Here is a 56,614-nt window from a genome sequence, read left to right on the forward strand (position 1 = left end):
ACATGGATGATCCCGATGGCAAAGCCCTTTTCACGGCGCAGGGCGGCGAACTGGGCGTCGAGGTCGGTGGTGATGCGCGCCGCCGCGGCATAAGCTTCCGAGGCATTGGCGGTGGCCAGGGTGCGCTGAATGCGCTGGATGGGATAAGCGTGCGCCAGATCCCCGGGGATCCGACGGACATATTGCAGCACCGTGCCGCGGCGCACGACGTAAGGCGGGAGTTTCATTTCGTCATCCATGTTATGCACTATGGTGGACAAATGCGCCTGTTACAAGCGCAGCTGCGGCACGCAAAACATTGATGATGACGATGAATGGGTCGGGTCAGAGAATGAAGAAAATATAGCGATATCAGTTGTTTGATGCAATAAAGCGTTGGCCATGTGATGCATTTCGACAGCTGGGTCTCGACCTATTTCTCTGCTTCTGCCTTGTCATGCTTTCTCCCCTTGAGGGAGAAGGTGCCCCGAAGGGGCGGATGAGGGGCTCTTTCACGCGCATTGACGCATGGGCGGGCGCAGCACCCCTCACCCTGTCCTTCCGCTGAACGCGGCAGGACTGTCCCTCTCCCTCAAGGGGAGAGGGGAAGGGGCTTCGCCCCGCCGGCGGCAGTGCAGAGCCCTCGGGTCAGGCCCGAGGGTGACGGCTGGTGGTGGGTGATGGTCGGTGGGTGGCCGCAACCACCGGGCTCACCCTCCCCCTTGTGGGGAGGGAGAGCGAGATAGGACTTAGCGTTTGCGAAGTCCGGCAATCGAGCCGGGAGGGGGTATCTCTCCGCGGGCCCGGTGTCCGTGACCTACCCCCCACCCTTGATCGCCATTCGGACGCAGCCCTCATGGCCTTGCTCGCTCAAATCGCTCCACTGGAGCGATTTGTCCCTGCGGGCCGCGCCCAAGCCCCGCAAGGGGGAGGGTGTCGACTGAGGGATTTGCGCCCTAGGCGCTGTAGGCCTTCACGTTTTGCTGCTGTTCGCCGAGGCCTTCGATGCCGAGGCGCATGACGTTGCCGGGCTGGAGCCAGACCGGGTTCGGCTTGACGCCCATGCCGACGCCCGGAGGGGTGCCGGTGGAGATGATGTCGCCGGGCTGCAGGCTCATGAACTGACTGACATAGGCAACGACATGGGCGACGCCGAAGATCATCGTCTTGGTGGAGCCGTTCTGGTAGCGCTTGCCGTCGACGTCGAGCCACATGCCCAGATTTTGCGGGTCGGCGACTTCGTCCCGGGTCACCAGCCAGGGGCCGATGGGGCCAAAGGTATCGCTGCCCTTGCCCTTGTCCCAGGTGCCGCCGCGCTCGGTCTGGAAATGGCGCTCGGAGACGTCGTTGATGACGCAATAGCCGGCGACATGCTCCATGGCGTCGGCCTCGTCGACATAACGGGCCTCCTTGCCGATGACGACGCCGAGTTCGACTTCCCAGTCCGGCTTGATGGCATTCTTGGGAATGATCACATCGTCATTGGGGCCGATGATGGCGCTGGTGGCCTTCATGAAGATGATCGGCTCGGGCGGAATGTCGGCGCCGGTTTCGGCGGCGTGGTCGGCGAAATTCAGGCCGATGCAGATGAACTTGCCGACATTGGCGACGCAGGGGCCGATGCGCTGGCCGGCGTCGAGCTGGGGCAGGGTGCTGATATCGACAGCGCGGATTTTGGCGATGCCTTCGGGGGTCAGGGTCTGGCCACCGATATCGCCGACAATGCCGGACAGATCGCGGATCGAACCGTCTTCAGCCAGGATGGCAGGCTTCTCTGCGCCCTGGGCGCCAATGCGGAGCAGTTTCATGCTGTGTCTTTCTGTTAGCGTTGGGCTTGGCCATAGCCGCTAACATGTTAGTGTGTCGAGGGCGACCTTGGTTCAATCGGTTCAGTCGCGGCAAAGTTTCAGGCGTCGGGGCGGATAACGCCCTTTTTGAGCAGGATATTGCCATAGAGCCGACGCTCGCCGGTCTGGATGATGGCGTAGCCCTGCTTGACGCGATCGTAGAAGGCAAAGCGCTCCAGCGAGGCCAGGCTCATCTCGGGCTCGTGGCGGCGGATGATGGTTTCGAACTGATCCATCACCGGCTCGCGCTTGCCGGCATCGCCGACCACCTGCATGCAGATGGCCGCTTCGTCGACGAAATCATCGAGCGGCATCAACGTCAGCACGGCATCGAGCACATCGGTGGCGCTGATGCCGTCGAGCCGTACCAAAGCCGGGCCGGCGGCGTCGGCGGGATAATTGGCGTCGACAATGGCGATCTCATCGCCATGGCCCATGGCGCGCAGGATGGCGAGCAGATCGGGTCCGAGGATCGGCGGGATATTCTTGAGCATGCTTGGTCTCCTGGACCGGGCGGTCCGCCGGGGTTTAGCCGAAGGGAAAGCTGTCGCTGTCGGCGTCCAGCGTGGCGCCATCGGCGAACAGATCGGGGTGTTCGCGGGCAAAGGCGAAGAGTTCGACCATCACCGCATCGATATGGGCGCGGATGGCGCGGGTGGCCTGCGTCTCGTTCTGCGCCAGAATGCCGTCGAAAATCGCCTGGTGCTCGGCGATGGTCAGCGCCAGCCGGCGCGGGGTGACGATCAGGCGGCGGGCGCGGTCGAGATTGGCGCGGGCGGAATCGATGATGGTCTTGATCTTGGTGAAGCGCATCGAGCGATAGATGATGTCGTGAAATTCGACATCGATCTGATGGAAGCTTTCGGCGTCGTCGCGCTCGGCGACCGCGCGCTGGCTCGCCATATTGGCATGCAGCGCCTCGATCAGGCTGGCATCGTGGCTGCCGATCAAGACGCGCAGCGCTTCCGATTCGAGGCCTTTGCGGATCAGCATATATTCGCGGACATCGCTGAGCCGGACCAGCGACACGGTGGAGCCGCGCTGCGGCGCGATATCGACCAGGCCCTCGATCTGCAGCCGCGCCAGCGCTTCGCTGACCGGAAAGCGCGACACGCCCAATTCGGCGCAGATCAGCGACTTATCGATGGGACTGCCGGGGGGCAGGGCGAGGGTAACGATGGCCTGGCGAATGGCGCTGGTGACGTCGGCGGTGACGCTGCCGCGTGTCAAAGCGGTGGGACGGACCAGAAATGAATAGGGACTTGCTGCGGTTGTCATGCTAACATGTTAGTTAGTGAAGAGGTGCTTTACAACGCCCGTCGCTGCCGATTGCGGGCAATCTGGCGGCAAATGGGTCCGAGGTAAAGCGCAGTTGAGACCCGACCCACGAAAGTCCCCCGATCTATGTCTGAAACGATGACCCGTCCCCAAGGCCGTACCCTGCTGCTCAATGCCGAAGACAATATCGGCGTGGCGCTGGCCAATCTCGATATCGGCACCGAAACGCCGCAGGGCGTTGCTGTGGTGCGGCGGGTGCCGCGCGGGCATAAATTCGCGGTGCGGGCGATTGGCGCCGGCGAAGCGATCATCAAATTCGGCCAGATCATCGGCTTTGCCAAAGAGGGCATTCCGGCCGGCGACTGGGTGCATGAGCATAATTGCGGCATGGGCGGCGCCGATGGCTCGCTGAGCCATGACTATGCCTTCGGCGAGGGCGTGATCGCGCCGGAGATGGTGCCGGTCGGCCAGCGCTCCACCTTTGAGGGCTATCGCCGGGCCAATGGCAAGGTCGGCACGCGCAATTATATCGGCATTCTCACCTCGGTGAACTGCTCGGCCACGGTGGCCAAATTCATGGCCGAGGAAATCAACCGCTCGGGGATTCTCAAGGATTATCCGGGCATCGATGGTGTGATCCCCTTCGTGCATGGCACCGGCTGCGCCATGGACATCAAGGGCGAGGGCTACCAGCTGTTCCGTCGCACCCAATGGGGCTACACCGCCAATCCCAATCTCGGGGCGGCGCTGCTGGTCGGGCTGGGCTGCGAGAGCTTCCAGATCGACAAGATGAAGGAAAGCTACCAGCTCAGCGAAACCGACACCTTCCAGACCATGACCATCCAGGAGATCGGCGGCACCCGCAAAATGATCGACTGGGGTGTCGAGCGGATCAAGGAAATGCTGCCGGTGGCGGCGCGGGCCAAGCGCGAAACGGTGGATGCGTCAGAGCTGACGCTGGCGCTGCAATGCGGTGGTTCGGACGGTTATTCGGGGATCACCGCCAATCCGGCGCTGGGCGTGGCCGCCGATATTCTGGTGCGCCAGGGCGGCACGGCGATCCTCAGCGAAACCCCGGAAATCTATGGCGCCGAGCATTTGCTGACCCGCCGTGCGGTATCGCGCGAAGTCGGGGAAAAGCTGCTGGCGCGGATCAAGTGGTGGGAGGATTACACCGCGCGCAATCGCGGCGAGATGAACAATAATCCCTCCCCCGGCAACAAGCTGGGCGGGCTGACCACGATTTTGGAAAAGTCGCTGGGCGCGGCGGCCAAGGGCGGCACCACGCCGCTGACGGCGGTGTATGAATATGCCGAGCAGGTGACCGAAAAGGGATTTGTGTTCATGGACACGCCGGGCTTTGATCCGGTGTCGGCGACGGGGCAGGTGGCCGGTGGCGCCAATATTCTGGCCTTCACCACCGGTCGCGGTTCGGCCTATGGCTGCAAGCCGGTGCCGTCCATCAAGCTCGCCACCAATTCGGATATGTATGCGCGCATGACCGAGGACATGGACATCAATTGCGGCGATATCGTCGAGGGTGTCTCCATCGAGGCCAAGGGGCAGGAAATCTTCGATCTGCTGTTGAAGGTCGCTTCGGGCGCCGAAACCAAATCGGAAGCGCTGGGCTATGGCGACAATGAATTCGTGCCGTGGCAGGTCGGGGCGGTGATGTGAGCAGCCAGCAAAGCACCGTCGACTATCTGCTCGAACAATGCGCGGCGGCCGGTACGGTCACCGCGCGGCGGATGTTCGGCGAGTTCGCGCTGTATTGCGACACCAAGGTGGTGGCCTTTGTCTGCGACGACCAGCTGTTCATCAAGCCGACCGAGGCGGGGCGGGGCTATCTCGGCGAGGTGACGGAGGCCCCGGCCTATCCGGGGTCGAAGATGTATTATCTCATCGATGGCGGGCGCTGGGAGGATACGGACTGGCTGGCCGGGCTGGTGCGGGTGACGGCGGATGCGCTGCCACTGCCGAAGGTGAAGAAGCCGAAGGCGCGGAAGAAGTAGGTGTTGGGGCGATTGCCCACATTTTCCCTCACTCGTTGCCAAAAACGCGGTGTCATCCCGGCCTTGAGCCGGGACCCATCTTGAGATGCGACCACCGACCTGATCGGGGGATGGGCCCCGGCTCAAGGCCGGGGTGACATCGGGGGTGGGGAGATATTCTGCCCGAAACTCACCCGCGCAGGCGATAGACCGAGCCGATGCGATCAGCCTTTTCCCTTGCATCGCCGACGTCGCCTACGGCGTAGGTTGCGAGCAGTTCCAACTGGTCGAGGGGCAAGTCGCGGCGCTGCGGGTCGCCGATCAGCACGGTGATGCCGGCGGTGTGGCCGCGTTGCAGATAGGGCAGCATGCGCTTGGCCACTTCGGCGTTGTAGAAGACGTCGCCGGCGGCGATCAGGTTGATATTGGCGGGTGGGGCGCCGGTCAGGTCGATATCCAGCAGATTGATGGTGACGCCATTGGCCGCCGCGTTGAGCGCGATGGCGGCTTGGCCGTTTGGGTCGATTTCGGCGGCATTCACCAGCGCTCCCGCCTTGGCAGCGACGATGCCGACGAGGCCGGAGCCGGCGCCTAGATCGAGCAGGCGCTGGCCAGAAACCAGTTCGGGATAGGCCTCAAAATGCTGCGCCAAAGCGAGGCCGCCGGCCCATGGATAGGCCCAATAAGGGGCGTCGTCGCCGGGGAGCTGCGATAGCCGGCTGCCGGGATGGGCGGTGTAAAGCCGGATACTCGGAAGACGGGGGACCGGGTCGAGGCGCAGATTTTCGGTGATGAAGCTCAAGGCGTCTGCAGCCCGGTCGCGCCGACATAGATGGCCAGCAGATATTGGCTGGCGGTGATGAACAGCCGGTTGCGGCGCGGGCCGCCGAAGGTGAGGTTGGAGGTTTTGGCGCCGGTCTTGATGCGGCCGAGCAGGGCGCCGGACGGATCATAGCAATTCACCCCGAGCCCGGCGCTGGTCCAGACATTGCCTTCGGTATCGAGGCGGAAGCCGTCGGGCAGGCCGGAGTCGATGTCGGCGAAGAGTTTGGGCTGAGTCGGTTTGCTGCCGGTGACGGAGAACTGGCGGATATGGGCGGGCCAGTCGGGATCGTGGCTTTGGCCGGTGTCGGAAATGTAGAGCACGGATTCATCAGGCGAGAAGGCCAGGCCATTGGGCTTGGCGAAATCGTCGGCGACGACGGTGAGCGAACTATCGGCGGGGTCGAAGCGATAGACGAAACAGCCGGCCTGTTCCTGATCCGATTTATAGCCTTCGTAATCGCTGAGGATTCCGTAGCTGGGGTCGGTGAACCAGATGCTGCCATCGGATTTGACCACCACATCATTGGGCGAATTGAGCCGCTTGCCCTGATAGCGGTCGACCAGGGTGGTGATGGAGCCGTCCCATTCGGTGCGCAGCACGGCGCGGGCGCCATGCGAGCAGGAAATCAGCCTTCCCTGGCGGTCGCGAGTGTTGCCGTTGACGTAATTGGAGGGGGTGCGGAAGGCGGTGACGCCGAGCTCGGGGACATATTTCAGCATGCGGTTATTGGGGATATCGCTCCACACCACATAATTGCCGTCACCGAACCAGACCGGGCCTTCAGCCCAGCGGCAGCCATCATAGAGCACCTCCAGCGCGGCGATGCCGATGGTGAGGTCGTAGAATTTCTTGTCGATGAATTCGAGCGCGTCGCCGCCGATGGCCATGGGGTGTTCTCCGGGTTGGCGGCATTTGAGGGGATGGGGGTGGTGGTGGCAAGGTGGAATGGCGGCGCGTGCGGCCCCCACCCCCTCCTAGCCTCCCCCTTCAAGGGGGAGGTATCTCTCCACTCCTGTGGCACAATCCAGTCACGCCCACGGAGCGGCACCTCCCCCGTCATGGGGGAGGTTGGGAGGGGGTGGGCAACGCCCGACAATCCTCATTGATTGACGACTAACATGTTAGTTGCTAGGGCAGGGCAACTCCCGGAGCTCCCAGCATGGCCGCACTCGATAAGATCCTTACCGTCGACGAGATGAAGACCAAGGCGCGCCGCAGCGTGCCCAAGATGTTCTTCGAATATGCCGATAGCGGCAGCTATACCGAGGGCACCTATCGCGACAATGAGAGTGATTTCAACAAGATCAAGCTCAAGCAGAAGGTGGCGGTGAATCTGGAGGGGCGCAACCTCAAGAGCTCCATGCTGGGCAAAGAGATCACCATGCCGGTGGCGATTGCCCCGGCGGCGACCGGCGGCATGCAGGTGGCCGATGGGGAGATCAAGGCGGCCAAGGCGGCGGAGAAATACGGTATTCCGTTCACGCTCTCGACCATGGCGGTGTGCTCCATCGAGGACATTGCCGAGAACACGACGGCACCATTCTGGTTCCAGCTGTATGTGATGCGCGATCGCGGCTTTATCGAGCGGCTGATCGACCGGGCCAAGGCGGCGAAATGTTCGGCGCTGGTGCTGACGATGGATTTGCAGATCCTCGGCCAGCGCCACAAGGATATTCATAACGGGCTCGCCACCCCGCCCAAATTCAATGCCTATAGCGTTTGGCAGATGATGCAGCATCCCCTGTGGTGCGCGCGCATGCTGGGCACCAAGCGGCATACCTTCCGCAATATTGTCGGCCATGTCAGCGGCGACCATGATCTGGCGTCACTGTCGGCCTGGACCGCCAGCCAGTTCGATCCGACGCTGAACTGGAGCGATGTGAAATGGATCAAGGAGCGCTTTGGCGGGCCGGTGATCGTCAAGGGCGTGCTCGATCCCGAGGATGCGCAGGCGGCCATCGACAATGGCGCCGATGCGATCATCGTCTCCAACCATGGCGGGCGTCAGCTAGACGGCGCGCCGTCGACCATTCGGGTGCTGCCGGAAATCATCGACGCGGTGGGGAACAAGACCGAGGTCTATCTCGATAGCGGGATTCGCTCGGGGCAGGATGTGCTGAAGGCGCTGGCCTATGGCGCCAAGGGCACCTTTATCGGTCGGCCGATGCTGTATGGGCTGGGCGCCGGCGGCGAGGCGGGGGTGACCCGCGTGCTCGATATCATCGCCAAGGAGCTGGATACCACCATGGCGCTGTGCGGCGAGCGCGACATTCTCAATGTCGGGCGGCACAATATTTATTCCAATGATTTGCCGGTGCGGAATGCGCCGGTGGACAGCAAAAACGCGGTGTCAGCGCGGTCTTGAGCCAATCTCGAAATCTCAGGATGGGCCCCGGCTCAAGGCCGGGGTGACATTGTGGGTGGGGCGAGAGTCTGTGGATATGGGGAAGGCCCCCTCACCCGGCTCGCAAGAGCGACCCGACCTCTCCCCCCAGGGAGAGGTGAGAAAGGCTCCCCCGAGTTCAGCCCCCGAAGGGGGTCACCCCCGGTAGGGGCGCTGCATGGCGACGTCGCCTTCGGTGAGCTGGGTATAGACGGCGCCGGCGACGGCTTTCATCTGGGTCTCGGGCAGGGTGCCGACCACGGTGCAGGTGATGCGGGCATTGGCCCAGTAGAAGGCTTCGGCGCCTTCATAGCTGGTGAATTGATAGGCCGGCTGGCGGTCGGGCAGGGCGGCGGTGACATAGATGGTCACCCGCTGCTTGGTGGCGTTCTCATACATCAGCTGCGCGGCGCGGCCGCCCAGTTCGGGTTCGCCGGGCAAGAGGCGGCCGCCGACCAGGGTGAAGCCTTCGGGGGCGAGGTCGGGCATGCCCAGCCGGGTGTCGAGCCGGTTGGACAGCCAGCTGCTCAGATGTTCGCTGTCGTCGCCGCCGACTTCGACGGCGTGGCGGTTTTCGGCGACATAGACGCTGTGGGCATTGATCGCATTGGCGATCAGGGTGGCGCTGGCGGGGCGGCTGTCGAGCAGGGGCCGGGCGATCCAGCCGGCGCCGAGGCCGAGGCCGACCAGCACGACGGCGGCAGCGGCCCAGGCCCAGGCGCGGGTGCGGCGGCGGCTGATTTCGGTGGCGAGGCGGCTGGGTTTGAGCTGGGGTGGCACGGTTTCGGCGCCGGCGGGGCCAAACAGGGTTCGGATGGCGTCGGTCTGGCGCTGCAGCAAAGCGAATTCGGCGGCCGCTTCGGGATTGGCGGCGAGATGGGCTTCCATGGCGGCGTGCTCGGAGGCCGGCAATTGCCCATCGGCATAAGCCATCAGCCGTTCGCTGGTGAACTCGCTCATTTGACCGTCCTCAGATAGGGCTCGGAGGGCGTGCCGGTGAGCAGGCGCAAGGCAGCGCGGGCGCGGCCAAGCCGGCTCATCAGCGTGCCAAGCGGAATTCCGACGATATCGGCGGCCTCCTGATAGGCGAGGCCCTCAAGGGCAACGAGCAATAGGGCTTCCTTCTGTTCGAGCGGCAGGGTTTCAATGGCGCGGGCCATTTCGGCCAGCGCGATATGGCCCGGCTGGGTGGCCGGAGTCGCCGGTTCGGGAACACTGTCGAGATGTACCGTCTCGCCCCGGCGCTGCGAGGTGCGCAGCATATTGCGATACAGGTTCAGTAAAATGGTGAACAGCCAGGCGCGGACCGGGCCGGCGGGCCGGAACAGTCCGCGCCGGGAAATGGCGCGTTCGAGACAATCCTGCACCAGATCATCGGCCAGATCAGCATTGCGTGTCAGCGCCCGGGCATAGCGCCTGAGGGCCGGCACGCAGGCTTCGAGCTGGTCGAGGAATTGGTCCATGAAGGTTTCTAAAGTCTATTCGATGGCAAGATGCCAGACGCCACCGACGCCGTCACCCTTGATGTCGCCAGCGGCGGTATCCTCGTACCAGTAATAGAGCGGCCAGCCCTTATAGGCCCACATCGACGTGCCATCGTCGCGCGTGACCAGGGTGAAGTCGCCTTCGGCAGCAGCACCGGCATCGGCCATCAGCGGCGGCCATTTGACGGCGCAGTCGTCATTGCAGACGCTCTTGCCATCGCCATTGGTGTCCTTGTCGAAGGTGTAGAGCGTCATGTCACTGGCGCCGGTCAGCACCATCTTGCCACCGATATCGGTGGATTTGACGGCGCCGCCCAGATAGTCGGCGGCGAAGGCGGGTGCAGCCAGCAGGACCAGCGCGGCAGCGCCGGCCAGGAGAGTGCGGAACTTCATGATTTCCTCCGTGTTGCGGGCCATGCTGAGGCCCTCGAATAGTATCAACGCGCCAGCGCGGGGTTTAATCCATCACGCTTGCTGAAAAACATCGGCAGCGGATTTCCATTGCCGCGCAACAACATGCTGGACAGCGACCGATGAGCTTGCTTTTCTAGCAAACTGGTCTGCGCCGGCTCGGGGGGAGACGGCAGCGGCACCGGCATCGTCCGCACAAGCGGGCGATTCATGGGAGGAAGTTTATGAAGAGACGTGAATTCTTCAAATCGGCTTCGGTTGCCACGATTGGCGCCGCCGCTGCCTCAACACTTGCCACGCCCGCCATCGCCCAAGGCGTCATCAACTGGCGCATGGTCACCACCTGGCCCAAGAATTTTCCGGGCCTCGGGGTCGGGGCGCAGAACCTGGCCGACCGCATCACCAGGGCTTCGGGTGGTCGGCTGACGGTGCAGGTCTATGCTGCCGGCGAAATGGTGCCGGGGCTGCAGGCGCTGGACGCGGTGATCGATGGCTCGGCCGAACTGAGCCATGGCACGCCGTATTACTGGCAGAACAAAAGCCAGGGGCTGAGCTTTTTCACCGGCGTGCCTTACGGCATGACCAGCCGCGAACTGACGGCCTGGGTGCGCTATCTCGGCGGCCAGGAAATCTGGGACAAGATTTATGACCAGTTCGGCCTGCAGGGCTATCTGTCGGGCGATACCGGCACGCAGGCCGGTGGCTGGTTCCGCAATGAGCTGACGGGGCTGAGCGATCTGCAGGGGCTGCGGTTCCGCACCCCCGGTCTGGGTGGTCAGGTGTGGGGCAAGCTGGGCGCCACGGTGACCAATCTGGCGGCGGGCGATATTTTCGCGGCGCTGCAGTCGGGTACGCTGGATGCGGCCGAATTCGTCGGTCCCTATAATGATCTGGCGCTGGGTTTCTACCAGATCGCCAAGAACTATTATTTTCCCAGCTTCGTCGAGCCGGGGCTGGCCACGGAAGTCGCCATCAACAAGGCCAAGCTGCTCGAACTGCCGGAAGATCTGCAGGAAATCGTCAAGATCTGCGCCGAGGCTTCCTATGACGACGTGGCCTCCGACATGGCGGCCAATGATCCGCGCGCGCTCAATGCGCTGGTCACCGAGCATGGCGTGCAGGTGCGGCGTTTCCCCGAGGAAATCCTCGAGGCCGGCGCGAAGGCATCGATGGAGCTGATTGCTGAAATCCGCGAGGGCGGCGACGCCCTGACCAAGGAAACGGCGGAGAGCTTTGTGGCGGCGTTCAACCTGCTGCGCCAGCGCACCGAGGGGACGGATATGCCCTATCTGGCCGCCCGCGAGAAATACATCAAGTACACGTAAGCTCAGCGAAGTTGGAAAAGCCCGGGTTTTGGCCCGGGCTTTTTTTGTTGGTCCTAGTGGTAGATCAACCGCGGTAGCCAGGTGATCAGGTCGGGGAAGATAAACAGGATGGCCAGGCCCACCAGTTGCAGGATGACGAAGGGCACGACGCCCCGATAGATCATGCCGGTGGTGACCCGGGCCGGGGCGACGCCGCGCAGATAGAACAGCGAGAAGCCAAAGGGTGGCGTCAGGAAGCTGGTCTGCAGATTGACGCCGACGGCGACGCCCAGCCAGATCGGATCGACACCCAGCGCCAGCAGCACCGGCGCGGTGATCGGGATCACAATGAAGATGATCTCGAAGGTGTCGAGTATGAAGCCGAGCAGGAACATGATGAACATGACGATGATGGTGGCGCCGATGGCCCCACCCGGCATGTTGCCGAGGAATTCATGCACCAGATTGTCGCCGCCCATCATGCGGAAGACGATGGAAAACACCGCCGCACCGAACAGGATGATGAACACCATCGAGGTGATGGTGGCGGTGGAAATGACGGCCTGGCGCAGGATGGTGAAGTTGAGTTTGCGGTTGAGCAAAGCCAGCACCATGGCACCCACCGAGCCGACCGAAGCGGCTTCGGTGGGGGTGGCGATGCCGGCGAGGATCGAGCCGAGCACGGCGACGATCAGCGCCAGCGGCGGCACCAAAGCGACCAGGACTTCGCGGGCCAGATCCTTCTTTTCGGCCTCCGGCACCGGGGTGGCGGGGCAGGATTCGGGATCGGTAAAGGCCTTGAAGATCACCCAGAGCAGATAGAGGCAAACCAGCACCATGCCGGGGATGAAGGCGCCGGCGAACAGCGCGCCAACCGACACCGGTTCGGGCGCGAAATTGCCCTTTTCCATCTGCACCTGGGCGTTGATGCCCGAGAGCATGTCGCCCATGAAAATTAGTACGGTCGAGGGCGGGATGATCTGGCCCAGCGTGCCGGAGGCGCAGATGACGCCGCTCGCCAGTTTGGGATCATAGCCGGCGCGCAGCATGGCGGGCAGCGAGATCAGCCCCATGGTGACCACGGTGGCGCCGACCACGCCGGTGGAGGCCGCGAGCAACGCCCCCACGAGAATGACCGAGATGCCGAGGCCGCCGCGCAGATTGCCGAACAGCTTGCCCATGGTGAGCAGCAGGCGCTCGGCAATGCCGGAGCGTTCCAGCATCACGCCCATGAAGATGAACAGCGGCACCGCTACCAGCACCTCATTGGTCATGAAGCCGATATAGCGGGCGGCCAGCGAGCCGAAATTGGAGGGGTCGAAAACGCCGAGCGACATGCCGACGAGGCCAAAAATCAGCGCGGTGCCGGCAAGGCTGAACGCCACGGGAAAGCCCAGCAGCAAGACGCCGATGACGCCGAAAAACATCAGACCGGAGAGGATCTCTCCCACGAGGACGAGATCCATCAGCCATGCCCCTTTTCGGCTTCATAACGCATGGGTTGGGGGAGCAGATCTTCCTTGCCGTTCAGCACCAGGATCGCCCGTGCCGCCATGGCCAGCCCCTGCAGGGCGACGACGGCGGCGAATAGCAGGATGAAGCTCTTGAGGATGAACAGGCCCGGCATGCCGCCAATATTGGCGGAGCCCTCATACAGCCGCCACGAGCGCAGCACGAAGGGCCAGCCATAAGTCCAGACCACATACATGAAGGGCAGCAGGAACAGCACGACGCCGATCAGGTCGGCGATGGCCTTTCTGCGGATCGAGGCGGGTCGGTAGAAAATATCGACGCGCACATGGTCCTGCCGCAGCAGGGCAAAGCCGGCAACGCCGGTGAACATGGCGCCGTTCACCCAGACATAGAGATCCTGCATCCACAAATGGCTGATGTGGAAAAAGTAGCGTTGGACCACCACGGCGAAGCAGACGAGAACGCAGACCAGGGCCAACCAGGAGAGCACTTCTCCCAGCACCCGGTTGATAAGGCTCGTGGCCTTGATAAACCCGACAAGCGGTTGCAATTGATACCCTCCGCGGCCAGCACCCTCCCGTCCCAGCCTGCAGCCATAAATACACGCCTCAACTTTCCAGTCTATAAATTGTCGAGGCAAGCCATTGTTGTGATGGGACAAAGCGGAGCAGGCTGTTGTGGAGCCGGTTGTCGGCGCAATAGAGCGCGCTAAATTGTTGCGGAACCGGGCAGTATCGCCACCTGCTGGATCGGTGTGTTTGGCCCTGACTGTCGCTCCGAAACGCTGCGTCGTGTCTTCCTGACGCTGTCGGCTCTTTCCCTCCCTCCCCCTTGAGGGGAGGGCCGGGGAGGGGGTGGCCTTGTGGGCAACTGCACGACCCCCACCCTCAATCCCTCCCCTCAAGGGGGAGGGAGGCGAAGGAGCCGATACGCCCGAGCTGAGTCCAAAGTGACCCCGGCGGGGGGCCACGCGCCGCGCCCCCAGAAAGGGATGCGACGCGGCCAATAGGAGTGGGTAAGAATGCGGCAGCTTTCATGCGCCACACCCAACAGAATGCGGAGCAGCCCCATGAGCCAGATGCATGAGCAGAACATCGTCGACGTCGTCATCGCCGCGCCGATCGACAGCGTATGGGCGGCGATGCGCGAGCCGGACCAGATTGCCACCTGGTTCGGCTGGGATAGTCCGTCGCTGGCCGAGGAGATCGCTTTCATTTTCGGCAGCGTGACCGCCGACGAGGCCAAGCAGGTGCTGGATTTCGGTGAATGGGAGGGGGCGTCTCACGCTGTCAGGCTCAGCGCCGAGGGCCAGCGGACAAGGCTGCTGGTGGTGCGCAGCAGCGCGACGCCGATCGACTGGGCCGGCAGCTATGACGATATCACGGAGGGCTGGATTACCTTCTTCCAGCAATTGCGGCTGGCACTGGAACGCCACAAGGGCCAGCAGCGGCGCACCATCTATCTGTCGGGGCCAAGCCGGCCTGATATCGGCGCGCCAGCGGCTGAGCTGGGCCTGGGCGACATCGCCGGGCTTGCCGCTGACGCCGCCTATGCGGTGGCGCTGGGCCCGGGCGATCAGGTCAAGGGGCAGGTCTGGTATCAGTCCTCGTTCCAGACCGGACTGACCGTCGAGCCATGGGGCGACGGGTTGCTGGTGGTCAGCGATATGGGGATGTCGCCCAAGCGGCCGCATGGCGGTGGCTCGGTGCTGCTCACCACCTATGGCCTGTCCGATGCCGAGTTTGCCGCGCTCGAACAGCGCTGGACGGATTGGTGGGCGCTCCGCTACCCGACGCCCGCCAGCTGAGCAGATGCTCACGCCGCTGGTGACAGAGCGGGCAAAAATGCTATGTCGCTGGCGGTTGCGCCGGGGCGGCGCAACAGAGCCGGGAGAATGCGCTTATGTTCGTCGTTGGTGGGGAAAGCCTGATCGATCTCAAGGCCGAAGTGGCGCTGCCGGATGGCGCGCTGATCGGTCGGGACCATGCAGGCCAGATCGTGATGACGGCGCATCCGGGTGGCTCGCCCTATAATTGTGCCATTGCGCTGGCCAAGCTGGGCAATGCCACCGGCTTTCTGTGCCCGATTTCGGCGGACGCTTTTGGCGACTATCTGCTGGGGCCGCTCAACGAGGCCGGCGTGACGGCGCTGCTGCCCGAGCGCGTTGCCGATTATACCACGCTGGCGGTGGTCAATTTCGACGATAAGCGCAATGCCCGTTACGGGTTTTACCGCGCCGCCGATGGCGCCATCGATGCTGTCAAAGCCATTGCCGCGCTGCCGGAAAAGCTCGATCTTTACCAGATTGGCGGCTTCTGCCCGATCAAGCCGGATGAGGCGACGCAGTGGCTGGAGGTGGTCGCAGCGGCGATTGCCAAGGGCGCGACGATTTCCATCGACCCCAATGTGCGGCCCAGCCTGGTCGATGATTTCGCCGGCTACAAGGAACGGCTCGGGCGCTTCCTCGACCTGGCCCATGTGATCAAGGTGTCCGAGGAAGACCTCGAAGCGCTGGATGCTTCGATGAGCATCGAGCAGCATGCGGCGGCGCTGCTGGGTCGGCCCAATTGCCAGCTGGTGGTGGTGACGCTGGGCGAACAGGGTTCGCGCGCTTTCACCAAGGCCGGCACGGCGCAGGCCAGCATTTATGTGCCGCCGGAGTTTGGCGACACGGTGGGCGCCGGTGACAGCCTGATGGCGGGGATTTTGTCCTGGCTGCATGAGCGCGGCCTGCTCAAGCCGGGCAAGCTCGACGGGCTGGGCGAGGGCGCGCTGGGCGACATGCTGCGGTTTGGCGCGGTGGTGGCCGGGATCAATTGCGGCCGCAAAGGCTGCAAGCCGCCGACGCGGGCGGAAGTGGATGCGGTGTTGGCGCGCTGATCAGCACTATCCACACCGTCACCACCCGACTTGTTCGGGTGGTCCATGGCAGGTGGCGGCATCGCTGGATTGCCCGGACAAGCCGGGCAATGACGATGGGGCTGAAAGCCGGGCTGCTTGCATGACCGCCGTACCCAGCCCCACCCACGATGTCACCCCGGCCTTGAGCCGGGGCCCATCTCGAGATCCTACCGGTGAACCCATCTCAGGATGGGTCCCGGCTCAAGGCCGGGATGACACCGAGTTTTGGGCGACAGTAGCTTAAGCCTCTGCCCTGATCGCCAGCGCTTCGGTCAGCGTCATCGTGGTGTGATGCAGCCAATTTTCATCAGTGGTGGGGAAGTCGGTGCGGAAGTGGCCGCCGCGGCTTTCGGTGCGCTTGAGCGCGGCGGCGGCAACCAAAGTGGCCGACGTGGTCATGTTGAGATAGGCGCTGGTGACATGTTCGGCGCTGGTTTCGAGCGTCGCGATCTGGCGTAGCGCCTGCTTGAGGCCATCCGCATTACGCTCGACGCCAACCAGGCTGGTCATGATCTGGCGCAAATCCTGCACGGCGGGCAGGTTGCGCAGCACCTGTTCGGCGCGCTCGCCTTCGGCCTCGTCCCAGGCGATGCCCTTGAATGGGGCCAGATTGCCGACCGGCTCCAGCCCGCCAATATCCTCAGCGATGCGCGCACCATAGACGGTGGCTTCGAGCAGCGAATTGGAGGCCAGCCGATTGGCGCCGTGCAGGCCCGTGCAACTGGCTTCGCCACAGGCCCAGAGGCCCGGCAGGGAGGAGCGCCCGCGCTCGTCGACCTGGACACCGCCCATGTGGAAATGCGCCGCCGGGGTGACCGGGATCGGCTGGGTGACCGGGTCGATGCCGGCGTCGAGGCAATATTGGGCCACGGTGGGGAAGCGGGTGAGGATCGACGCGCCCAGCACCTGCCGCGTATCGAGAAACACTTTCCGGCCCGCCTGGATCTGGCGGAAATTGGCGCGGGCGACGATGTCGCGCGGCCCCAATTCGGCATCGGGGTGAATGGCCGGCATGAAGCGCTCGCCCAGATCATTGATCAGGATGGCGCCTTCGCCGCGCAAGGCCTCGGTCGCCAAGGGGGCCGGATCGGCGCCGGTGGCGATGGCGGTGGGGTGAAACTGGACGAATTCGGCATCGGCGATCAGCGCCCCGGCCCGGGCCGCCATGCCCAGAGCGTGGCCGCGCACGCCGGGCGGGTTGGTGGTGACGGCATAGAGCCCGCCCAGCCCACCGGCGGCCAGCACGGTGGCGCAGGCGCGGATGAAGACCGGCTCGGAATAGCGGTCGCCCTGGCGGCGGCAGAACACGCCGACGATGCGGCCATTGTCGCGGGCGAGGCTGAGCGCGGTGATGCCCTCCACCACGCGAATCGACGGGGTGCGGCGCACTTCGGCGATGATGGCCTGCATGATGGCCCAGCCGGCGCGGTCGCCTTCCACTTTGACGATGCGATTGGCGGAATGGGCCGCTTCCTTGCCCAGCGCATAATTGCCGAAATCGTCGCGGTCGAACGGCGTGCCCCAGCGGGCGAGATCCTCGATGCGGGCGGCGGCCTCGGCGGTGACGCTTTCGGCGGTGCCGTGATCGACAATGCCGGCGCCGGCCATTTCAGTATCGACGGCATGGGCATGGCTGCTATCGCCTGCGCCCACCGCGGCAGCGACACCGCCCTGTGCCCAGGCCGAGGAGGCACCGGTGCCCAAGGGTTTGGGCGACAACACGGTGACCGGACGCGGCGCCAGTTTCAGCGCGGTGAACAGACCAGCCAGACCCGCCCCGACAATGAGCGCGCCGTCAGCGTCGAGGGCGTTGTCGAAAATGGTCATCGGCTGCCTCAGTGATTTGACTTACGGGACGACACGCATAGATTGCCGGAATATCGGCAATGGCGGACAGGAGCTATCGTGGTCGAGCCACCCGACGACGATCCCGGCAGTCCGCTTTATTGGCAGAAGTTTTTCAGCGACGCCAATACGCCGTTCGAGGCTGATGCCGATCCCGAGCCGCCGCCGTTCGAAACCTTGCGGAGCCTCTATTCCAGCGTGCTGGTCAATTATGGCTATGCCTGTGCGATGACGGGGGCGCAATTTTCGCCGCCCGCAGAATTCCTGCATGAGAGTCTGGAAGTCGCTGCCATCCGGCCATTGGCAGCGGGTGGATCGCTGCATGTCAGTAATTTCCTGTGCCTCGAAAGGCGGGTGGCCGACGCTTTTCGCGCCGGAGAGATCGCCGTGGGGCGGCAGCATCAACTGATCGTCGATCTCAGTCGCATCGATCCTGAATTGCTGGAGCGGCTCAATCCGCTGGGCAAACTGCGCCTGCCACAGTCTGAGGTCGCCCAGCCGATGCAGTCGGCCCTGGACTTTCACCGCGAGCACGTCTTTCTCCGCAACGCCTAATCGCCCTTGCGGCTCATCTCGATCATGCGTTCCACGGCTTGCCTTGCGGCGGGAATGATGGTGGGGTCGACAAAGACTTCCTCGGTCATGGTGTGGAGGCTCCACAAAATGTTTTCGAGGTTGATGCGCTTCATATGCGGGCAGATGTTGCAGCCGCGCAGGAAGTCGACGCCGGTGGTCTCGCTGGCGACATTGTCCGACATGGAACATTCGGTGACCATCATCACGCGGGCCGGCTTGTTGGTCTTGACCCAATCGATCATGGCGGCGGTGGAGCCGGCAAAATCCACCGCGTCGATGACGTCGGGCGGGCATTCGGGATGGGCGATGATGCTGGCCGTGGGATAGGCGTGGCGCAGCTCCGAGATATCTTCAGCGGTGAAGGTTTCATGCACCTCGCAGGCGCCGGCCCAGGTGATGATTTTCTTTTTGGTCTTCTTGGCGGTGTTGGCGGCCAGATATTGATCGGGGATCATGATGACGCTGTCGCCATCGACGCGGTTGACGATATCGAGCGCGTTGGACGAGGTGCAGCACACATCGGTGACGGCCTTCACCGCCGCCGAGGTGTTGACATAGGTCACCACCGGCACGCCGGGATATTTTTCTCGCATCAGCATGACATCCTCGACGGTGATCGAGGAGGCGAGCGAGCAGCCGGCGCGGCTGTCGGGGATGAGCACGGTCTTGTCCGGGTTCAGCAGCTTGGAGGTCTCGGCCATGAAATGCACGCCGCATTGCACGATGACCTGCTGGCGGACTTTGGTCGCCTCGATGGCCAGCTGCAGGCTGTCGCCGACGATATCGGCGACGCCGTGATAGATTTGCGGGGTCTGGTAATTATGCGCCAGGATGACCGCGTCTTTTTCCTGCTTGAGCCGGTTGATCTGAAAAATCAGCGGCGCATAGAAGGCCCATTCGATCTGCGGAATCTGGTTCTTGACCCGGTCGAACACCTTCTCGGTGGCGCGTTCGATGGATTTGGAGAATTTGAGGTCGAAATGCTGGGCGAGAATGGCGCGTGCCTCGTCGAGAGGCGTAATCGCGTTGATCGTCTGCACCATGTAGAATCCCTCCCGAAGTCGTGGCGGAACCTAGGGATTTTTTCTCGGCTTTTCAATGAACAGGGTTGCGACTTAAGGAGCAAGCTCCTAACCGTTCCCCCAACTGCCCCGTTGAGGAAAGATCATGCCCCAAGACGCCGCCGCCATTCGCTCCATCCTGTCGCTGGCCCCCGTCGTGCCCGTCATCATCCTCGATGATGTGAGCCAGGCGCGGCCCCTGGCCGAAGCGCTGGTCGCCGGCGGATTGCCGGTACTGGAAGTGACTTTGCGCACCCCCAACGCCCTCAAGGTGATGGAAGAGATGGCCAAGGTCACCGGCGCCATTGTCGGTTCGGGCACGGTGCGCAACGCGCTGCATATGAAGCAGTCGGTCGATGCCGGCTGCCGCTTCATGGTGTCGCCGGGGATTTCCCCGCGCATTCTCGACGCCGCCGACGATATCGGCATACCGCTGCTGCCGGGCATTGCCACGCCGAGCGAGGCGATGACGGCATCCGAGCGCGGCTATAGCTTCCTCAAATTCTTCCCGGCCGAAGCCAATGGCGGCGCGCCGGTGCTGAAGGCCTTTGCCTCGCCGCTGCCCGACATTACGTTTTGCCCGACGGGCGGCATCGATCCGGTCAAGGCCAAGGTGTATCTGGGCTTGTCCAATGTGATCTGCGTTGGTGGGTCGTGGATCATGCCGGCGGATGCGCTGGCGTCTGGCGATTGGGCGCGGATTGAAGCTTTGGCGCGCGAGGCGAGCGCGCTGCGGGGGTAAGCGAACCCGCATTCCCCTCACCCTAACCCTCTCCCCGAAGGGGCGAGGGGACCATATTGTGGGGGTGGCAGGTGCTGTGTTCACCACCAGACAAATCCCCTCGCCCCGCTGGGGAGAGGGCTAGGGTGAGGGGGCGATGACCCGCCGCCCTCCGAGCCTTGGGAGGATCGCGGCGTGGCAAATATCCCCGAAGATGGCCTGACGCATTTGCGGGTGACGCTGAGCGAAACCGCCTATATCGGGCCGGGTCGCGCCGATCTGCTGGAACTGATCGCCGAACATGGCTCCATCTCCGCCGCCGGCAAGGCGATGGGCATGAGCTATAAGCGGGCCTGGAGCCTGGTGCAGGCGCTCAATGACGGCTTTGGCATGGTGCTGGTGGAATCCAGCCGAGGCGGCGCGGCGCAGGGTGGCGCGCAGCTCACCGAGGCCGGGCAACTGGTGCTGGCGCATTACCGCGCCATGCAGGACAAAACCCGGCAGGCCCTCGCCGAGGACGTCGCAGCATTGCGGCAGCATTTCGATATGTCCGGCCGGAAATAACGCTTGCGCCTTCGCTGCGTGCTTGGCAGAACCGATATGGTTTTGAAAACATATCGGAGCTTGGGATGAATAGTGCATTTTTGGGCACGCTGCTGGCTGGGCTGCTGCTGAGCACCGCCGCTTATGGCGAGACAGTCAGCGTCGCCGTCGCCGCCAATTTCACCAAGGTCGCCGAGGAACTGGCGCCGATCTTCAAGGCCGAAACCGGCCATGACGTGGTGTATAGCTTTGGCGCCACCGGCCAGCTTTATGCCCAGATTACCCAGGGCGCGCCGTTCGAGGTGCTGCTGGCTGCCGATGATGAGCGCCCGACCAAGGCGGTGGTGGACGGGTTGGGCGTCGACGGCAGTGTGTTCACCTATGCCATTGGCGCGCTGGCGCTTTACAGCACCTCACTCGATCTGGCCGATGGCACCGCGGTGCTGAGCGGCGGGGCCTTCGACAAGCTGGCCATCGCCGATCCCGCCGCTGCGCCCTATGGCCGGGCGGCGGTCGAAACCATCGAGGCGCTGGGCCTGACCGAGGCGATCACGCCCAAGCTGGTGACCGGCGAAAACATCACCCAGACGCTGCAATTTATCGAAAGCGGCAATGCGGAACTGGGCTTTGTTGCGGCCAGCCAGGTGGTGGGCAAGACCAGCGTATGGATCGTGCCGGCCGAGCTGTATGAGCCGATCCGCCAGGATGTGGTGTTGCTCAAGACCGGCGAAACCAGCCCGGCGGCGACGGCCTATGTCGAGTTTTTGCGGAGCGAGAAGGCGGTGGCGGTGATTGAGGCGGCGGGTTACGTGGTGGAATAAGGCGATCTGGGCCTAGCACCATGGTGCCGACCCACAAATCTATACCTCCCCCTCGACGGGGGAGGCTAGGAGGGGGTGCGAGAGCCCCAATATAGTGGCCAATCCACCCCCACCCTTGATCCCTCCCCGCAAGGGGGAGGGTGTCGACTGAGAGGCCATGTACAATGAGCTTTGATGACATCTGGACTCCGGTCAGCCTCACGCTGACGCTGGCTGCCATCAATACGCTTGTGCTGCTGGTACTGGGCACGCCCATCGCCTGGTGGTTGGCGCGCAGCAAGAGCCGGTACCGCGAGCTGGTCGGGGCGGTGGTGGCGATGCCGCTGGTGCTGCCGCCGACAGTGCTGGGATTTTACCTGCTGATCGCGCTCGGTCCCAATGGGCCGGGTGGCTGGATCGCCAGTTTCTGGGGCGGGCGGACGTTGGCGTTTTCCTTTACCGGGCTGCTGATCGGCTCGTTCTTTTATTCGCTGCCCTTCATGGTGCAGCCGCTGCGCAATGGTTTTGCCGCGATTGGCGATGATCCACTGGAAGTCGCTTCCAGTCTGGGGGCGTCGGACTGGCAGCGGTTCTGGCGCGTCGCGGTGCCGTTGGCCCGGCCGGGTTATATTACCGGGGCGGTGATGACTTTTGCCCATACGGTGGGCGAATTCGGTGTGGTGCTGATGATCGGCGGCAATATTCCGGGCCAGACCAAGGTGATCGCCATTGCGCTCTATGACTATGTCGAGCGGCTGCAATGGGCCGAGGCGCATGTGCTGGCGCTGGGCATGGTGATTTTTGCCTTCGTGGTGATCGCGATTACGCTGACCATCGATCGCCGGGTGAATGTGCCGATGCCGTGAGGGGGCGCTGAGCTTGGTGCTTCACCCCCTCCCAACCTCCCCCATCAAGGGGGAGGTGCCACCCTGTGGTTGAGACTGGATCGTGCCAACGAGTGGAGAGATACCTCCCCCTTGATGGGGGAGGCTAGGAGGGGGTGGGGCAGTCAGCGCTGCGTCACTCCCCCGCCATCTTCGCCGTAATCACCTGCTTGGTGGCAAAATAGCCCTTCCACGGGTCGGGCAATTTGGCCCGGTCGGCGGCGTCGGCCAGGGTGAACTGGTTGGCGGCCTTGATGGTTGCCAACTCGTCCCAGCTGACCGGCACCGCCGCCGGCGCGCCCTGGCGGGAGCGACTCGACCAGGGCGCGATGGCTGTCGAGCCACGCTCGTTGCGGAGATAGTCGATGAAGAGTTTTCCCTTGCGCTTGGCTTTGCTCATATTGGCGACGTAGCGCTCGGGGTGTTTGTCGGCGAGGCGCTGGGCAAAGCTCTTGCAGAAGGCTTTGACCAGCGGCCATTCGGCCTTGGGCTGCAGCGGCGCGATGACGTGGATGCCCTTGCCGCCGCTGACCAGTGCGTAGCTTTCAAGGTTCCAGCTTTCCAGCTCCTGGCGGATATCCAGCGCGGCGGCGCGGACATGGCTGAAATCGAGGTCTTCGTCGGGGTCGATGTCGAAAACGATGCGCTCGGGTTTTTCGATGTCCTTGTTGCGCGACCCCCAGAGATGCCATTCCAGCACATTCATCTGCGTGCCGGCGATCAGCCCGGCCAGATTGTCGATGTAGAAATAATCCTCCTTGCTGCCGTCCTTTTCGGTGATCAGCAGGGATTTCATCGCGTCAGGAAAGCCGCCGGTGTCGTGCTTCTGGAAGAAGCAGTGCTGGGTCGGGCCTTGCGGGCAGCGCAGCAGGCTGAGCGGGCGGTTTTCGATATAGGGCAGCATGGCATCGGCGACGGCGGCGTAATAGGCGACGAGGTCGGCCTTGGTGATGTCCCGCTCGGGAAAGATCAGGCGCTCGGGGCTGGTGAAGTGGATTTTGGCCGCCTTGGCGGCAGCGATGCCGGCCTCGGCGCTGAGGCGCGGGGCGGTTGAGGGCGTTTCCATCTTCACCTCCTTGGCCGGCTTGTCACCGCGCAGGCCCTGAAATGCGGGATGGCGCAGAATATTGTCCGGGGTGACTTCGGCATAGGAAATTTCGGCGACCAGCTCGGGCGTTACCCAACGCGCCGTGCGGGCGATGGCGGCGGGGACGGCGACAAAGGGGCTGGTCTTGCGGCTGCTGGCGTCGAGCTGGGTTTGCAGCGCATCGGCCTGATCGACGCTGAAGCCGGTGCCGACGCGGCCGCGATAGACCAGCTTGCCATCCTCCCAACTGCCCAGAAGCAGCGAGGCAAAGCTTTTTTTCTTGGTGGAGGGGGTCCAGCCGGCAATGACGAATTCCTGGCGCTTGCCGGCCTTGATCTTGAGCCAGCTTTTTGTGCGCTCGCCGCGATAGGGGGCGTTGGCCTGCTTGGCGATGATGCCCTCATGGCCGGCCCTGGCGATGGCGTCGAATACTTTCTGGCCATTGCCGGTGACATGGGCGGAGAACTGCACCAGCGACGAGGCCTCGATGGTGCCGAGCAGCTTTTCCAGTTTCGCCTTGCGCTCGACCAGGGGCAGGGTAGTCAAATCCTTGCCGTCGAGCTCGAGCAGGTCGAAGGCGAAATAGGTCAGCTTCCCGCCAGTGGAGAGGTGATCCTTGAGGGTAGAGAAATCAGTTCGGCCCTTGGCGTCGAAGGCGCAGAGTTCGCCATCGATCAGGGCGCTGCCCTTGGTGATGCGGGTCAGCGGCGGCACGATGGCCTTGAACTGCTCGGTCCAGTCCTTGCCGGTGCGGGTATAGAGCTTGACCTGATCGCCGGCGATAGCGGCCTGACAGCGATAGCCGTCATATTTCATCTCGAACACCCAGTCGCTGCCCTGCGGCACTTCGCTGACCAGGGTGGCGAGTTGGGGGGGACGGAACTCGGGCAGCGGCTTGGCCTTGCCGCGCTTGGGTTTGGGGGTGCCGGGGTTGTCGACCGCCTTGTCGGGGTCGGAATGCCAGACGGCGGCGCCCTTGGCGATCTCGGAAAAATCGCGGCCGGTGGTGACCGAATTGGTGAACTGCTCGGTCAGGCTGTCGGCAGGTTTGGCATGAGCGTCGCGGTGTTTGATCAGCAGCCAGTTTTCGCGTGGCGGGCCGGATTTGCGGGCGCTGTCGCGGCCCTTCATATGCACCAGCACCCATTCGCCCTGCATGCGCTCGCCGTTGAGCCGCATCTTGAGGTCGCCGCTTTCCAACCCCTTATGCGGATCGCCAATCGGCTCCCAGGTGCCCTGGTCCCAGAGCATCACCGTGCCGCCGCCATATTCGCCGGCGGGAATGGTGCCTTCAAAGCTGCCATAGTCGAGCGGGTGGTCCTCCACCCGAACTGCGAGGCGCTTGTCCTCGGGATTGTCCGAGGGGCCCTTGGTCACCGCCCAGCTTTTGAGCACGCCATCCAGCTCGATGCGAAAATCATAATGCAGGCGCGTGGCGTCGTGTTTCTGCACCACGAAAAGCTGGCCGGCAGCCGCTGCCTTGCTCGCGGCGCCAGACGGTTCCTGCGTCTTGGTGAAGTCGCGTTTGGCCTTGTAGTCCTTGAGCAGGGTATCGGCTTTGCTGGCCATGGCTTAGCTCGCTTTTTTGCGCGATGGCGCTTTGGCCGCCTTGCCGGGTTTACCATCACCTTCGAGGCTGGATTTCAGCGCTGCCATCAGGTCGATGACATTGGAGCCGCTGGCCGGGCGCTCGTCCGGCTCGTCCTTGGTGGAGATGGTGCGGTCCTTGCTCTTGAGCTTGCGGGCGATCAGTTCGCGCAAGGCGGCCTGATAGTGATCCTTGAACAGGCTGGCGTCGAAGGCGGCGGTCTTTTTGTCGATCAGCGCGGTGGCCACGTCGAGCAGATCAGAGTCCGCCTGCTTGGCCGGGATATCGGCGAAATAGGGCTCGGCCGCGCGCAGCTCGTCCTGATAATGCAGGGTTTCGAGCAGCAGGCCCTTGCCCGAGGGGCGGATGGCGACGAGATATTCCTTGCCGCGCAACGCCAATTGGCCGAGCCCGACCTTGTCGCTCTGGCGCAACGCATCGCGGATGACGATGAAGGCGTCTTCGGCCAGATCATCAGCCGGGGTCATGTAATAGGGCTTGTCGTAATAGAGCGGGTCGATCTCGCTGGCGCCGACGAATTGGGTCAGCTCCAGGGTTTTTTTGGTCTCCAGCCGCACCGCGTCGATTTCCTCGTCGGTCAGCAGGACGTAATCGCCCTTTTCGTATTCAAAGCCCTTCATGATGTCGTCGGTGTCGATCGGACCGATCCCGTCCACCACTTTTTCATAGTGGATGGGCTTGCCCGATGGCTCGTGGATCTGGCGGAAGCTGGGTTTGGCGTCGGCCTTGGTGGCCGTGTACAGCTCGACCGCAATCGAAACGAGGGACAGGCGCAACTGGCCTTTCCAGATGGGACGTGACGCTGGCATAGTAAGCTCTCGGCGCTGGTTATCCTGCCGGTTCAACTCTTGGCTGGGTGGCTTCGTTCCGAGTCGCGGCGTTGCGCTGGTTAATGGGCGGCCATATTGTCGCCGCAACGCAGATCAGGAGAGCATTAGCGATGGAATTATTTGACGGCTTCGCCCTGGATGGCCTCAGTATCACGCTGATCGGCCTGGGTATTCTGGCGCTGCTGGTGCTGTTCGCCGGCGCCAAGACGGTGCCGCAGGGGTTCAATTACACCATTGAACGCTTCGGCAAATATACCCGCACCCTCAAGCCGGGCCTCAACCTAATCGTGCCGTTCATCGACAAGATCGGCAAGAAGATCAACGTCATGGAGCAGGTGCTCGAGGTGCCTCACCAGGAGGTAATCACCCGCGACAATGCTTCCATTACCGCCAATGGCGTGACCTTCTATCAAATCCTCGATGCAGCGGCGGCGGCCTATGAGGTCTCGGGGCTGGAAAACGCCATCCTCAATCTGACCATGACCAATATCCGTACGGTGATGGGCTCGATGGATATGGACGAGCTGCTGTCCAATCGCGACGAGATCAACCATCGCCTGCTCAAGGTGGTGGATGCGGCGGTCTCGCCCTGGGGCGTCAAGATTACCCGTATCGAGATCAAGGATATCGATCCGCCCAAGGATGTGGTGGAATCGATGGGGCGGCAGATGAAGGCGGAACGCGAAAAGCGCGCCGCGATTCTCGAAGCCGAGGGCCGCCGGCAATCGGCGATTTTGCAGGCCGAGGGCGCCAAGCAGGCGCAGGTGCTGGAAGCCGAAGGGCGAAGGGAAGCGGCGTTCCGCGATGCCGAAGCGCGCGAGCGCTCGGCCGAGGCCGAAGCCAAGGCGACCACCATGGTCAGCGAGGCCATCGCCAGTGGCAGCGTGCAGGCGATCAATTATTTCGTTGCCAATAATTACATCAAGGCGCTCGAAGCCATCGCCACCTCGCCCAACCAGAAAATCCTCATGCTGCCGCTGGAAGCCTCAAGCGTCATCGGCGCGATTGGCGGCATTGCCGAGATCGCCAGGGAAAGCTTTGGCGGTGGCGCACCGGCGCAGCCGCGCTCGGGTCGCCCGCCCAGCAGCGGCGGCCAACAGGGATAAATCATGCAGATTATCGACTTCATCATCAGTTATGGCGGCTGGTCCTGGATCGTGGCGGGACTGATCCTGCTGGCGCTGGAGCTGGTGCTGCCGGGCGGTTTCCTGCTGTGGATGGGGATTTCGGGGCTGGTCACCGGGCTGATGACGCTGTTCCAGCCGATCAGCTGGCCGATGCAATGGCTGATCTTTGGTGTGCTGTCGCTGGTCAGCATCGTGCTGTGGCTGCGCTGGACCCGCGATCGGCCCGCCGATACCGACCGGCCTTTGCTCAACCAGCGCGGCGACCAATTGATCGGGCAGGAGGCGGTGCTGGACCAGGCCATCGAGCAGGGCATGGGCCGCATCGTGCTGGGCGACAGCGTGTGGCGCGTGTCGGGCGCCGATCTGCCGGCTGGCAGCCGGGTGCGGATTGTCGGCCATGATGGCGCGGTGCTGAAGGTGGAAGCGGCGGACTGAGGTCGGTCGCCATCTAACCCCATCCACGGTGTCACCCCGGCCTTGAGCCGGGGCCCATCCCCCGATCATTTGTTAAAAATCCATCTCAAGATGGCTCCCGGCTCAAGGCCGGGAAGACATCGAGTTTGTTAGGCCAAAAGGCTGCTATCCACAGTCCCGGCAAGGTTTCGTTAACCATAAGATGGAAGGATTGCGCCGGGCTCGGGGCCGCATTGTTGCGGGCCGTTTCCAGTTTTGGGGGAGGCGAGTTTGCCTTTGGGTCGGCGGCACAGATGGAGATGGGCGGGCACCACAGCGCTCACCGCCCTGCTTCTGGCTGCGCCGGCGCTGGCGGCGTCCGATCATGCGCTGGGCGATGGTTCGGGCGTCGACAATGAACGCCTGCTCCCCAATGTCTATCCAACCGATCCCGTGCTGGCCAATGCCGATGGGCTGGCTGAACCCTATGATCCATTTTTCGACGTCGACTGGTCGGTGGCGCTGCGCGGCAGCTACACCAAGGCCACGGCGGGCGAGCGCTTCGATGTGAGGCTAGTGCCGACGGTCGGGCTCGAGCATATCGGCACGCGCTCGGCGATCAATCTCGATGCCAGCGCGGAACTGACGCGGCCCAGCGAGGGCGGCAATATCGCGCTTGGCGCGCTGCGGCTGGGGCTGCAGAGCGGCTACGACCTCGACAGTGTCACCCGCGTCACCGCCACCGGCAGCCTGGGGCTGACCCAGCCCTTGCCGGGCACGCCGGGACTGGCCAGCAGCATCGCCAACCCGCCGCAAACCACCAATGGCGGGGCCGAACTCGGCATCACGCGGCGGTTCGGCAAGTTCAATGTCGGGCTGACCGGCGCGGCGGAGCGCCATGTCTATGGCGCCACCACGCTGACCAATGGCAGCGTCACCGATAATTCGGAGCAGAATTTCTGGTCGCTCGACAGCGCCCTGCGCGTCGGCTTCCAGGCGACGCCGATTTTCGAAGTGTTCGGGGTGGCCGGGCTGGGGCGCGATGTGTTCGACCTGCCCTCATCGGTGCTGCTGGTGCGGCCCGACGCCACCGATACCACGCTCAAGGGTGGGGTGACCGGCCGCTGGAACGGGATTCTGGAAGCCACCGCCTCGGTCGGTGTCGGCCTGCGGCGCTTCGATGCCAGCAGCCTCGGCGAAGTGGTGACCCAGCTTTACGACGCCCAGATCAGCTTCATGCCCGATCCGACCTGGCGGTTGACGACCGGCTTTGCCACCACGGTGGCGCCGCCCGGCCCCAATGCCGGTGGCACGGCGCGGGTCGATTACACCGCCAATGCGGAAATCGGCTATACGGTCAATTCCTGGCTCAAGCTGCGGGCGCTGGCCGACTGGAACACGGCGCAATTCACCGCCAGCCCCGACACCGAGACCGGTTATGGCTTCGGCGCCGGCGCCGACTACAAGGTCAACGCCCATACGGCGGTGACAGCCGATTACGGCTTCGATCATGCCGACAGCAGCGCCAATGGCGTGCAGCAGGCGCATCGGATGACGCTGGGGATCACGCTGTCGCGGTAGCGTAGCTAAGCCCTCTCCCCATGCTCGATGTCATCCCGGCCTTGAGCCGGGACCCATCTTGAGATCTCAGGATGGGCCCCGGGTCGAGCCCGGGGTGACACGGTGGGTGGGGACAGATAGGCGGCCCTAGAAATGCCCACCCAGATCGAGCTTGCGCAGTTCCTTGATGAAGCCGTCGCGGATGTCGTCGCGGTCGAGGGCGTAGACCACATTGGCGGTCAGAAAGCCGATCTTGGAGCCACAGTCAAAGCTCTGGCCCTGATATTTGACGCCGGTGAAGGCCTGGGTCTGCATCAGCGTCTGCATGGCGTCGGTGAGCTGGATTTCCCCTCCCGCGCCGCGCTGCTGGTTGGCCAGCAGGCCAAAGATGTCGGGCTGCAGGATGTAGCGGCCGGAGATGATGAGGTTGGACGGGGCGTCCTCGCGCTTGGGCTTTTCCACCATGCCGGTGAGAGAGAACCCGGTATCCGGGCCCTCGCCACGCTCGATCACGCCATAGGATGAAACCTCGCTTTCGGGCACTTCCTCGACGGCGATGACATTGCCGCCGGTGTGCTCATAGGTGTCCATCATCTGCTTGAGCACGCCGGGCTCGCCCTTGAACAGCATGTCGGGCAGCAGCAGGGCGAAGGGATTGTCACCAACGATGTCGCGGGCGCACCAGACGGCGTGGCCGAGCCCGAGCGGCTCCTGCTGGCGGGTGAAGCTGGTGCGGCCGGCCGAGGGCAGGTCCTTGCGCAATTCGTCGAGGGCATGGCTCTTGCCGCGGGCTTCGAGCGTGGTCTCCAGCTCGAACTGGCGGTCGAAGTGATCTTCGATGACGCCCTTGTTGCGGCCGGTGACGAAAACGAAATGCTCGATGCCGGCTTCGCGCGCCTCATCCACCGCATATTGAATCAGCGGCCGGTCGACGACCGTCAGCATTTCCTTGGGCAGGGCCTTGGTTGCCGGCAGGAAACGGGTTCCGAGGCCGGCGACTGGAAATACCGCCGTTCTGACGCGTTTAGACAAATCTCATACTCCGTGACGTGGATCGGCTGTAAAGCTATCTCAACCTGTCTAAAATATCATCAAGGCGAATTAAGCCTATAAAATTACGGAGTTTATCCCATGGCGGTGCTGGTAACCGGGGGCGCGGGCTATATTGGCAGCCATATGGTGCTCAACCTGACCGATGCGGGCGAGAAGGTCGTGGTGCTGGACAATCTGGTGACCGGCTTTGACTGGGCCATCGATGGGCGTGCCATTTTCGAGCCGGGCGACGCCAGCGATATCGACCATGTGCGCAAAGTGATCGACAAGCATGGCATCACCGAGATCGTGCATTTCGCCGGCTCCATCGTGGTGCCGGAATCGGTGATCGACCCGCTGAAATATTACGGCAACAACACCGCCACCTCGCGCAATCTGATCGAAGCGGCGGTGAAAAGCGGGGTGAAGCACTTCATCTTCTCCTCGACCGCTGCGGTTTACGGCATGACCGGGCTGGCCCCGGTGGTCGAAACCACGCCGCTCAACCCGATGTCGCCCTATGGTCGCTCCAAGCTGATGACCGAATGGATGCTGGCCGATGTGGCGGCCGCCCACCCGATGACCTTTGGCGTGCTGCGCTATTTCAACGTCGCCGGCGCCGATCCCGCCAAGCGTAGCGGGCAATCCTCGCCGCTGGCCACCCACCTGATCAAGGTCGCCTGCCAGACGGCCTTGGGCCAGCGCGACAAGATGGATATTTTCGGCACCGATTACGAAACCCCGGACGGCACCTGCATCCGCGACTATATCCACGTCACCGATCTGATCGCGGCGCATGCGCTGCTGCTGAAACATCTGCGCCAAGGAGGGCAGAGCACCACGCTCAACTGCGCCTATGGCCAGGGCTTTTCGGTGCGGCAGGTGGTGGACATGGTGCGCGACGTTTCCGGCGTCAATTTCCGCGCCGAGGAAGGCCCGCGCCGCGCCGGCGATCCGGCCTCGATCACCGCCACCGGCGCAAAAGTGCGCCAGCAGCTGGGCTGGGTGCCCCGGCATGATGATCTGCGCGAAATCGTGCAATCGGCCTATGACTGGGAACGCCATCTGATGACGCGGAACCGCTAGGGTGATGCGCTGGCTGGTCGGGCTTTGGCTGGTTCTGCTGAGCCTGCCGGCCCTTGCCCAGCCGATCGAGAGCTTTGACAGTTTTGTCGCCAATTTTCGCGCCAAGGCTGTCGCGGCCGGCGTCGATGGCGCGGTGTATGACCGGGCGATGGGTGGGCTGACACCCGATCCACGCGTGCCCGACCTCGTCACCACCCAGCCCGAATTTACCACGCCGATCTGGGACTATATCGACGGGCGGGTGACCGCTAACCGCATCGCCCGCGGCAAGGCGGCGATTGCTGCGCAGTCGGGGCTGTTCCAGAGCGTCGGCCAGAGCTATGGCGTCGACCCCTATCTGCTGGGCGCCATCTGGGGCATGGAAACCGACTATGGCGCGGTGCTGGGCAATGACAAGCTGATCCGCCCGATCATCCGTTCGCTGGCGACCCTGGTGCAGCAGCGCCGCACAAGGCTCAAGGAAGACGAGGGTGATCTGATCGCGGCTTTGCTGCTGGTGCAGCGCGGGCCACTCGATAGCCAGCAGCTGGTCGGCTCATGGGCCGGGGCCATCGGGCATTTGCAGGTCAATCCGTCCAATGTGGTGGCTTATGGCAGCGATGGCGACGGCGACGGTCGGGTGGATCTGCATAATTCCCTCGCCGATGCCTTGGCCACCAGTGCGCGCTATCTGCGCGGGCTGGGGTATCAGCCCGGTCTCGATTGGGGCATGGAAGTGGTGGTGCCGGAGGGCTTTGATTATCTGCTGGCCAGCCGCACCGAATTGCGCCCGCTATCCTTCTTTGCCGAGCGCGGCATTACAAGGGTAGCGAACCGGCAATTCGCCGACCGCAATCTGCCGGTGTTTCTCTATGTGCCGGCCGGCAAGGACGGGCCGAAATTCCTGATGACGCAGAATTATCTGGTGCTGAAGGGCTATAATTTCTCCGACAGCTACGCCATGAGCGTCGCCCATATGACCGACCGGCTCAAGGGCGGCAGCGGCTTTGTCGATGACTGGCCGCGCAGCGTGGCACTGCCCAATCTGGTGCAGCGCCAGGTGATCCAGCAGGCACTGACGCGGCTGGGGCTGTATGATGGCGCGGTGGATGGGCGGCTGGGGCCGATCAGCCAGGAGGCCTATGCGCGGTTTCAGGCAGCGCAGGGGCAGGTGGCCGATGGCTTCATCACCCGCGCCAGTGCCGAGGCGCTGGCCGCTGCGGCGCGGTAACATCGTGGGGACGTCGATGGTGTTGCGGTGCCGGCTTTGCTAGAGGAAACAGATTGTTGCGCGGGAAAGCCATGATCCGCCTGATTGTCGCATTGCTGGTCGGCTTGCTCGTCTTCGTTGACGTGGCGCCGGCGCTTGCCCAAAATCAGGGCACAGTGCTGATGGCGCAGGAGGCCAAGCGCCGCACCCTGTTCGATCTGCTGTTCGGCGAGCCCGAGGCGCCGCCGGCTCCGGTGACACAGCCGCGCCGACAAACCCAGCAGGCGGCGCCCGCCGCCCTGCCGCCGCCCAAGCCGCAGGTGGAAAAAGCTCCCGATGCGACGCGGCTGGCGGTGTTTGGCGATTCCCTTGCCATCGACCTCAGCCGGGCGCTGGAACGGTTTTATGCCGAAGACCCCAATCTGGTGGTGCTCGATCAGGGCGTCAGCTCGTCAGGCTTCGTGCGCGCCGATTATTTTGATTGGGACAAGGCGATCTCCGAGCAGATTGCCGCCGACAGTTTTGATCTGGCCGTGGTGATCATCGGCATCAATGACCGGCAGGAACTGACGGTCAACGGCCAAAGCTATGCGCCGCTGACCGAGCCATGGAACGCCGCCTATCAGGCGCGCATCGCCAGTTTCCTCGGCAAGCTGCGCGCGGCGCGCAAGCCGGTGATCTGGGTCGGGTTGCCGCCAATGGCCAAGAGCGAATATTCCGCCGCCATCAGCCAGATCAGCAATATCCAGCGGCTGGCGAGCTTTTCCGGTGGCGCTGAGTTTCTCGATATTTATGAGCGGTTTCTCGGCGAAGACGGCAAATATTCCAGCCATGGTCCTGATGTGAACGGGCAGAATGCCCGCATGCGCAAGGATGACGGCATTCATTTTTCCGCCGCCGGCTCGGACAAGCTGGCCTTCTATCTCAACCAGACCATTCGCGCCTTCTATCGCGGCGGCGGGGTTTCCATCGCGGTGGCCGATCCGCTGCTCGGCACCGATGCAGCGGCGATGCTGCGCCCGCCCTATCAGGGGCTGGGGCAAATCCGCCTGCTCGAAGTGGCCGGGGCGGTGGTGCCGATCAGCCGGGTGCCGGCGCGGGCTGGCGACCTGCTGCTGGCCAGTGACATGCCCAGCAACGCGCCGCCGTTTACGCTGGAGCAATTGGTGACGGCGCCCATCGGCCGGGTCGATGCGTTCGGCGTCGGCATTGATCCGACGGCGGAACCGGTGAGGAATACCGGGGGACGGTGAGCCCTATTCGGTAAACCTGACCGCGCCGATATGGGGCAGGTTGCGATTGCGCTGGGCGTAGTCGATGCCGTAGCCGACGACGAATTCATCGGGAATGTCGAAGCCGACCCATTTGGCGGTGACATCGGTCTCGCGGCGGCTCGGCTTGTTGAGCAAAGCGCAGACCTCCATACGGCCGGGCTGGCGGGTACCGAGAATTTCCAGCACATGCTTGAGCGTGTAGCCGGTGTCGACAATGTCTTCCACCACCAGCACGTCGCGCCCGCCAATCTCGCCGCGCAGATCCTTGAGGATGCGGACTTCCCGGCTCGATTCGGTGCCGTCGCCATAGGACGAGGCTTCGAGGAAATCGACCTCCACCGGCAGGTCGAGTTCGCGCACCAGATCGGCGATGAAGATGAACGAACCACGCAATAGCCCGACCACGACGAGCTTGTCGGTGCCGGCATAATAGGTGGAAATATCCTTGGCCAGCGCTTCAACGCGCGCGGCGATGGCCTTGGCGGAGATCAGTTCGTCGACGACATAAGGCTTGGTGGTCATGTTTGGTCCTGCCGGGTGACGCAGGGGTTTTAGTCGGTTCGCAGCGGGTGGGCAACGGGGCAGCACCGCTGCTTTTTCTGGCCATCGTCATTGCCGGGTGGTGACGGTGTGGAAATATTGGGGAAGGAGCGGCCGAGGCATGATGGCGCCTCATTCACCGTGTCACCCCGGCCTTGAGCCGGGGCCCATCCCGAGATCTCAAGATGGGTCCCGGCTCAAGGCCGGGATGACATCGGGGTGGTGGGGCCGCCGGGGTCGACGGCCCCCAAATATTACCGTGGCAAATCCGTCTTGCCCATCAGTTCGAAGTCGATGGAGCGAGCAGCCTGCCTGCCTTCGCGGATCGCCCAGACGACGAGGGACTGGCCCCGACGCATGTCGCCGGCGGCGTAAACCTTGGGCGTGGTGGTCTTGTAGCTCATGGTATCGGCAAACAGATTGCCGCGCTTGTCGAGTTGCGCGCCCAGTTCGGTCAGCATGCCCTCTTGCGTCGGACCGGCAAAGCCGATGGCCAGCAGCACGATGTCGGCCTTGATGATGAACTCCGTGCCGGGGATGGGCTGGCGGGTGCGGTCGACGCGGGCGCATTCGACGCCGGTGACGTCGCCCCGCGCGTTGCCGACGATCTTCATGGTACCGGCGGCGAATTCGCGGATGGCGCCCTCGGCTTGCGATGAAGAGGTCCGCATCTTGACCGCCCAATTGGGCCAGTTGGTCAGCTTGTTCTCCAGTTCCGGCGGCATCGGGCGGACGTCGAGCTGGGTCACGGCGATGGCGCCCTGGCGAAACGCCGTGCCGACACAGTCACTAGCGGTATCGCCGCCACCGACCACCACGACATGCTTGCCGGCGGCGGTGAGCTGGAATTCACCCGACACATCCTCGCCGCCGAGGCGGCGATTTTGCTGCACCAAAAACGGCATGGCGTAATGCACGCCACTCAGCTCCGTGCCTTCGGAATCGACCGGGCGCGGCTTTTCGGCGCCGCCAGCGAGCAGCATTGCATCATGTTGGCGCTGCAATTCGGCCAGCGTCGTGGTCACCCCGACATTGACGCCATAGTGGAAGGTGACCCCTTCGGCTTCCATCTGCGTGACGCGGAAGTCGATATGGTCCTTCTCCATCTTGAAGTCGGGAATGCCATAACGCATCAGCCCGCCGGCCTTGGGCTCGCGCTCATAGACATGCACGTCGTGACCAGCACGGGCCAGTTGCTGGGCGGCGGCGAGCCCCGCCGGACCCGAGCCGACAATGCCGACCGACTTGCCGGTCTTGCGGCTCGGCAATTGCGGCTTGATCCAGCCATTGCGGATGGCGCGGTCGGCGATGGCCTGTTCGATGGTCTTGATGGCGACCGGGGCGTCTTCCAGATTCAGCGTGCAGGCTTCCTCGCAGGGGGCGGGGCAGATGCGGCCGGTGAATTCGGGGAAGTTGTTGGTCGAGTGCAGATTGCGCGCGGCCTCTTCCCAGTCCCCGCCATAGACCAGATCGTTCCAGTCGGGGATCTGGTTATGCACCGGGCAGCCGGTATCGCCATGGCAATAGGGTATGCCGCAATCCATGCAGCGGGCCGCCTGATCGACGATGCGCCCTTCGCTCATCGGGATGGTGAATTCGCCAAAATGGCGGATGCGATCGGACGCCGGCTCATAGCGCGGGTCTTCACGTTCGATTTCGAGAAAGCCTGTGACCTTACCCATTTTGCTCTCCCTTACTCTGCGGCCATGTGCTGACCGGCCCGACGCTGTTCCATCTCGCGGATGGCGCGGCGGTATTCGACGGGCATCACCTTGACGAATTTCGGCCGCATCTCGACCCAGTTGTCGAGGATCATCCGGGCGCGGGTGGAGCCGGTATAGTGCAGGTGATTGGAGATGAGCTGGTGCAGCCGCTCATCATCGTGACGGGTCATGTCGCCGGAGATATCGACCCGGCCATGCCATTCCAGATCGCCACCATGATGGTGCAATTGCTGCATCAGATTTTCTTCCTCGGGCACCGGCTCGAGCTCGACCATGGCGAGGTTGCAGCGCTCGCGGAAACTCTCGTCTTCGTCGAGCACATAGGCGACGCCACCACTCATGCCGGCAGCGAAATTGCGGCCGGTGGGGCCGATGACGACGACAACCCCGCCGGTCATATATTCGCAGCCATGATCGCCGGTGCCTTCGACCACGGCGACGGCCCCGGAATTGCGCACGGCGAAGCGTTCGCCGGCGACGCCGCGGAAGTAGCATTCCCCGGCAATGGCGCCGTAGAGCACGGTATTGCCGACAATGATCGACTTGGACGGATCAAAGCCGGCCTGCTCGGAGGGGCGAATGACGATGCGGCCGCCGCTGAGGCCCTTGCCGACATAGTCATTGGCGTCGCCCACCAGATCGATGGCGATGCCCTTGGCCAGAAACGCGCCAAAGGCCTGGCCGGCAGTGCCGGTCAGCTTGATGGCGATAGAGTCGTCGGGCAGGCCCTCGTGACCATATTTGCGGGCCACTGCCCCCGACAGCATGGCGCCGGCCGAGCGGTCGCGGCTGCGGATCGGCAGGTCGAGCTGCACCGGGGTGCCATGTTCGAGCGCCGGCTGGGCCAGTTCAATGAGCTGGCGATCCAGCACCGCTTCGAGGTGATGGTTCTGCGCCTCGGAGTGATACAGCGTATCGCCGCCCAACGGTTCGGGCTTGTAGATCAGCTTGGTGAAGTCGACGCCTTCGGCCTTCCAGTGGTCGTGCAGCGACTTCTGGTCGAGCAGGTCGGAGCGGCCGATCAGCTCGCGCAGGGTGCGGGCGCCCATGGCGGCCAGCAGCCCGCGCAGCTCTTCGGCGATAAAGAAGAAGTAGTTGATGACGTGCTCGGGCGTGCCCTTGAAGCGCTTGCGCAGCACCGGGTCCTGGGTGGCGACGCCAACCGGGCAGGTGTTGAGATGGCACTTGCGCATCATGATGCAGCCGGCGGCGATCAGCGGCGCGGTGGCAAAGCCGAATTCATCGGCCCCGAGCAGCGCGCCGATCAGCACATCGCGTCCGGTCTTGAGCCCGCCATCGACCTGCAACACGACGCGGCTACGCAGCCGGTTGAGCACCAGCGTCTGGTGGGTTTCGGCCAGCCCGATTTCCCATGGGCCGCCGGCATGCTTGAGCGAGGTCAGCGGCGAAGCGCCGGTGCCACCATCATAGCCGGAGACGGTGATGTGATCGGCGCGCGCCTTGGCAACGCCTGCCGCCACGGTGCCGACCCCGACTTCGCTGACCAGCTTGACCGAGATCGCCGCCTGCTCATTGACGTTTTTGAGGTCGTAGATCAGCTGCGCCAGATCTTCGATGGAATAGATATCGTGATGCGGCGGCGGGCTGATCAGGCCTACCCCGGGGGTGGAATGGCGCGTCTTGGCGACGATCCAGTCGACCTTGTGGCCGGGCAATTGCCCGCCCTCGCCGGGCTTGGCGCCCTGCGCGACCTTGATCTGCAATGCATCTGCATTGACCAGATACTCGGTGGTGACGCCAAAGCGGCCCGAGGCAATCTGCTTGATCGCCGAGCGCATCGGGTTCTGGCTGCCATCGGGCAGGGGCTTGTAGCGGTCGGGCTCCTCGCCGCCTTCGCCGGTATTGGACTTGCCGCCAATGCGGTTCATCGCCTGCGCCAGCGTGGTATGGGCCTCGCGCGAAATCGAGCCGAAGCTCATGGCGCCGGTGGCGAAGCGCTTGACGATATCCACCGCCGGCTCGACGTCATCGAGCGGGATGGCGGCGCCGAGCGGGCGCACATCGAGCAGATTGCGGATGGCGACAAAGCCGTTTTCGCCCGAATTGACCCGCGCGGCATAGCTGTCATAGCGCTCCTGCGCCGTGTCCGGGTTTTCGTCCTTGGTGCGCACGGCATGCTGCAGATCGGCGACCACGTCGGGCGACCAGGCATGGACCTCGCCACGCATGCGATAGGCATATTCGCCGCCGACATCGAGCGCCCGGCGCAACACCGCGTCATCGCCGAACGCCAGCGTATGACGCCGCACGGTTTCCTCGGCGACCTCCTTGAGCCCGACGCCCTCGATGGAGGTGGCGGTGCCGAAGAAGTACTTGTTGACGAAGCTGGTGCTGAGCCCGATGGCGTCGAAAATCTGCGCGCCGCAATAGGACTGGTAGGTGGAAATGCCCATCTTGGACATCACCTTGAGCAGGCCCTTGCCCACCGACTTGATGTAGCGATAGACCACTTCATCCGCCGAGACTTCCTCGGGATAATTGCCCTCGGCATGCAGCGATTGCAGCGCTTCAAACGCCAGATAGGGGTTGATGGCTTCGGCGCCATAGCCGGCCAGCATGGCGAAGTGGTGGATTTCGCGGGCTTCGCCGGTTTCGACCACGAGACCCGTCGAGGTGCGCAGCCCCTTGCGGATGAGATGATGATGCACTGCGGCCAGCGCCAGCAGCGTCGGGATATCCAGCCGGTCGGCGGCGATCATCCGGTCGGAGAGGATGATGATGTTATATTCGCCACGCACCGCGTCCTCGGCCTGCTGGCAGAGGCTGTCGATGGCCGCTTCCATGCCCGCCGCGCCCCTATCCTTGGGATAGGTGATGTCCAGCGTCTTGGTCTTGAACTGGTTGGTGTCGATATCGCCGATAGCGCGGATCTTCTCCAGATCGTCATTGGTCAGGATCGGCTGGCGCACTTCGAGCCGCTTGACCTTGGACAGGCCCTCCAGATCGAACAGGTTCGGCCGCGGCCCGATAAACGACACCAGGCTCATCACCGATTCCTCGCGGATCGGGTCGATGGGCGGATTGGTGACCTGGGCGAAGTTCTGCTTGAAATAGGTGTAGAGCAGCTTTGCCTTATTGGAGAGCACCGAGATGGGCGTATCGGTGCCCATCGAGCCCACGGCTTCCTGGCCGGTGGTGGCCATCGGCGCCATCAGCAGCTTGATGTCTTCCTGGGTATAGGCAAAGGCCTGCAACCGATCGAGCAGCGCTTCGGTCGGCTGGGGCGCCTTGGGGGCAACCGGGGGCAGGTCTTCCAGCACGATCTGGGTACGGGCCAGCCAATCGGCATAGGGATTGGCAGTGGCCAGCGTCGACTTGATCTCGTCGTCGGAGATGATGCGACCCTGTTCAAGGTCGATCAGCAGCATGCGGCCCGGCTGCAGGCGCCAGCGCTCGACAATATCCTCATCGGGAATCGCCAGGACGCCGGATTCCGAGGCCAGGACCACATGGCCTTCCTTGGTCACCAGATAGCGGGCCGGACGCAAGCCATTGCGGTCGAGCGTCGCCACCACATAGCGGCCATCGGACAGCGACATGGCGGCGGGGCCGTCCCACGGCTCCATCAGCGAGGCGTGATACTGATAAAACGCCCGGCGCTTCTCGTTCATCAGCGGATTGCCAGCCCAGGCTTCGGGGATCAGCATCATCGCCGCATGCGGCAGCGGATAGCCGCCGCGCACCAGAAATTCGAGCGCGTTGTCAAAGCAGGCGGTGTCGGACTGGCCCTCATAGGAAATCGGCCAGAGCTTGCCGATATCCTCGCCGAAATACTTGGAATGCACCGAGGCCTGGCGGGCCGCCATCCAGTTCACATTGCCCCGAATGGTGTTGATCTCACCATTATGGGTGGTCATGCGATAGGGGTGGGCCAGCTTCCACGACGGGAAGGTGTTGGTAGAAAACCGCTGATGCACCAGCGCCAGCGCGCTCTCAAATTGCGCGTCCGCCAGATCGGGATAAAACGGCCCCAGCTGATAGGCGAGGAACATGCCCTTATAGACAATGGTGCGGGCCGACATCGAGACGACGTAAAAGCCGTTATCGCTGTTGCTCTCGGGCACCTGGGCATAGACGGTGTTGGAGATCACCTTGCGGGCGATCAGCAGCTTGCGCTCGAACTCATCCAGCGTCAGCGCATCAGGCCGCGCAATCACCATCTGCTCGATGATCGGCTGGGTGGCGATGACGCCGGGGCTGAGCTGGCTGTTGTCGGTGGGGACGACGCGGGTGCCAAGCAGCGTCAGGCCTTCGCTTTCGAGGCAGGCTTGCACGGCAGCGGCACACTTGTCGCGCAGGCCGGCAATGTTCGGATAGAACAGCATGGCCACAGCGTAGTGGTGCTTTTCGGGCAGGGGGAAGGGGAGCACCTTGCGGAAGAAGGCGTCGGGGGTCTGGACCAAAATGCCGGCACCGTCGCCCATCAGCGGGTCGGCGCCCACAGCGCCCCGGTGTTCCAGGTTTTCCAGAATTTCCAGGCCCTTTTCGACCACTTCGTGGCTGGGCTGGTTCTTGATATTGGCAATCATGCCGATGCCGCAGGCATCGTGTTCGTTTTTCGGGTCATACAATCCTTGCGCCGCCGGTCGTCCACTAAGCGGACCGGCGGCGGATGACCGTGTTGGAACTTGGCACGACCCTACCTGGCTGATGACCATCTGATTTTCCTCAACTGTATTATGGCGGCATTACCGCCGGTTTGACCACACCGGCAGAAGCCGGCCCGAATTTTGCGGGCACATCGCGGTTCGGATCGTACGGGGTACGGCCCGGCCTATAAGGCGATGTGTATCCGTGGGGGAGCGGCGCTGCATCCAAATGGCCGCTCAATTCGGGCTTAGATTAGCCCCGCCTATCCGTTTCCGCTATCACGTAGCGGGCCAGCCGGACCGGCGTGCGCGCTAACCGGGGAGACCGGGGCGACGCATCAGATAGGACAGGCTTGCTGCCCTAACTCGATGACATTTGCACGATTCAAAAGCATGATCAAGAAAAAATAGGAGAAGGCGGATTTCGCGATAGGAGATCATAGGACTCTTGGCAAAATCCGCCTAAATCTTATGCATTCTGCTGCGAAATCAGGCAATTTCGCCGCGCAAATCCAAAGTCCTATTCGAGATGGGACTTGATGAACCAGAGGGATTTGTCGAGTTCGCGCGAGAAGGCGGTGAGGATATCGGCGGCGTCGGCATCGCCGGCTTCATCGGTGGCGTCGATGTCTTCGCGCACCTGATTGGCCAGCGCGGCATAGCGTTCGGCCAGCGCAGCGAGGTGATCGGTGACCTTGCGAATGTCGGTGGGATAGGCGGCGAGCGTGCTGGCTGTGGCGACGATCTGGCTGGTGCCCAGGGCAATGCCGTCAAGCTGGGCGACGCGTTCGGCGATGATATCGACATGCTCGTCAATGGCGGCCCGCATCGGGTCCAGCATTTCATGCACGGCGATGAAATTGGGTCCCTTGAGGTTCCAATGCGCCTGCTTGGTGATCAGGGCCAGATCGATGGCATCGGCCAGCCGGGCATTTAGAATCTCGATGACGGCCGACTTGGCATTGGCCTTGAGGGCGATGGCGGGGAGTTTCATGGAAAAATCCTTTGACGCTGGAGGGTCTGCCCGAACAACCGCCAAACTGGGCGGTGGTTCCGGGGCAGGGGGAATTTGGTGCTGGGGCGAGCGGTTGTTGGCCGCAAGAGTCCCCAAAAACTCGGTGTCATCCCGGCCTTGAGCCGGGACCCATCCTGAGATGGCTGCAATGGCTTGATCGGGGGATGGGCCCCGGCTCAAGGCCGGGGTGACATGGTGGGTGGGGCGCGATCTCGCACCAACCCGGTCGCAAAGAAAAGGCGCAGTCCTTGCGAACTGCGCCCGTATCGTCACCGCGAGGGCGCGTCGGTTAGTTGACCGACTTGTCCTCGATGGAGGAAGCGGCGCCGCCGGTGATCTGGATGCTGCGCGGCTTCTTGCTTTCGGGCAATTCGCGCTTCAGCTGCAGATGCAAGAGGCCGTTCTCGAGCGAAGCACCGTGGATCTCGACATAGTCGGCCAGCTGGAAACGCAGCTCGAAGGCGCGTTCGGCAATGCCGCGATGGAGGAATTCACGGGTCTTGTCAGGCGTGTCGCCAGCCTTGGCGCCCTTGACCACCAGGCTGTTTTCCTTGGTCTCGATGGCAATGTCGCCATTGGCAAAGCCGGCAACGGCAATCGAGATGCGGTAGGCGTCATCGCCGGTGCGCTCGATATTGTAGGGCGGGTAGGTCTTGGCCTCCTGCCCGACCAGATTGTCGAGACGGTTGAACACCCGGTCGAAGCCGACGGTGGAGCGGTAGAAGGGGGAAAAATCGATGGTCTGCATGTCACATTCTCCTGTGAGCAACGTGGAGGTCCCGGTGGTCTCGGACAGCGCTCCCAAAAACGAGGCGAGCGGTTGATTTCGAGGTCGGGGTTCCCGGTAAGCCGGCGAACGATTGAAATATGGGAGCCGATTTGGCGGGTTCAAGAGGGCGCGAGATGAACCGAAAATGAATGGCGCGGTCTGATCGAGTTCAGGCGCGGGCGGCTAGAAATCGGGCATGTGCTGCGGCAAGCCTCGGCACTGCCCCAACGCGGTCCCAGCAACGCCCCCCGCATGGGCCCGCACCAGGAAACCAGCATCCCCCGGGATGCTGGTTTTCTTTTGTGCCGGTGTTTGCTCTAAGATCAGGGCTCAGCTTTGCGGGAATGTTCATGAGCGCCGTTGTCGACCCCGATGGACCGAGCCTGGTCAATATCGCCTCCAACCCGATCCCCGAAGGCGCGCGGGTGGGCTATTTCACCACCAGCGACAAGGTGCGGCTGCGCTACGCGCTGTGGCCCAAATCGGCGGGCGCGCATCGCGGCACCATCTGCCTCGTGCAGGGGCGTACCGAATTCATCGAGAAATATTTCGAGACCATCGAGGATTTCCGCCGGCGCGGCTTTTCCGTCGCCACCTTCGATTGGCGCGGGCAGGGCGGCTCGGACCGGCTGATCGGCAATCCCCGGCTGGGCTATGTCGACCGTTTCGAGGATTACGGCACCGATCTGGCGAGCTTTCACCGCGACATCCTGCTGCCCGACTGCCCGCCGCCGTTTTATCTGGTGGGCCATTCGATGGGCGGGCTGGCCTCGCTGTTTGCCGGCATCAATGACCGAATGATGTTCGACCGCATCTTCCTGTCGTCGCCGATGGTGGCGCTGGACCGCCAGCCGCTGAGCATGAAGGGCATGGCGCGGGTCACCGCGACGCTGAGCTTTCTCGGGCTCGGGCAGTTGCCGATCAGCCGCAAGGCCGACCAGCCGGTCTCGGATGCCAATTTTCCCAATAATCCGCTGACCGGCGATCTGATCCGCTATATGCGCTCGGTCGATGTGATAAGGGCGCGGCCGGGGCTGGAAATAACCGCGCCGACCATTCGCTGGGCCGCGTCGGCCTTTGGCGCGATGGCCGAAGCGGGGGAGGATAATTTCCCGGCCCGCATCCGGGTGCCGCTGCTGATCCTGGCGGGGGCGCGCGACGAAGTGGTGTCGACCCCGGCCACCGAACAGCTTGGCCTGCGCATGCGCACCGGCCGGCATGTAGTCATTCCCGGCGCACGGCATGAGTTATTCGTCGAGACCGACAATATTCGTGGCCAGCTGTTTGCGGCGTTTGACGCGTTTATTACCGAGCAGAGCGTGTAAACCGCCGGTAAACCACTATTTTGGTATCTTCCCTCATGCCAGAACGGCATCGGGGACCGATAGGTGCCATTCGGGGGGATATTCAGGCGCTTTTTAGGTGATGGCAGCGGCAACGTTGCCATCATGGTCGCCGCCGCTTTCCTGCCGATTCTGATCATTGCCGGCGGCGCCACCGATATTGCGCGGCATGAAGCCTATCGCGTGCAATTGCAGGATGGGGTGGACCGCGCCGTGCTGGCCGCCGCTTCGCTGACCCAGACCCGCCCGGTGGAAGCCACCGTCGCCGACTATCTCAAGACCTTGCCGTTCATCGATGCGGTGACGCTGAAATTCACGCAGGTCAACGCGATCAATCGGCGCGAGGTGTCGGTGCAGGCCAGCTATGAAATGGCCACCGCCTTCCTGCCGCTGATCGGCATCAATTCGATTTCGGTCAATGCCGGTGGCACGGCGGTTGAGCGGCGCAGCAAGATCGAGCTGTCGTTGACGCTGGATCTGTCCGGCTCGATGGATGGCAGCAAATACACCACGCTGAAATCGGCGGCGACGACCTTCGTGCGCACCCTGCTGACCCCCGAAAGCAGCGTCTATACGACGATGAGCATCGTGCCCTATGCCGGGCAGGTCAATGTCGGGCAGACCATGTTCGCCGCGCTGGGCGGCAAGCGGCTCTACACCAATTCATCCTGCTTCAACCTGACCAGCGCCAACTATGCTTCCGGCCTGATCGATTTTACCAAGCGCACCCAGGCTCCCAATTTCACGCGATGGAACAGCACGGCGGACAAGCCCAAGCTGAACCCCAATCTGAACGCGAGCTGGTGCCCGTCCGAAAATACCGCGATCACCTATCTGTCCAACGACGTCAACGCGCTGGTGGCCCGCATTGCCGGGCTGCAGATGTATGATGGCACCGGCAGCGCCATTGCCCTGAATTACGGCCTGATGCTGCTCAATCCAGCAGCGCAGCCCCTGGTGCAGACCGCCATCGCCAACGGGCTGGTCAAGGCTGAATTTGCCAATCGTCCAGCGCCCTATGGCGATGCGGACACGCTCAAGGTGCTGGTGCTGATGACCGACGGCGCCATTACCGAGCAATACACCGCCAAAGATCCGAGCAAATCGGACCGTGCTCCGGACAACTGGGTGCTGTATCGCGATCCGGTGTCGAATGTGCAGGAGACCAGCACGGTGACCAAGACCTATCTCAGCCGGGTCTGCGCCGAGGCCAGGGCCAAGGGCGTCGTGGTCTTTACCATCGGCTTCCAGCTGCGCGACAGTGTGGACAGCGAATTGAAAATGAAACAGGAATTGCGCGACTGTGCCTCCAGTCCGAGCCAATATTTCGACGTGGCCGGGCTTGATATCGCCTCGGCCTTCCAGACCATCGCCACCTCGATCCAGAAAATCAAGCTGACCAATTGAGGACGCGGGGCCCCCACTGGACCAGATTTTTCCTGCGCGACCGGCGCGGTGCGGCGGCGCTGGAATTCGCGCTGCTGGCGCCGATATTGCTGGCGTTGATCTTCGGCACCATCGAAACCGGCTGGACCATGGTGCAGTCGATCATGCTCGACCGGGCGCTGGATACCACGGTGCGCTCGCTGCGCATCGGAGCGTTGGAAAACCCGACCCAGCAATCGGTGCGGCAGGCGATTTGCGCCGAGGCGATGGTGCTGGTCGATTGCGATGCCACGCTGGCGCTGGAATTCATCCCGATCATCTCCACCGCCAGCTATCCGGCCGACACGGCGCGCTGCGTCGATCGCAGCGGCAAGCTCAAGCCGGTGCTGCGCTTCAATCCGGGCGGGCGGGAGCAGACGGTGTTCGTGCGCGCCTGCTTCATGGTCGAGCCGCTGACGCCGGGGCTGGGCCTGGGGCTGGCGCTGCCCAAGGACGAAACCGGCGCCTTCCGCATCATCGCCAAATCGGGCTTCGTCAACGAGCCATGATGGGACAATTCTGGCGGCGATGGCGGGGTGATGAGCGCGGGGTGTCGGCGGTGGAATTCGCGCTGCTGCTGCCCCTGCTGCTGACGGTGCTGCTGGGGTCGGTGACGGTGTTCGACCTGTTCCGCACCGCCCAGGCGGCCGAGAAGGCGACCTTCACCGTCGGCGACATGCTGTCGCGCCGGACCGACGCCATCTCCCATAGCCTGCTGGAGGAGATGCTGACCTTCGTCAACAAAACCGTGGCTTTCGAGGGCACGGCCCGGCTGCGGGTGAGCAGCATTTCCAATGTCGGGGGTGCGCTGAAAACGGACTGGACCGACACGGCAGGCGACAAGAACCTGGTCATCGCCGCCATCGACTACGCCTTCATTCCGCAGCTGGCGGTGGGCGATTCGGTGATCCTCACCGAAGTCTTCATTCCGCATCGGGCCTTTGTCGCCGGCTTCGGGCTGGACCGCATCACCTATAATAACCGGGCCGTGCAACGCCCGCGCTTCCTCGGCAAGATCGCCTTTACCAAGAGCTAGCCGGCGTTGATCAGCGCCAGCGCCTGTTCCAGCAGTTCCGGCGTTGCCGCCGCCACCACATTGCCGCCGCCGGTGGGCTCGCTGCCGTCCCAGCAGGCAATGGCGCCGCCGGCCTCGCGGATGATGGGGACCAAAGCGGCGATGTCATAGGTGTTCAGCGCCGGCTCGATGACGAGATCGGCATGGCCGGCGGCCAGCAGCGCATAGCCATAGCAATCCATGCTGAAGCGCTGCAGCCGCGTCGCGGCCTCGATGGCGGTCCATTTGGCCAGCAGTTCGGGGGTGTTGAACAGCGCTGGTGTGGTGGTGAACACCCGCGATGGCGTCAGCTCGGTCTGGCCGCTGGTGCGCAATGGCGTGGTGATCTCGCCCCGGGAATAGAGCGCGCTCCCCGGCATGGCGAGGAAGGTCTCGCCGATAAAGGGCTGGCTCATGAGGCCGGCGATGGCGACGCCCTGATGGGCGAAGCCGATCAGCGTGCCCCAGACCGGCGCGCCGGAAATGAAGGCGCGGGTGCCGTCGACCGGATCGATGATCCAGCTATAGTCGCTCTCGCCGCTATTGCCCCATTCCTCGCCGATGATGGCATGATCGGGGAAGGCTTCGGCGATGACGGCGCGGATGGCAGTCTCGGCGCCCCGATCGGCCTCGGTGACCGGATCAAAGCCCACGGTATATTTATTGTCGATGACCAGCGGCGTGCGGAACAGCGGCAGGGTGCGCGTCGCGGCAGCGGCGGCGGCGGCCAGCAGGGTGGTTTCAACTTTGGCGAGATCGATGGTCATGGGCCCTGCATCCGGTTGTTCGATGCACTCATAGCGGCCGTTGAACACGCAGTCGACACCCTCCCCCTTGCGGGGAGGGATCAAGGGTGGGGGTGGTTTGGCCGCGATATCGGGGCTCCCGCACCCCCTCCCGGCTCGATCACGGACTTAGCGAAGGGCTAAGTCCTATCGCGCTTTCCCTCCCCGCAAGGGGGAGGGTGGCAGACTGAGAGATTGCAGCAGCGCGCTAGCTTACTCCGCCGCCAATTTCTCCGGCAGCGATTGCCCACCAACCAGCGACACCAGATCCAGCCCGATCAGGGCAAAGATCAGCCGCTCGATGAGCTGGCGCATGGCGTCAAAACCCTCATGCTTGGCCAGCGTCACCTCGTTCATATAAAGGTGGCGGCTGATTTCGACCTGCAGCGCATGCACGCCATGCTGCGGCCGGCCATAAGACCGGGTGGCAAAGCCGCCGGCATAGGGGCGGTTGCGCGCCACCTTGAGGCCGGCGCTGACAAAAATGGTTTCGACCAGATCGACCAGCCCCGGCGCGCAGGTGGTGCCATAGCGGTCGCCCAGCACGATATCGGGGGCTGCCTTGTCATTGGCGCGGGTGATGCGCGGCATCGAGTGGCAATCGATCAGCAGCGCCACGCCATAGGCGCCAATGGCCTCGCTGAGCAGCTTCTGCAAGGCGGCATGATAGGGGTGGTAGATCCCCTCGATCCGCATGCGGGCATCATCCAGCGTCAGCCGGTCGCGATAGATCGGTTTGTTCTCGGCCACCACGCGGGCCAGCGTGCCCAGGCCCGCGGCGACGCGCGGCGAAGTGGTGTTGAAGCGATCCGACAGCGGTTCGACGAACATGGTGGGGTCGAGCTCCCACGGCTCGCGATTCACATCGAGATAGGCGCGCGGAAAATGCGCCCGCAGCATCGGGGCGCCAAGATGGGGGGCGCGGGCAAACAGCTCATCGACCCAGGCGTCTTCGGACTGGCGAATCGACAGGTGATCGAGCCGGGTCATGGCCAGGAAGCGTTCAGGATAGACCCGGCCGGAATGGGCGGAATTAAACACGACCGGGGCGACCAGCCGGCGGGGCCGGATGGTTTCGAATGCCGGCCGATCCCAATAGTCGGACCGCACGTCGCCTCCCCAAACAAGCGCCCAAACTGTCGGCGCCGCGTGATTTGCGGTTTGAGTGTCGCCCTTTGCACCAGACTTGTCCAGATTTTCGGCAAATTGGGCGCACAGAATCGGGTTGCGGTTGCACAAGCGCAAACTTCGCTTAAACATCCGCAGCTACGATGCGACTCACAAGCGTGCCAAAATGGTGCGCCCAGTGATGCGCCAGGCGGGAATGCCGGATGATACCATCCGGCCTCGCAAGACGAACGGCCGGAGACCCCCATGAAGCGAATTCTGCTCGCAGAAGACGATAACGACATGCGCCAGTTCCTGACGCGCGCCCTCAAAAACGCGGGTTATGAGGTCGTTTCGTTCGATAATGGGCTGTCGGCCTATGAGCGCCTGCGCGAAGAGCCCTTTTCGCTGCTGCTCAGCGATATCGTGATGCCGGAAATGGACGGTATCGAGCTGGCGCGCCGCGCCACCGAACTCGATCCCGACCTCAAGGTGATGTTCATCACCGGCTTTGCCGCCGTGGCGCTGAACCCCGATAGCGACGCGCCCAAGGATGCTTCGGTGCTCAGTAAGCCGTTCCATCTCAAGGATTTGGTCAACGAAGTTGAGCGTCTGCTGGCGGCATAACACGGACTATCCACAAAGCGCCGATTGCCCTCTTGACCCCCCACCGGGTTTTATGGTCTATCCGCGCCACTGGCAGGGCTTCACGGCGCTGCCTTCCCGGAGAGATGGGCGTATAGCTCAGCGGGAGAGCACCTCGTTGACATCGAGGGGGTCACAAGTTCGATCCTTGTTACGCCCACCATCTCTCTAAAGACTTTCGCCCCAGGGCGACGGGAGTATAGCTCAGCGGGAGAGCATTCGCTTCACACGCGAAGGGTCACAAGTTCAATCCTTGTTACTCCCACCATTTGCCTTCGCTTCCGGTGAAGGCGGTCTGCAAATACCAAATTGCTGCGCTTCCGGTGCTCCACGTGCCGATGCACGCTCCGCTCCGGTTCTCGCAATCCGGCATTTTCGCCTCGCCTTGACCGGTTCGAAGGCGAATGGTGCCGACTGAGTGTTCTGCCACCACGTCGTCACCCCACCACCAGACCGTCACCCTCGGGCCTGACCCGAGGGCGTTTCACTTTGCGATGCGCTGGTAGTGCAGGGCCCTCGGGTCAAGCCCGAGGGGGGAAGAGTGAGTGCCAGGCAGAGGCGATTCGCTCACACAGGCCTCGCAGCCAGCGCCTCCCTCCCCTTTGATGGGGAGGGAATGAGGGTGGGGTGGGGCCACATACGCTGTCACCCCAACAGAATCACCACATCGTCTGCTTGGCCCGTTCCGGCCACGCCGTGTCATAAGCCGCGCCGCCAACCGCATTGTCCGTCATCGCCGCCAGAATCTCGCCGGGGCTGGGCAGGGATTGGGGATCGATATGGCGGGCCGGGTTCCACAATTCGCTGCGGATAATGGCGCGGGCGCATTGGAAATACAGCTCATCAATGGTCATGACGATCACTGACCGGGGCGGTTTGCCATCGACGGCAAAGCTGGCCAGCAGCTCGGGGTCGATGCTGATCCGGGCCTTGCCATTGGCGCGGAAGGTGGTGCCGCTGCCGGGCAGCAGGAACAGGAAGGCGCAGCGCGGATCGCGGACGATGTTGCGCAGCGAATCAATGCGGTTATTGCCGCGCCGGTCGGGCAGCATCAGCGTCTGGTCGTCGTGAATGCGGACAAAGCCGGGCTGGTCGCCGCGTGGCGAGCAATCAATGCCCTCGGGGCCCACGGTGGCGAGTGCGGCAAATGGGCTCGCCTCGATCAACCGACGATACTGCGGCGTCATGCGGTGGGCGATCTTGGCGGTGGAGGCGGCCACGGGAGCAGGGATATAGAGCGCGTCGAGCTGTTCGAGCGAGGTCACGATGGTCATGGTGGCATTCCGATCAGCAGGGGTGCAGCGGGCGGTAATCGATCCTATATTGAGCAACAATGACAGGGCGACAAAGGAGTAAAGCGATGGACACCCATGCCTTCAAGGTGAACCGGACGGACGCCGAATGGCGCGCCAAGCTCACGCCCGAGCAATATCGGGTAATGCGCGATCATGGCACCGAAGCCCCCGGCTCCTGCGCGCTGCTGCATGAGCATCGCGCCGGCAGCTTCACCTGCGTCGGCTGCGATACGCCGCTGTTCAAGGCCGATCTCAAATTCGAGAGCGGCACCGGCTGGCCGAGCTTTAACGACCCACTGCCCGGCGCGACCGAGACCACCACCGACAAGAGCTTTGGCATGGTGCGCACCGAAGTCCACTGCGCCACCTGCGGCAGCCATCTCGGCCATGTCTTCCCCGATGGCCCGCCGCCGACCGGCCTGCGCTACTGCATCAATGGCGTGGCGATGAATTTCGTGCCCAGTTCTGCGGCGTGAAATTCTCGGCCAATCTGTCCATGCTCTACCCAGAGCATGGCTTTCTCGAGCGGTTTGGCGCCGCGGCAGCAGATGGCTTCCGCGGCGTTGAATATGTGTCGCCCTATGAACACCCACCGGAGGTCCTTGCGGCCCTGCTGGAGCGCTATGGCCTGACGCAGGCCCTGTTCAACCTGCCGGCGGGTGACTGGGCTGCGGGCGAGCGCGGGCTGGCCTGCCTGCCCGGGCGCGAGGCCGAGTTCGCTGCGGGCATCGACACCGCCATCACCTATGCGCAGGCGCTGGATTGCCAGCAGGTCAATTGCCTCGCGGGCATCGTGCCGGCCGGGCAAGACCGCGCCCGCTGCGAAGCGGTGCTGGTCGCCAATCTGGCGCTGGCGGCCGAGCGGCTGGACGAAGTCGGCGTCAAGGTTTTGCTGGAGCCGATCAACCAGCGCGATATGCCGGGCTATGCCGTGTCGGGCACCGCGCAGGCCGAGGCCATCATGGCCCGCGTCGGGTCCGACAATCTCTGGCTGCAATATGATTTTTATCACATGCAGATCACCCAGGGTGACCTGCTGAGCAATTTCGAGCGCCTGCAGCACCGCATCGCCCATGTGCAGGTCGCCGACGTGCCGGGGCGGCACGAGCCGGGCACTGGCGAAATCAACTATCCCAATATTTTCGCGGCCCTCGAACGCCACGGCTATGACGGCTGGATCGGCGCGGAATACCGGCCACAGGCTGCCACCAGCGCGGGATTGGGCTGGATGCTGCCTTCCTTCTCCCCTTGAGGGAGAAGGTGCCCCGAAGGGGCGGATGAGGGGTCGCTTTCGTGAGCTCAAAGCATGGGCGAGCGCAGAACCCCTCTCCCTCAAGGGGAGAGGGAAGCTAAGTGCCCCGTGGCTTGGCGCGGGCGGTGGGCTTGGCTTTGGCGGGCTCGTCGGGCCAGGGGTGGCGTGGGTAGCGCCCCTTGAGGTCCTTGGCGACGTCCGCCCACGAACCGCTCCAGAACCCGACCAGATCGCGGGTGGTCTGGATCGGACGATGGGCTGGCGACAGCAGCACCAGCAGCAGGCGGATGCGGCCATTGGCGATGGTGGGGTGGCGCGTCAGGCCGAACAATTCCTGGACGCGGATCTCGATGGCCGGGCCGCCTTCGGCCGAATAGTCGATCGGCACCGCATTGCCGGTGGGGGCGGTGAAATGGCTCGGCAGCAGCGCCTCGATATCCTGGCGCCGCCCATAAGGCAGCAGCAGGTCGAGCGCGGTGCGCAACGCCTCGCCGGTGATTTCAGACAGTTTGGTCAGTCCGAACAACGCGGGGGCCAGCCAGTCGGCAACACTCGGTGCCAGCGCCTCGGCGGTGAGGTCGGGCCACTCGTCGCCCAGGGTGAAGCGCAGGAAATTGGCGCGGGCGCGCCACGCCTTCTGGTCGCGGCTCCACGGCAGCAGGTCGAGCCCACGGCGGGCGGCAGCCTCAGCCAGCAGCAAGGCGGCGGCCTCGGCATCTTCCACAGCGGCCGGTTCATCGGCGAGGCGTAGCGCGCCAAGCCGGCGGACCCGGCGGGCGCGGACGCTTCCCGAGGGCTCGTCGAAGGCCAGTACGGTTTCGCCGGTGATGCGGTGGGCAAACAGCGTTTCGATATCCTCGCGCTCGAGCGGTGCGGCGGCGCGGATGCGACTGGTGGCGGCGGCGCCGGTGATATCGGTGACAACGAGGAAGGGAGCGGCGGCCAGCGCCTCGGTTGCGTCGAGACTGGCCTGTCGACCATTGGCGAGTCGGAACCGGCCGCGCGCGCCAGCAGCCTGCGCCACCCGGTCGGGATAGGCGCGGGCGAGGTGATGCCCGGCGGATAGATTGCCGCCGTCGCCGCCACCAGCAGCATTCCGCCAGCGAAGTGCCAGCATGCTGGCAGCCTTTGCTTGTTGGCCCCGGTCGGTTTTGAAGCGGTCGAGGCGCTGGCTGAGGTCGATGCTGTTGCCGCCCAGCCCGCGTTCGCCGATCAATACGGCCAGTTTTGCGGCGGTGCCGGCATCGTCATCGGCGGCGGCGGCCACCACCATATGGGCCAGGCGCGGATGCAGCGGCAGGCGCGCCAGGGCTTTGCCGTCAGCAGTCAAATGGCCGGCGTCATCGAGCGCGTCGAGCGATTTGAGCAGCACAATGGCTTCGCTCCAGGCCGGGGCGGGCGGCGGATCGAGGAAGGGCAAAGCGGCTGGATCGGTCACGCCCCAGCTGGCCAGATCGAGGGCAAAGCCGGCGAGGTCCGCCGCCAAAATCTCAGGCGTATCAAAGGCTTCCAGTGCCGCCGTCTGCCCCTCATGCCATAGCCTTATGGCGACGCCGGGACTGGTTCGACCGGCACGACCGCGCCGTTGATCGGCCCCGGCGCGCGAGACGCGGCGGGTTTCCAGCGTGGTCAGCCCGGTGCCCGGCTCATAGGCCGGGATGCGGCGAAAGCCGCTATCGATGACGATGCGAACGCCATCAATGGTCAGCGAAGTTTCGGCAATCGAGGTGGCCAGGACGATTTTGCGGCGACCCGGCTCGGCCGGCCGAATGGCGCGGTCCTGCTCGGCCGGGGTGAGCTGGCCATAGAGCGGGGCGATGTCGATATTGGCCGCAACGCGGCTGGCGAGCTTTTCAGCAATTCTGCTGATTTCTCCCTGTCCCGGCAGGAACACCAGCGCCGAACCCTCATGCTCGCGCAGGGCCGTGAGCACAGCGCTGGTGACCTGATCCTCCAGCCGCTGCAGCGGATCGGGCGCGCTATAGAAGGTTTCCACCGGGAAGGTGCGGCCCTGGCTTTCGATCACCGGCGCATCGCCGAGCAGCCGGGAAACCCTGCCGCCATCGATGGTTGCCGACATTACCAGCACCCGCAAATCGGGGCGCAACGCCGCCGCATCCAGGGTCAGCGCCAACCCCAGATCGCCATCCAGACTGCGCTCGTGAAACTCATCAAACAGCACGACAGCGGTGCCGCTCAGCTCAGGATCGTCGAGCACCATCCGCGTGAACACGCCCTCGGTGACGATCTCAACCCGGGTCCTGGCAGAGATTTTGCTATCCATACGAACACGATAGCCGATGGTCTGGCCCACCTCCTCGCCCAGCAGCCGCGCCATCTGGCCCGCTGCGGCGCGGGCGGCCAGGCGGCGCGGTTCGAGCATGATGATGCGGCGATCACCGCGCCAGGCGGCGTCAAGCAGCGCCAGCGGCACGCGGGTGGTCTTGCCGGCGCCCGGCGGCGCGACCAGCACGGCATAGGGGCCGGCCGCCAGCGCTGCGTGCAGGGCCGGCAGGGCATCATCAATAGGAAGGGGCGGTAGGGACATGGGGTGTGTGTGGCGGAAGGTGGGGGATAGGGCAAGGGCGTTAGCGCCTGACCCCCAGCCGCGCCATCTTCTCGCTCAACGTTCGCCGCGGCACTTGCAGGGCGTCGACGACGGCGGCGATGCTATCGCCGTGGCGGGCCAGTTCGGCTTCGATGATATGGCGTTCATAGGCCGCCATGCGGTCGGCGAGGCTGGCGGTGGAGGGGATGGGGCGGGCCTTGGGGCCGAGAATAGTGTCGAGCGAACGACCGGTGGCGTCGAGGCCGAGGGCGAAGCGGTCGGCGGCGGCCTTGAGCTCGCGGACATTGCCGGGCCAGTTGTGGACCAGTAGCGCATTGATGTCTGCGGGGTGCAGTACCGGCACCGGCTTGTTGAAGCGGGCGGCGGCTTGCCCAAGAAAATAGTGGAATAACAACACGCTATCCTCGCCGCGATCCCGCAAGGGGGCGAGGTGGATGGTTGCCATATGCAGGCGATAATACAGATCGGCGCGGAAGCGGCCGGCTTCGCTTTCGGCCGCCAGATCGACCTTGGAGGCGGCGATGATGCGGACATCGAGCGGGATCTGGCGGTTGGAGCCGACGCGCTCGACCAGCCGCTCCTGAATGACGCGCAGCACCTTGGCCTGGGCCAGCAGCGGCATGGATTCGATTTCGTCGAGCAGCAACGTGCCGCCATTGGCGAATTCGAACTTGCCAATGCGCTTGTCGCGGGCCGAGGTGAAGGCCCCGGCCTCATGGCCGAACAGCTCGGATTCGATCAGCTCGGCCGGAATGGCGGCGCAGTTGACGGCGACGAAGGGGCCTTTGGCGCGGGCGGAAAAATCATGCAGGCACCGCGCCACGACCTCCTTGCCGGTGCCGGTTTCGCCCAGCACGATGACATCGGTGGGTATGGCGGCCAGTTCGCGCACGGCGTGGCGCAAATCTTCCATGACCCGGGAGGAGCCGACGATGCGGGTGGCCAGTTCGGTTTCGCCGCCATCGAGCTGACGGCGCAATTCGGCGACTTCGCGCTTGAGGCTGGCCTGTTCGGCGGCGCGGCGCAGGGTCTTCACCAATTGGTCGGGCACATAGGGCTTTTGCAGGAAATCAAAGGCGCCGGCCCGCATGGCTTCCACCGCCATCGGCACGTCGCCATGGCCGGTGATCAGGATGACCTCCGATGCCAAGGCCCGCTCGCGCACGCTGCGCAGCAGGTCGAGACCGGACAGGCCCGGCATGCGCACATCGGTGAGGACGACCTGGGGGCGGATGTCATCGAGCATCGCCAGCGCTTCGGTGGCGTTGCTGGCGACATGGGTGGCAAAGCCGGAGAGGCACAGCCATTGCTCGAGCGCAGTGCGCACCATTTCTTCGTCGTCGACGATCAGGACAGTCGGGTCGGTCATGCGGACACTTCTTTGGTCGATGCGGGCTGGGCGGCGAGGGGCAGGCGGACAGTGAAGGTGCTGCCCTGGCCGGGGCGGCTTTGTACGGTGATGGCGCCGCCAATGTCGCGCACCAGCCCGTAGGAGATGGAGAGGCCGAGCCCGAGACCGCGACCGGCTTCCTTGGTGGAGTAGAACGGGTCGAACAGATTGGCGAGTTCACTCGCGGCGATGCCCGAGCCGGTGTCGGAAATGGCGATTTCGACGCTGCGTGCGGATTTTCGCAGGCCGATGGACAGCACGCGGATAGCGCTGTGTTCCATGGCGTCGGCAGCATTGGCGAAGAGGTTGATCAGCACCTGTTCGAGGTGGATGGGATTGCCGACCACGGCGATCTGGCCGCGATGGCGGTGATACTCGACGTCGATGCCGAAGGCGCGCAGCTTGTGATCGACCAGATCGAGTGCATTGGTGATGACGGCAGCAGGGTCGGCCTGCAGCTCGACGCGGGTTTCCTTGCGGGCGAAGGTCTTGAGGTGCCCGGTGAGGGCGGCGAGGCGATCGACCACCTTGTCCATGGTGGCCAGAATGCCGCCGATATCGGTGTCGCTGTGGCGGGCGGCGATCAGCTTGGCGCTGGCGATATGGGTGGTCAGCGCCGCGACCGGCTGGCTGACCTCATGGGCAACCCCGGCCAGCGCTTGGCCGAGGCTGGCCATCTTGGCGGCCTGCACCAAGCCATGCTGGGCCTCGCGCTGGGCGGTTTCGGCGCGGATGCGGTCGGCGATTTCCTCGCGCAGCGCCTCATTGGTGATGTGCAGATCTTCGGTGCGCTCGGCGACGCGCTGTTCGAGGCGCTCATGTTCGGCCAGGCGCTGGCCGACGATGCGGCGGCGCTGCACCAGCAAGGCGACGATGAGCAGCAGCGCGGCGGCGGCGAGGGCGGCCGCCAGCGCGGCGGTCCAGGCGCTGCGAAACAGCGGGCCGGTGGGGGTGAAGGAAACGATGCGCCACTGATGGGTGGGGAGGCGCAACTCATCGAGCAGGAAGAGGCCCGCGGTTTCGGGATCGCTGCCGGCGACATAGGCAAAGCGGGTGCCGCGCGAGGGCCAGATATCGGCGGCCACCGGCTCGCTGCCGACGCCGGTTTCGCCATAGCGTTTCTCGCCGGCGATGCGATTGGCCGCGGCGGGGCTGATCGGGGTCAGCGGGCGATAGCGCCAGTCGGGTCGGGTGGAGAGGATGGTGACATTGTTGGTGTCGACAATGCCGATCAGCTCGCCGGAGCGCCACCAGTTGGCTTCGATCTCGCCCAGATTGATCTTGGCCACGGCGACGCCAAGCGGCCCTTCGGGGCCGTCGACGCGCTGCGACAGGAAATAGCCGGCGACGCTGGTGGCGATGCCCACGGCGTAGAATTTGGCGTCGCCATCATGCATGGCTTCATCGAAATAGGGGCGATAGGAGAAATTCTGCCCCACCAGGCTGTCATAGGCCCACCAGTTGGAGGCGGCAACGACGCCGCCATCGCGCGACATGATGAACAGCTCGCTGGCGCCGGCGGTATTGTTGAGCTTGGAGAGGAAGCCATTGGCATCCTCGCGCAGCTCGGCATTGCCGGGGTCGGCGAGAATGGCTC

52 protein-coding genes and 2 tRNA genes (1 of these 54 cut by a window edge) are annotated in these 56,614 nt (G+C 63.8%); 26 read left to right on the forward strand and 28 right to left on the reverse strand.

Annotation, left to right across the window (positions count from 1 at the left end; all coding sequences use genetic code 11):
• The 4 genes from ACX3OW_RS09260 to ACX3OW_RS09275 form a co-directional block, all read right to left on the reverse strand.
• On the reverse strand, positions 1–227 hold a 227-nt coding region (locus ACX3OW_RS09260; RefSeq protein ID WP_459095486.1), incomplete at its 3' end, for a DUF6538 domain-containing protein.
• Positions 228–935: 708 nt separating this feature from the next.
• Positions 936–1,787 carry a fumarylacetoacetate hydrolase family protein gene (locus tag ACX3OW_RS09265; protein WP_459095487.1) on the reverse strand — a complete coding sequence of 284 codons (852 nt, stop codon included), beginning with the start codon at positions 1,785–1,787 and terminating at the stop codon, positions 936–938.
• A gap of 98 nt (positions 1,788–1,885) precedes the next feature.
• Positions 1,886–2,320, reverse strand: a complete 435-nt coding sequence (locus ACX3OW_RS09270) for an RbsD/FucU family protein (protein WP_459095488.1) — start codon at positions 2,318–2,320, stop codon at positions 1,886–1,888.
• Positions 2,321–2,354: 34 nt separating this feature from the next.
• Complete coding sequence (locus ACX3OW_RS09275; RefSeq protein WP_459095489.1) at positions 2,355–3,104, reverse strand: GntR family transcriptional regulator; 750 nt, start codon at positions 3,102–3,104, stop codon at positions 2,355–2,357.
• Positions 3,105–3,242: 138 nt separating this feature from the next.
• Between ACX3OW_RS09275 and ACX3OW_RS09280 the strand changes: the two genes are divergently transcribed.
• Positions 3,243–4,781, forward strand: coding sequence for a UxaA family hydrolase (locus ACX3OW_RS09280; protein WP_459095490.1), 1,539 nt, complete (start codon positions 3,243–3,245; stop codon positions 4,779–4,781).
• Entirely contained in the window at positions 4,778–5,116 is a 339-nt protein-coding gene (locus tag ACX3OW_RS09285; protein WP_459095491.1) for a TfoX/Sxy family protein, read from the forward strand. Before ACX3OW_RS09280 ends, ACX3OW_RS09285 begins: the two co-directional genes overlap by 4 nt.
• 169 nt (positions 5,117–5,285) lie before the next feature.
• Here the strand turns inward: ACX3OW_RS09285 and ACX3OW_RS09290 are convergent, their stop codons facing one another.
• Positions 5,286–5,897, reverse strand: coding sequence for a class I SAM-dependent methyltransferase (locus ACX3OW_RS09290; protein ID WP_459095492.1), 612 nt, complete (start codon positions 5,895–5,897; stop codon positions 5,286–5,288).
• On the reverse strand, positions 5,894–6,808 hold the full coding sequence (locus ACX3OW_RS09295) for an SMP-30/gluconolactonase/LRE family protein (RefSeq protein WP_459095493.1): 915 nt from the start codon (positions 6,806–6,808) through the stop codon (positions 5,894–5,896). The genes ACX3OW_RS09290 and ACX3OW_RS09295 overlap by 4 nt, the downstream gene beginning before the upstream one ends.
• 272 nt (positions 6,809–7,080) lie before the next feature.
• Between ACX3OW_RS09295 and ACX3OW_RS09300 the strand changes: the two genes are divergently transcribed.
• A complete protein-coding gene (locus ACX3OW_RS09300) occupies positions 7,081–8,286 on the forward strand; it encodes an alpha-hydroxy acid oxidase (protein ID WP_459095494.1) in 1,206 nt (401 codons plus the stop codon).
• Between the two features lie 174 nt (positions 8,287–8,460).
• Here ACX3OW_RS09300 and ACX3OW_RS09305 read toward each other — a convergent pair whose 3' ends face one another.
• The 4 genes from ACX3OW_RS09305 to ACX3OW_RS09320 are packed head-to-tail and all read right to left on the reverse strand — an operon-like array spanning position 8,461 to position 10,387.
• Positions 8,461–9,264, reverse strand: coding sequence for an anti-sigma factor family protein (locus tag ACX3OW_RS09305; protein ID WP_459095495.1), 804 nt, complete (start codon positions 9,262–9,264; stop codon positions 8,461–8,463).
• Complete coding sequence (locus ACX3OW_RS09310) at positions 9,261–9,767, reverse strand: sigma-70 family RNA polymerase sigma factor (protein ID WP_459095496.1); 507 nt, start codon at positions 9,765–9,767, stop codon at positions 9,261–9,263. Before ACX3OW_RS09310 ends, ACX3OW_RS09305 begins: the two co-directional genes overlap by 4 nt.
• A 15-nt stretch (positions 9,768–9,782) precedes the next feature.
• The gene (locus tag ACX3OW_RS09315; RefSeq protein ID WP_459095497.1) at positions 9,783–10,181 is read right to left on the reverse strand and encodes a COG4315 family predicted lipoprotein; all 399 of its coding nucleotides are present in this window, start codon (positions 10,179–10,181) and stop codon (positions 9,783–9,785) included.
• A 44-nt stretch (positions 10,182–10,225) separates the two neighbouring features.
• Complete coding sequence (locus tag ACX3OW_RS09320; RefSeq protein ID WP_459095498.1) at positions 10,226–10,387, reverse strand: hypothetical protein; 162 nt, start codon at positions 10,385–10,387, stop codon at positions 10,226–10,228.
• A 36-nt stretch (positions 10,388–10,423) separates the two neighbouring features.
• Between ACX3OW_RS09320 and ACX3OW_RS09325 the strand changes: the two genes are divergently transcribed.
• Entirely contained in the window at positions 10,424–11,524 is a 1,101-nt protein-coding gene (locus ACX3OW_RS09325) for a TRAP transporter substrate-binding protein (RefSeq protein ID WP_459095499.1), read from the forward strand.
• A gap of 53 nt (positions 11,525–11,577) precedes the next feature.
• On the opposite strand, the gene ACX3OW_RS09330 is transcribed toward ACX3OW_RS09325, so the two are convergent.
• Together ACX3OW_RS09330 and ACX3OW_RS09335 are read right to left on the reverse strand one after the other, a co-directional pair.
• A complete protein-coding gene (locus ACX3OW_RS09330; protein WP_459095500.1) occupies positions 11,578–12,969 on the reverse strand; it encodes a TRAP transporter large permease in 1,392 nt (463 codons plus the stop codon).
• A complete protein-coding gene (locus ACX3OW_RS09335) occupies positions 12,969–13,526 on the reverse strand; it encodes a TRAP transporter small permease subunit (RefSeq protein WP_459095501.1) in 558 nt (185 codons plus the stop codon). The genes ACX3OW_RS09330 and ACX3OW_RS09335 overlap by 1 nt, the downstream gene beginning before the upstream one ends.
• Positions 13,527–14,045: 519 nt before the next feature.
• Here ACX3OW_RS09335 and ACX3OW_RS09340 point away from each other — a divergent pair.
• Entirely contained in the window at positions 14,046–14,783 is a 738-nt protein-coding gene (locus ACX3OW_RS09340; protein ID WP_459095502.1) for an SRPBCC family protein, read from the forward strand.
• Positions 14,784–14,878: 95 nt separating this feature from the next.
• Entirely contained in the window at positions 14,879–15,856 is a 978-nt protein-coding gene (locus ACX3OW_RS09345) for a PfkB family carbohydrate kinase (protein WP_459095503.1), read from the forward strand.
• 261 nt (positions 15,857–16,117) lie between these two features.
• On the opposite strand, the gene ACX3OW_RS09350 is transcribed toward ACX3OW_RS09345, so the two are convergent.
• Complete coding sequence (locus tag ACX3OW_RS09350; protein WP_459095504.1) at positions 16,118–17,704, reverse strand: L-aspartate oxidase; 1,587 nt, start codon at positions 17,702–17,704, stop codon at positions 16,118–16,120.
• A gap of 78 nt (positions 17,705–17,782) precedes the next feature.
• Here ACX3OW_RS09350 and ACX3OW_RS09355 point away from each other — a divergent pair, with 78 nt between their 5' ends.
• Positions 17,783–18,277, forward strand: coding sequence for a hypothetical protein (locus ACX3OW_RS09355; protein ID WP_459095505.1), 495 nt, complete (start codon positions 17,783–17,785; stop codon positions 18,275–18,277).
• Here ACX3OW_RS09355 and nadA read toward each other — a convergent pair.
• Positions 18,274–19,341, reverse strand: coding sequence for a quinolinate synthase NadA (nadA, locus tag ACX3OW_RS09360; RefSeq protein WP_459095506.1), 1,068 nt, complete (start codon positions 19,339–19,341; stop codon positions 18,274–18,276). The two genes, ACX3OW_RS09355 and nadA, sit on opposite strands and share 4 nt — an antisense overlap.
• A 124-nt stretch (positions 19,342–19,465) precedes the next feature.
• On the opposite strand from nadA, the gene eda reads away from it, so the two are divergent.
• The 4 genes from eda to modB all read left to right on the forward strand — a co-directional run bounded on the left by eda (position 19,466) and on the right by modB (position 22,289).
• Positions 19,466–20,101 (forward strand): bifunctional 4-hydroxy-2-oxoglutarate aldolase/2-dehydro-3-deoxy-phosphogluconate aldolase, encoded by a 636-nt coding sequence (gene eda / locus ACX3OW_RS09365; protein WP_459095507.1) that lies wholly within the window; start codon positions 19,466–19,468, stop codon positions 20,099–20,101.
• A gap of 174 nt (positions 20,102–20,275) precedes the next feature.
• Positions 20,276–20,644, forward strand: a complete 369-nt coding sequence (locus ACX3OW_RS09370) for a winged helix-turn-helix domain-containing protein (protein ID WP_459095508.1) — start codon at positions 20,276–20,278, stop codon at positions 20,642–20,644.
• Between the two features lie 65 nt (positions 20,645–20,709).
• Complete coding sequence (gene modA, locus ACX3OW_RS09375; RefSeq protein ID WP_459095509.1) at positions 20,710–21,444, forward strand: molybdate ABC transporter substrate-binding protein; 735 nt, start codon at positions 20,710–20,712, stop codon at positions 21,442–21,444.
• Between the two features lie 164 nt (positions 21,445–21,608).
• Positions 21,609–22,289 carry a molybdate ABC transporter permease subunit gene (gene modB / locus ACX3OW_RS09380; RefSeq protein ID WP_459095510.1) on the forward strand — a complete coding sequence of 227 codons (681 nt, stop codon included), beginning with the start codon at positions 21,609–21,611 and terminating at the stop codon, positions 22,287–22,289.
• Between the two features lie 154 nt (positions 22,290–22,443).
• Here modB and ligD read toward each other — a convergent pair whose 3' ends face one another.
• Entirely contained in the window at positions 22,444–24,963 is a 2,520-nt protein-coding gene (gene ligD / locus ACX3OW_RS09385; RefSeq protein WP_459095511.1) for a DNA ligase D, read from the reverse strand.
• 3 nt (positions 24,964–24,966) lie between these two features.
• On the reverse strand, positions 24,967–25,812 hold the full coding sequence (gene ku, locus ACX3OW_RS09390; RefSeq protein ID WP_459095512.1) for a non-homologous end joining protein Ku: 846 nt from the start codon (positions 25,810–25,812) through the stop codon (positions 24,967–24,969).
• A 131-nt stretch (positions 25,813–25,943) separates the two neighbouring features.
• Here ku and ACX3OW_RS09395 point away from each other — a divergent pair, with 131 nt between their 5' ends.
• The 3 genes from ACX3OW_RS09395 (at position 25,944) to ACX3OW_RS09405 (ending at position 28,934) form a co-directional block, all read left to right on the forward strand.
• A complete protein-coding gene (locus ACX3OW_RS09395) occupies positions 25,944–26,939 on the forward strand; it encodes an SPFH domain-containing protein (RefSeq protein WP_459095513.1) in 996 nt (331 codons plus the stop codon).
• A gap of 3 nt (positions 26,940–26,942) precedes the next feature.
• Positions 26,943–27,395 (forward strand): NfeD family protein, encoded by a 453-nt coding sequence (locus ACX3OW_RS09400; protein WP_459095514.1) that lies wholly within the window; start codon positions 26,943–26,945, stop codon positions 27,393–27,395.
• 249 nt (positions 27,396–27,644) lie between these two features.
• Complete coding sequence (locus ACX3OW_RS09405; RefSeq protein ID WP_459095515.1) at positions 27,645–28,934, forward strand: outer membrane beta-barrel protein; 1,290 nt, start codon at positions 27,645–27,647, stop codon at positions 28,932–28,934.
• Positions 28,935–29,060: 126 nt separating this feature from the next.
• Here ACX3OW_RS09405 and galU read toward each other — a convergent pair whose 3' ends face one another.
• Positions 29,061–29,945 (reverse strand): UTP--glucose-1-phosphate uridylyltransferase GalU, encoded by an 885-nt coding sequence (gene galU, locus ACX3OW_RS09410; protein WP_459095516.1) that lies wholly within the window; start codon positions 29,943–29,945, stop codon positions 29,061–29,063.
• Between the two features lie 99 nt (positions 29,946–30,044).
• Here galU and galE point away from each other — a divergent pair, with 99 nt between their 5' ends.
• The 3 genes from galE to ACX3OW_RS09425 are packed head-to-tail and all read left to right on the forward strand — an operon-like array spanning position 30,045 to position 33,473.
• Positions 30,045–31,031: a UDP-glucose 4-epimerase GalE gene (gene galE, locus ACX3OW_RS09415; RefSeq protein WP_459095517.1), complete on the forward strand. Its 987-nt coding sequence runs from the start codon at positions 30,045–30,047 to the stop codon at positions 31,029–31,031.
• Positions 31,032–31,035: 4 nt separating this feature from the next.
• Positions 31,036–32,241 (forward strand): lytic murein transglycosylase, encoded by a 1,206-nt coding sequence (locus ACX3OW_RS09420; protein WP_459095518.1) that lies wholly within the window; start codon positions 31,036–31,038, stop codon positions 32,239–32,241.
• A 56-nt stretch (positions 32,242–32,297) separates the two neighbouring features.
• Positions 32,298–33,473: an SGNH/GDSL hydrolase family protein gene (locus tag ACX3OW_RS09425; RefSeq protein ID WP_459095519.1), complete on the forward strand. Its 1,176-nt coding sequence runs from the start codon at positions 32,298–32,300 to the stop codon at positions 33,471–33,473.
• Positions 33,474–33,476: 3 nt separating this feature from the next.
• Here ACX3OW_RS09425 and hpt read toward each other — a convergent pair whose 3' ends face one another.
• The 5 genes from hpt to ACX3OW_RS09450 all read right to left on the reverse strand — a co-directional run bounded on the left by hpt (position 33,477) and on the right by ACX3OW_RS09450 (position 42,131).
• Positions 33,477–34,016, reverse strand: coding sequence for a hypoxanthine phosphoribosyltransferase (gene hpt / locus ACX3OW_RS09430; RefSeq protein ID WP_459095520.1), 540 nt, complete (start codon positions 34,014–34,016; stop codon positions 33,477–33,479).
• 272 nt (positions 34,017–34,288) lie between these two features.
• Positions 34,289–35,716 carry a glutamate synthase subunit beta gene (locus tag ACX3OW_RS09435; RefSeq protein ID WP_459095521.1) on the reverse strand — a complete coding sequence of 476 codons (1,428 nt, stop codon included), beginning with the start codon at positions 35,714–35,716 and terminating at the stop codon, positions 34,289–34,291.
• 11 nt (positions 35,717–35,727) lie between these two features.
• Positions 35,728–40,437 carry a glutamate synthase large subunit gene (gltB, locus tag ACX3OW_RS09440; RefSeq protein ID WP_459095522.1) on the reverse strand — a complete coding sequence of 1,570 codons (4,710 nt, stop codon included), beginning with the start codon at positions 40,435–40,437 and terminating at the stop codon, positions 35,728–35,730.
• Between the two features lie 451 nt (positions 40,438–40,888).
• Complete coding sequence (dps, locus tag ACX3OW_RS09445) at positions 40,889–41,362, reverse strand: DNA starvation/stationary phase protection protein Dps (protein ID WP_459095523.1); 474 nt, start codon at positions 41,360–41,362, stop codon at positions 40,889–40,891.
• A gap of 310 nt (positions 41,363–41,672) precedes the next feature.
• Positions 41,673–42,131 (reverse strand): Hsp20 family protein, encoded by a 459-nt coding sequence (locus ACX3OW_RS09450; RefSeq protein WP_459095524.1) that lies wholly within the window; start codon positions 42,129–42,131, stop codon positions 41,673–41,675.
• A 371-nt stretch (positions 42,132–42,502) separates the two neighbouring features.
• Between ACX3OW_RS09450 and ACX3OW_RS09455 the strand changes: the two genes are divergently transcribed.
• The 4 genes from ACX3OW_RS09455 to ACX3OW_RS09470 all read left to right on the forward strand — a co-directional run bounded on the left by ACX3OW_RS09455 (position 42,503) and on the right by ACX3OW_RS09470 (position 45,956).
• Positions 42,503–43,477 (forward strand): alpha/beta fold hydrolase, encoded by a 975-nt coding sequence (locus ACX3OW_RS09455; protein ID WP_459095525.1) that lies wholly within the window; start codon positions 42,503–42,505, stop codon positions 43,475–43,477.
• 63 nt (positions 43,478–43,540) lie between these two features.
• Positions 43,541–44,902, forward strand: a complete 1,362-nt coding sequence (locus tag ACX3OW_RS09460; RefSeq protein ID WP_459095526.1) for a TadE/TadG family type IV pilus assembly protein — start codon at positions 43,541–43,543, stop codon at positions 44,900–44,902.
• Entirely contained in the window at positions 44,899–45,429 is a 531-nt protein-coding gene (locus ACX3OW_RS09465) for a TadE/TadG family type IV pilus assembly protein (RefSeq protein ID WP_459095527.1), read from the forward strand. The genes ACX3OW_RS09460 and ACX3OW_RS09465 overlap by 4 nt, the downstream gene beginning before the upstream one ends.
• Entirely contained in the window at positions 45,426–45,956 is a 531-nt protein-coding gene (locus tag ACX3OW_RS09470) for a TadE/TadG family type IV pilus assembly protein (protein ID WP_459095528.1), read from the forward strand. Before ACX3OW_RS09465 ends, ACX3OW_RS09470 begins: the two co-directional genes overlap by 4 nt.
• On the opposite strand, the gene hisN is transcribed toward ACX3OW_RS09470, so the two are convergent.
• Both hisN and ACX3OW_RS09480 read right to left on the reverse strand, forming a co-directional pair.
• Positions 45,953–46,741: a histidinol-phosphatase gene (gene hisN / locus ACX3OW_RS09475; protein WP_459095529.1), complete on the reverse strand. Its 789-nt coding sequence runs from the start codon at positions 46,739–46,741 to the stop codon at positions 45,953–45,955. The two genes, ACX3OW_RS09470 and hisN, sit on opposite strands and share 4 nt — an antisense overlap.
• A 231-nt stretch (positions 46,742–46,972) precedes the next feature.
• Positions 46,973–47,869, reverse strand: a complete 897-nt coding sequence (locus ACX3OW_RS09480) for an N-formylglutamate amidohydrolase (RefSeq protein WP_459095530.1) — start codon at positions 47,867–47,869, stop codon at positions 46,973–46,975.
• Between the two features lie 264 nt (positions 47,870–48,133).
• On the opposite strand from ACX3OW_RS09480, the gene cpdR reads away from it, so the two are divergent.
• The 3 genes from cpdR to ACX3OW_RS09495 all read left to right on the forward strand — a co-directional run bounded on the left by cpdR (position 48,134) and on the right by ACX3OW_RS09495 (position 48,779).
• A complete protein-coding gene (cpdR, locus tag ACX3OW_RS09485) occupies positions 48,134–48,493 on the forward strand; it encodes a cell cycle two-component system response regulator CpdR (protein ID WP_046105558.1) in 360 nt (119 codons plus the stop codon).
• A gap of 106 nt (positions 48,494–48,599) precedes the next feature.
• Positions 48,600–48,674, forward strand: a tRNA-Val gene (locus ACX3OW_RS09490).
• Positions 48,675–48,704: 30 nt separating this feature from the next.
• Positions 48,705–48,779: transfer RNA gene (locus ACX3OW_RS09495), tRNA-Val, on the forward strand.
• 391 nt (positions 48,780–49,170) lie between these two features.
• Here ACX3OW_RS09495 and ACX3OW_RS09500 read toward each other — a convergent pair.
• Positions 49,171–49,785 carry a pyridoxamine 5'-phosphate oxidase family protein gene (locus ACX3OW_RS09500; protein WP_459095531.1) on the reverse strand — a complete coding sequence of 205 codons (615 nt, stop codon included), beginning with the start codon at positions 49,783–49,785 and terminating at the stop codon, positions 49,171–49,173.
• An 86-nt stretch (positions 49,786–49,871) separates the two neighbouring features.
• Here ACX3OW_RS09500 and msrB point away from each other — a divergent pair, with 86 nt between their 5' ends.
• Both msrB and hyi read left to right on the forward strand, forming a co-directional pair.
• Positions 49,872–50,282, forward strand: coding sequence for a peptide-methionine (R)-S-oxide reductase MsrB (gene msrB / locus ACX3OW_RS09505; protein ID WP_459095532.1), 411 nt, complete (start codon positions 49,872–49,874; stop codon positions 50,280–50,282).
• Complete coding sequence (gene hyi, locus ACX3OW_RS09510; RefSeq protein ID WP_459095533.1) at positions 50,279–51,058, forward strand: hydroxypyruvate isomerase; 780 nt, start codon at positions 50,279–50,281, stop codon at positions 51,056–51,058. The genes msrB and hyi overlap by 4 nt, the downstream gene beginning before the upstream one ends.
• Before the next feature lie 97 nt (positions 51,059–51,155).
• Here the strand turns inward: hyi and hrpB are convergent, their stop codons facing one another.
• The 3 genes in view from hrpB to ACX3OW_RS09525 are tightly spaced (at most 40 nt apart) and all read right to left on the reverse strand, a layout consistent with a single transcriptional unit that may run on beyond the window.
• Positions 51,156–53,606, reverse strand: a complete 2,451-nt coding sequence (gene hrpB / locus ACX3OW_RS09515) for an ATP-dependent helicase HrpB (protein ID WP_459095534.1) — start codon at positions 53,604–53,606, stop codon at positions 51,156–51,158.
• 40 nt (positions 53,607–53,646) lie between these two features.
• Entirely contained in the window at positions 53,647–54,996 is a 1,350-nt protein-coding gene (locus tag ACX3OW_RS09520; protein WP_459095535.1) for a sigma-54-dependent transcriptional regulator, read from the reverse strand.
• A protein-coding gene (locus ACX3OW_RS09525; protein WP_459095536.1) for a sensor histidine kinase crosses the window boundary here: on the reverse strand, positions 54,993–56,614 show its 3' portion. It continues 241 nt past the right edge of the window; 1,622 of the gene's 1,863 nt are visible here — the last part of the coding sequence; its start codon lies off the right edge, out of view; the stop codon is at positions 54,993–54,995. Before ACX3OW_RS09525 ends, ACX3OW_RS09520 begins: the two co-directional genes overlap by 4 nt.

Source organism: Devosia sp. A449 (assembly GCF_054489375.1).

Excerpts from the sequence above, each read along its gene's own strand:
- ACX3OW_RS09315 (WP_459095497.1), bottom strand. The coding sequence starts at position 10,181 with ATGAAGTTCCGCACTCTCCTGGCCGGCGCTGCCGCGCTGGTCCTGCTG.
- ACX3OW_RS09455 (WP_459095525.1), top strand. The coding sequence starts at position 42,503 with ATGAGCGCCGTTGTCGACCCCGATGGACCGAGCCTGGTCAATATCGCC.
- ACX3OW_RS09520 (WP_459095535.1), bottom strand. The coding sequence starts at position 54,996 with ATGACCGACCCGACTGTCCTGATCGTCGACGACGAAGAAATGGTGCGC.
- ACX3OW_RS09340 (WP_459095502.1), top strand. The coding sequence starts at position 14,046 with ATGAGCCAGATGCATGAGCAGAACATCGTCGACGTCGTCATCGCCGCG.
- ACX3OW_RS09500 (WP_459095531.1), bottom strand. The coding sequence starts at position 49,785 with ATGACCATCGTGACCTCGCTCGAACAGCTCGACGCGCTCTATATCCCT.
- ACX3OW_RS09325 (WP_459095499.1), top strand. The coding sequence starts at position 10,424 with ATGAAGAGACGTGAATTCTTCAAATCGGCTTCGGTTGCCACGATTGGC.
- nadA (WP_459095506.1), bottom strand. The coding sequence starts at position 19,341 with ATGGTGCAGACGATCAACGCGATTACGCCTCTCGACGAGGCACGCGCC.
- ACX3OW_RS09470 (WP_459095528.1), top strand. The coding sequence starts at position 45,426 with ATGATGGGACAATTCTGGCGGCGATGGCGGGGTGATGAGCGCGGGGTG.
- modA (WP_459095509.1), top strand. The coding sequence starts at position 20,710 with ATGAATAGTGCATTTTTGGGCACGCTGCTGGCTGGGCTGCTGCTGAGC.
- hpt (WP_459095520.1), bottom strand. The coding sequence starts at position 34,016 with ATGACCACCAAGCCTTATGTCGTCGACGAACTGATCTCCGCCAAGGCC.
- galE (WP_459095517.1), top strand. The coding sequence starts at position 30,045 with ATGGCGGTGCTGGTAACCGGGGGCGCGGGCTATATTGGCAGCCATATG.
- ACX3OW_RS09420 (WP_459095518.1), top strand. The coding sequence starts at position 31,036 with ATGCGCTGGCTGGTCGGGCTTTGGCTGGTTCTGCTGAGCCTGCCGGCC.
- ACX3OW_RS09435 (WP_459095521.1), bottom strand. The coding sequence starts at position 35,716 with ATGGGTAAGGTCACAGGCTTTCTCGAAATCGAACGTGAAGACCCGCGC.
- ACX3OW_RS09395 (WP_459095513.1), top strand. The coding sequence starts at position 25,944 with ATGGAATTATTTGACGGCTTCGCCCTGGATGGCCTCAGTATCACGCTG.
- ACX3OW_RS09270 (WP_459095488.1), bottom strand. The coding sequence starts at position 2,320 with ATGCTCAAGAATATCCCGCCGATCCTCGGACCCGATCTGCTCGCCATC.
- ACX3OW_RS09295 (WP_459095493.1), bottom strand. The coding sequence starts at position 6,808 with ATGGCCATCGGCGGCGACGCGCTCGAATTCATCGACAAGAAATTCTAC.
- gltB (WP_459095522.1), bottom strand. The coding sequence starts at position 40,437 with ATGGTCATCAGCCAGGTAGGGTCGTGCCAAGTTCCAACACGGTCATCC.
- ACX3OW_RS09350 (WP_459095504.1), bottom strand. The coding sequence starts at position 17,704 with ATGACCATTTTCGACAACGCCCTCGACGCTGACGGCGCGCTCATTGTC.
- ACX3OW_RS09265 (WP_459095487.1), bottom strand. The coding sequence starts at position 1,787 with ATGAAACTGCTCCGCATTGGCGCCCAGGGCGCAGAGAAGCCTGCCATC.
- eda (WP_459095507.1), top strand. The coding sequence starts at position 19,466 with ATGCCCCAAGACGCCGCCGCCATTCGCTCCATCCTGTCGCTGGCCCCC.
- ACX3OW_RS09275 (WP_459095489.1), bottom strand. The coding sequence starts at position 3,104 with ATGACAACCGCAGCAAGTCCCTATTCATTTCTGGTCCGTCCCACCGCT.
- ACX3OW_RS09400 (WP_459095514.1), top strand. The coding sequence starts at position 26,943 with ATGCAGATTATCGACTTCATCATCAGTTATGGCGGCTGGTCCTGGATC.
- ACX3OW_RS09305 (WP_459095495.1), bottom strand. The coding sequence starts at position 9,264 with ATGAGCGAGTTCACCAGCGAACGGCTGATGGCTTATGCCGATGGGCAA.
- ACX3OW_RS09450 (WP_459095524.1), bottom strand. The coding sequence starts at position 42,131 with ATGCAGACCATCGATTTTTCCCCCTTCTACCGCTCCACCGTCGGCTTC.
- ACX3OW_RS09300 (WP_459095494.1), top strand. The coding sequence starts at position 7,081 with ATGGCCGCACTCGATAAGATCCTTACCGTCGACGAGATGAAGACCAAG.
- ku (WP_459095512.1), bottom strand. The coding sequence starts at position 25,812 with ATGCCAGCGTCACGTCCCATCTGGAAAGGCCAGTTGCGCCTGTCCCTC.
- hrpB (WP_459095534.1), bottom strand. The coding sequence starts at position 53,606 with ATGTCCCTACCGCCCCTTCCTATTGATGATGCCCTGCCGGCCCTGCAC.
- ACX3OW_RS09280 (WP_459095490.1), top strand. The coding sequence starts at position 3,243 with ATGACCCGTCCCCAAGGCCGTACCCTGCTGCTCAATGCCGAAGACAAT.
- ACX3OW_RS09310 (WP_459095496.1), bottom strand. The coding sequence starts at position 9,767 with ATGGACCAATTCCTCGACCAGCTCGAAGCCTGCGTGCCGGCCCTCAGG.
- dps (WP_459095523.1), bottom strand. The coding sequence starts at position 41,362 with ATGAAACTCCCCGCCATCGCCCTCAAGGCCAATGCCAAGTCGGCCGTC.
- msrB (WP_459095532.1), top strand. The coding sequence starts at position 49,872 with ATGGACACCCATGCCTTCAAGGTGAACCGGACGGACGCCGAATGGCGC.
- ACX3OW_RS09345 (WP_459095503.1), top strand. The coding sequence starts at position 14,879 with ATGTTCGTCGTTGGTGGGGAAAGCCTGATCGATCTCAAGGCCGAAGTG.
- ACX3OW_RS09330 (WP_459095500.1), bottom strand. The coding sequence starts at position 12,969 with ATGGATCTCGTCCTCGTGGGAGAGATCCTCTCCGGTCTGATGTTTTTC.
- ACX3OW_RS09320 (WP_459095498.1), bottom strand. The coding sequence starts at position 10,387 with ATGCCGGTGCCGCTGCCGTCTCCCCCCGAGCCGGCGCAGACCAGTTTG.
- cpdR (WP_046105558.1), top strand. The coding sequence starts at position 48,134 with ATGAAGCGAATTCTGCTCGCAGAAGACGATAACGACATGCGCCAGTTC.
- ligD (WP_459095511.1), bottom strand. The coding sequence starts at position 24,963 with ATGGCCAGCAAAGCCGATACCCTGCTCAAGGACTACAAGGCCAAACGC.
- hisN (WP_459095529.1), bottom strand. The coding sequence starts at position 46,741 with ATGACCATCGATCTCGCCAAAGTTGAAACCACCCTGCTGGCCGCCGCC.
- modB (WP_459095510.1), top strand. The coding sequence starts at position 21,609 with ATGAGCTTTGATGACATCTGGACTCCGGTCAGCCTCACGCTGACGCTG.